This window comes from Bartonella sp. AC70YNML, assembly GCF_042196545.1.
In the GTDB taxonomy this organism is placed as follows: domain Bacteria; phylum Pseudomonadota; class Alphaproteobacteria; order Rhizobiales; family Rhizobiaceae; genus Bartonella.
This window is the reverse complement of the sequence record NZ_JBHIQK010000002.1, coordinates 1-57,671: the sequence shown is the minus strand read 5'-3', so window position 1 is coordinate 57,671 and position 57,671 is coordinate 1. Positions and strand designations below refer to the sequence as shown.

General features: G+C 38.2%; 47 protein-coding genes (1 of these 47 running past the window's edge). 28 read left to right on the top strand and 19 right to left on the bottom strand.

The genetic code is table 11. From position 1 onward, the window contains the following. From ACFIMU_RS02430 to ACFIMU_RS02415, 4 genes are all read left to right on the top strand, one after another. Positions 1 to 79: the end of an LPS translocon maturation chaperone LptM gene (locus ACFIMU_RS02430; RefSeq protein ID WP_375606046.1), read on the top strand. 101 nt of this gene lie to the left of the window's left edge; 79 of the gene's 180 nt are visible here — the last part of the coding sequence; the start codon falls outside the window, past its left edge; its stop codon occupies positions 77 to 79. A 9-nt stretch (positions 80 to 88) separates the two neighbouring features. After that, on the top strand, positions 89 to 1,369 hold the full coding sequence (lysA, locus tag ACFIMU_RS02425) for a diaminopimelate decarboxylase (protein ID WP_375696795.1): 1,281 nt from the start codon (positions 89 to 91) through the stop codon (positions 1,367 to 1,369). 126 nt (positions 1,370 to 1,495) lie between these two features. Then, entirely contained in the window at positions 1,496 to 3,925 is a 2,430-nt protein-coding gene (locus ACFIMU_RS02420; protein WP_375606044.1) for a TIGR02302 family protein, read from the top strand. Positions 3,926 to 4,148: 223 nt separating this feature from the next. Next, the gene (locus tag ACFIMU_RS02415; protein ID WP_375606043.1) at positions 4,149 to 4,919 is read left to right on the top strand and encodes a class I SAM-dependent methyltransferase; all 771 of its coding nucleotides are present in this window, start codon (positions 4,149 to 4,151) and stop codon (positions 4,917 to 4,919) included. Between the two features lie 900 nt (positions 4,920 to 5,819). Here ACFIMU_RS02415 and ACFIMU_RS02410 read toward each other — a convergent pair. From ACFIMU_RS02410 to tsaD, 3 genes are all read right to left on the bottom strand, one after another. Further along, positions 5,820 to 6,500, bottom strand: a complete 681-nt coding sequence (locus ACFIMU_RS02410; RefSeq protein WP_375606042.1) for a response regulator transcription factor — start codon at positions 6,498 to 6,500, stop codon at positions 5,820 to 5,822. Positions 6,501 to 7,689: 1,189 nt separating this feature from the next. Further along, positions 7,690 to 8,124 (bottom strand): EVE domain-containing protein, encoded by a 435-nt coding sequence (locus ACFIMU_RS02405; RefSeq protein ID WP_375606041.1) that lies wholly within the window; start codon positions 8,122 to 8,124, stop codon positions 7,690 to 7,692. 595 nt (positions 8,125 to 8,719) lie between these two features. Continuing rightward, a complete protein-coding gene (gene tsaD, locus ACFIMU_RS02400; RefSeq protein WP_375606040.1) occupies positions 8,720 to 9,814 on the bottom strand; it encodes a tRNA (adenosine(37)-N6)-threonylcarbamoyltransferase complex transferase subunit TsaD in 1,095 nt (364 codons plus the stop codon). A 362-nt stretch (positions 9,815 to 10,176) separates the two neighbouring features. Between tsaD and ACFIMU_RS02395 the strand changes: the two genes are divergently transcribed. The 4 genes from ACFIMU_RS02395 to ACFIMU_RS02380 all read left to right on the top strand — a co-directional run bounded on the left by ACFIMU_RS02395 (position 10,177) and on the right by ACFIMU_RS02380 (position 15,607). Then, entirely contained in the window at positions 10,177 to 11,361 is a 1,185-nt protein-coding gene (locus tag ACFIMU_RS02395; RefSeq protein ID WP_375606039.1) for a hypothetical protein, read from the top strand. A gap of 11 nt (positions 11,362 to 11,372) precedes the next feature. After that, positions 11,373 to 12,932, top strand: a complete 1,560-nt coding sequence (locus ACFIMU_RS02390; RefSeq protein WP_375606038.1) for a heme biosynthesis protein HemY — start codon at positions 11,373 to 11,375, stop codon at positions 12,930 to 12,932. A 149-nt stretch (positions 12,933 to 13,081) separates the two neighbouring features. Beyond that, positions 13,082 to 13,828 carry a glutamine amidotransferase gene (locus ACFIMU_RS02385; protein ID WP_375606037.1) on the top strand — a complete coding sequence of 249 codons (747 nt, stop codon included), beginning with the start codon at positions 13,082 to 13,084 and terminating at the stop codon, positions 13,826 to 13,828. Positions 13,829 to 14,620: 792 nt separating this feature from the next. After that, positions 14,621 to 15,607: a DUF2125 domain-containing protein gene (locus ACFIMU_RS02380; RefSeq protein WP_375606036.1), complete on the top strand. Its 987-nt coding sequence runs from the start codon at positions 14,621 to 14,623 to the stop codon at positions 15,605 to 15,607. Positions 15,608 to 16,913: 1,306 nt separating this feature from the next. Here the strand turns inward: ACFIMU_RS02380 and ACFIMU_RS02375 are convergent. Further along, the gene (locus tag ACFIMU_RS02375; protein ID WP_375696794.1) at positions 16,914 to 21,623 is read right to left on the bottom strand and encodes an NAD-glutamate dehydrogenase; all 4,710 of its coding nucleotides are present in this window, start codon (positions 21,621 to 21,623) and stop codon (positions 16,914 to 16,916) included. Between the two features lie 274 nt (positions 21,624 to 21,897). Between ACFIMU_RS02375 and ACFIMU_RS02370 the strand changes: the two genes are divergently transcribed. The 4 genes from ACFIMU_RS02370 (at position 21,898) to rpsP (ending at position 25,098) form a co-directional block, all read left to right on the top strand. Then, positions 21,898 to 22,554: a carbonic anhydrase gene (locus ACFIMU_RS02370; RefSeq protein WP_375606034.1), complete on the top strand. Its 657-nt coding sequence runs from the start codon at positions 21,898 to 21,900 to the stop codon at positions 22,552 to 22,554. Positions 22,555 to 22,784: 230 nt separating this feature from the next. Further along, positions 22,785 to 24,353, top strand: coding sequence for a signal recognition particle protein (gene ffh, locus ACFIMU_RS02365; RefSeq protein WP_375687321.1), 1,569 nt, complete (start codon positions 22,785 to 22,787; stop codon positions 24,351 to 24,353). A gap of 24 nt (positions 24,354 to 24,377) precedes the next feature. After that, positions 24,378 to 24,707 carry a chorismate mutase gene (locus ACFIMU_RS02360; protein WP_375696821.1) on the top strand — a complete coding sequence of 110 codons (330 nt, stop codon included), beginning with the start codon at positions 24,378 to 24,380 and terminating at the stop codon, positions 24,705 to 24,707. A 16-nt stretch (positions 24,708 to 24,723) separates the two neighbouring features. Next, positions 24,724 to 25,098 carry a 30S ribosomal protein S16 gene (gene rpsP / locus ACFIMU_RS02355; RefSeq protein ID WP_375606033.1) on the top strand — a complete coding sequence of 125 codons (375 nt, stop codon included), beginning with the start codon at positions 24,724 to 24,726 and terminating at the stop codon, positions 25,096 to 25,098. A gap of 135 nt (positions 25,099 to 25,233) precedes the next feature. On the opposite strand, the gene ACFIMU_RS02350 is transcribed toward rpsP, so the two are convergent. Continuing rightward, positions 25,234 to 25,449: a DUF1674 domain-containing protein gene (locus ACFIMU_RS02350; RefSeq protein ID WP_375606032.1), complete on the bottom strand. Its 216-nt coding sequence runs from the start codon at positions 25,447 to 25,449 to the stop codon at positions 25,234 to 25,236. A gap of 83 nt (positions 25,450 to 25,532) precedes the next feature. Between ACFIMU_RS02350 and htpX the strand changes: the two genes are divergently transcribed. The 3 genes from htpX to ACFIMU_RS02335 all read left to right on the top strand — a co-directional run bounded on the left by htpX (position 25,533) and on the right by ACFIMU_RS02335 (position 29,801). Continuing rightward, positions 25,533 to 26,579 carry a zinc metalloprotease HtpX gene (gene htpX / locus ACFIMU_RS02345; RefSeq protein WP_375696793.1) on the top strand — a complete coding sequence of 349 codons (1,047 nt, stop codon included), beginning with the start codon at positions 25,533 to 25,535 and terminating at the stop codon, positions 26,577 to 26,579. 47 nt (positions 26,580 to 26,626) lie between these two features. Beyond that, on the top strand, positions 26,627 to 27,991 hold the full coding sequence (locus tag ACFIMU_RS02340; RefSeq protein ID WP_375696792.1) for an RsmB/NOP family class I SAM-dependent RNA methyltransferase: 1,365 nt from the start codon (positions 26,627 to 26,629) through the stop codon (positions 27,989 to 27,991). Positions 27,992 to 28,055: 64 nt separating this feature from the next. Next, a complete protein-coding gene (locus ACFIMU_RS02335) occupies positions 28,056 to 29,801 on the top strand; it encodes a heparinase II/III family protein (RefSeq protein WP_375606029.1) in 1,746 nt (581 codons plus the stop codon). 926 nt (positions 29,802 to 30,727) lie between these two features. On the opposite strand, the gene ACFIMU_RS02330 is transcribed toward ACFIMU_RS02335, so the two are convergent. The 3 genes from ACFIMU_RS02330 to ACFIMU_RS02320 all read right to left on the bottom strand — a co-directional run bounded on the left by ACFIMU_RS02330 (position 30,728) and on the right by ACFIMU_RS02320 (position 34,254). Continuing rightward, complete coding sequence (locus tag ACFIMU_RS02330) at positions 30,728 to 30,880, bottom strand: DUF1127 domain-containing protein (RefSeq protein ID WP_273790070.1); 153 nt, start codon at positions 30,878 to 30,880, stop codon at positions 30,728 to 30,730. A 346-nt stretch (positions 30,881 to 31,226) separates the two neighbouring features. Beyond that, positions 31,227 to 32,846, bottom strand: coding sequence for a bifunctional phosphoribosylaminoimidazolecarboxamide formyltransferase/IMP cyclohydrolase (gene purH, locus ACFIMU_RS02325; protein ID WP_375606028.1), 1,620 nt, complete (start codon positions 32,844 to 32,846; stop codon positions 31,227 to 31,229). A 619-nt stretch (positions 32,847 to 33,465) separates the two neighbouring features. After that, positions 33,466 to 34,254 (bottom strand): SURF1 family protein, encoded by a 789-nt coding sequence (locus ACFIMU_RS02320; protein ID WP_375614365.1) that lies wholly within the window; start codon positions 34,252 to 34,254, stop codon positions 33,466 to 33,468. Between the two features lie 276 nt (positions 34,255 to 34,530). Between ACFIMU_RS02320 and rpmB the strand changes: the two genes are divergently transcribed. The 5 genes from rpmB to ACFIMU_RS02295 all read left to right on the top strand — a co-directional run bounded on the left by rpmB (position 34,531) and on the right by ACFIMU_RS02295 (position 37,939). Then, complete coding sequence (gene rpmB, locus ACFIMU_RS02315) at positions 34,531 to 34,848, top strand: 50S ribosomal protein L28 (RefSeq protein WP_375606026.1); 318 nt, start codon at positions 34,531 to 34,533, stop codon at positions 34,846 to 34,848. A 77-nt stretch (positions 34,849 to 34,925) separates the two neighbouring features. Continuing rightward, complete coding sequence (locus ACFIMU_RS02310; RefSeq protein WP_375696791.1) at positions 34,926 to 35,609, top strand: VUT family protein; 684 nt, start codon at positions 34,926 to 34,928, stop codon at positions 35,607 to 35,609. 352 nt (positions 35,610 to 35,961) lie between these two features. After that, a complete protein-coding gene (locus ACFIMU_RS02305) occupies positions 35,962 to 36,141 on the top strand; it encodes a transposase (protein ID WP_375696820.1) in 180 nt (59 codons plus the stop codon). A 41-nt stretch (positions 36,142 to 36,182) separates the two neighbouring features. Beyond that, positions 36,183 to 37,034 (top strand): DNA adenine methylase, encoded by an 852-nt coding sequence (locus ACFIMU_RS02300; RefSeq protein ID WP_375696790.1) that lies wholly within the window; start codon positions 36,183 to 36,185, stop codon positions 37,032 to 37,034. 8 nt (positions 37,035 to 37,042) lie between these two features. Beyond that, positions 37,043 to 37,939 (top strand): HaeIII family restriction endonuclease, encoded by an 897-nt coding sequence (locus ACFIMU_RS02295; RefSeq protein WP_375696789.1) that lies wholly within the window; start codon positions 37,043 to 37,045, stop codon positions 37,937 to 37,939. 48 nt (positions 37,940 to 37,987) lie between these two features. Here the strand turns inward: ACFIMU_RS02295 and cobT are convergent, their stop codons facing one another. The 3 genes from cobT to ACFIMU_RS02280 all read right to left on the bottom strand — a co-directional run bounded on the left by cobT (position 37,988) and on the right by ACFIMU_RS02280 (position 41,702). After that, positions 37,988 to 39,883 carry a cobaltochelatase subunit CobT gene (gene cobT / locus ACFIMU_RS02290; RefSeq protein WP_375696788.1) on the bottom strand — a complete coding sequence of 632 codons (1,896 nt, stop codon included), beginning with the start codon at positions 39,881 to 39,883 and terminating at the stop codon, positions 37,988 to 37,990. A 14-nt stretch (positions 39,884 to 39,897) separates the two neighbouring features. Then, entirely contained in the window at positions 39,898 to 40,878 is a 981-nt protein-coding gene (gene cobS / locus ACFIMU_RS02285) for a cobaltochelatase subunit CobS (protein ID WP_375608469.1), read from the bottom strand. A 203-nt stretch (positions 40,879 to 41,081) separates the two neighbouring features. Beyond that, positions 41,082 to 41,702 carry a J domain-containing protein gene (locus ACFIMU_RS02280; protein WP_375606021.1) on the bottom strand — a complete coding sequence of 207 codons (621 nt, stop codon included), beginning with the start codon at positions 41,700 to 41,702 and terminating at the stop codon, positions 41,082 to 41,084. Positions 41,703 to 41,826: 124 nt separating this feature from the next. On the opposite strand from ACFIMU_RS02280, the gene ACFIMU_RS02275 reads away from it, so the two are divergent. Continuing rightward, the gene (locus ACFIMU_RS02275) at positions 41,827 to 42,099 is read left to right on the top strand and encodes a BolA family protein (RefSeq protein ID WP_375606020.1); all 273 of its coding nucleotides are present in this window, start codon (positions 41,827 to 41,829) and stop codon (positions 42,097 to 42,099) included. 18 nt (positions 42,100 to 42,117) lie between these two features. On the opposite strand, the gene ACFIMU_RS02270 is transcribed toward ACFIMU_RS02275, so the two are convergent. Then, positions 42,118 to 43,086, bottom strand: a complete 969-nt coding sequence (locus ACFIMU_RS02270; protein ID WP_375609046.1) for a tyrosine recombinase XerC — start codon at positions 43,084 to 43,086, stop codon at positions 42,118 to 42,120. A 3-nt stretch (positions 43,087 to 43,089) separates the two neighbouring features. Next, a complete protein-coding gene (locus ACFIMU_RS02265; RefSeq protein WP_375606018.1) occupies positions 43,090 to 43,911 on the bottom strand; it encodes a SapC family protein in 822 nt (273 codons plus the stop codon). A gap of 131 nt (positions 43,912 to 44,042) precedes the next feature. Here ACFIMU_RS02265 and rimM point away from each other — a divergent pair, with 131 nt between their 5' ends. The 7 genes from rimM (at position 44,043) to ACFIMU_RS02230 (ending at position 50,182) form a co-directional block, all read left to right on the top strand. Next, on the top strand, positions 44,043 to 44,600 hold the full coding sequence (gene rimM, locus ACFIMU_RS02260) for a ribosome maturation factor RimM (RefSeq protein ID WP_375606017.1): 558 nt from the start codon (positions 44,043 to 44,045) through the stop codon (positions 44,598 to 44,600). Between the two features lie 286 nt (positions 44,601 to 44,886). Continuing rightward, positions 44,887 to 45,585 (top strand): tRNA (guanosine(37)-N1)-methyltransferase TrmD, encoded by a 699-nt coding sequence (gene trmD / locus ACFIMU_RS02255; RefSeq protein WP_375606016.1) that lies wholly within the window; start codon positions 44,887 to 44,889, stop codon positions 45,583 to 45,585. Between the two features lie 209 nt (positions 45,586 to 45,794). Beyond that, a complete protein-coding gene (gene rplS, locus ACFIMU_RS02250) occupies positions 45,795 to 46,235 on the top strand; it encodes a 50S ribosomal protein L19 (RefSeq protein ID WP_375606015.1) in 441 nt (146 codons plus the stop codon). 495 nt (positions 46,236 to 46,730) lie between these two features. After that, positions 46,731 to 47,132: a succinate dehydrogenase, cytochrome b556 subunit gene (sdhC, locus tag ACFIMU_RS02245; RefSeq protein ID WP_375606014.1), complete on the top strand. Its 402-nt coding sequence runs from the start codon at positions 46,731 to 46,733 to the stop codon at positions 47,130 to 47,132. 18 nt (positions 47,133 to 47,150) lie between these two features. Continuing rightward, a complete protein-coding gene (sdhD, locus tag ACFIMU_RS02240; RefSeq protein ID WP_375606013.1) occupies positions 47,151 to 47,537 on the top strand; it encodes a succinate dehydrogenase, hydrophobic membrane anchor protein in 387 nt (128 codons plus the stop codon). Between the two features lie 6 nt (positions 47,538 to 47,543). Beyond that, positions 47,544 to 49,388 carry a succinate dehydrogenase flavoprotein subunit gene (gene sdhA / locus ACFIMU_RS02235; RefSeq protein ID WP_375606012.1) on the top strand — a complete coding sequence of 615 codons (1,845 nt, stop codon included), beginning with the start codon at positions 47,544 to 47,546 and terminating at the stop codon, positions 49,386 to 49,388. Between the two features lie 14 nt (positions 49,389 to 49,402). Next, the gene (locus ACFIMU_RS02230; RefSeq protein WP_375606011.1) at positions 49,403 to 50,182 is read left to right on the top strand and encodes a succinate dehydrogenase iron-sulfur subunit; all 780 of its coding nucleotides are present in this window, start codon (positions 49,403 to 49,405) and stop codon (positions 50,180 to 50,182) included. Between the two features lie 1,863 nt (positions 50,183 to 52,045). Here ACFIMU_RS02230 and ACFIMU_RS02225 read toward each other — a convergent pair. The 6 genes from ACFIMU_RS02225 to ACFIMU_RS02200 form a co-directional block, all read right to left on the bottom strand. Continuing rightward, the gene (locus ACFIMU_RS02225) at positions 52,046 to 52,222 is read right to left on the bottom strand and encodes a hypothetical protein (protein ID WP_375606010.1); all 177 of its coding nucleotides are present in this window, start codon (positions 52,220 to 52,222) and stop codon (positions 52,046 to 52,048) included. 1,266 nt (positions 52,223 to 53,488) lie between these two features. Further along, entirely contained in the window at positions 53,489 to 54,550 is a 1,062-nt protein-coding gene (virB11, locus tag ACFIMU_RS02220; protein ID WP_375606009.1) for a P-type DNA transfer ATPase VirB11, read from the bottom strand. Next, positions 54,525 to 55,682, bottom strand: coding sequence for a type IV secretion system protein VirB10 (virB10, locus tag ACFIMU_RS02215; protein ID WP_375695902.1), 1,158 nt, complete (start codon positions 55,680 to 55,682; stop codon positions 54,525 to 54,527). Before virB10 ends, virB11 begins: the two co-directional genes overlap by 26 nt. After that, the gene (virB9, locus tag ACFIMU_RS02210; protein WP_375606008.1) at positions 55,682 to 56,488 is read right to left on the bottom strand and encodes a P-type conjugative transfer protein VirB9; all 807 of its coding nucleotides are present in this window, start codon (positions 56,486 to 56,488) and stop codon (positions 55,682 to 55,684) included. The genes virB10 and virB9 overlap by 1 nt, the downstream gene beginning before the upstream one ends. Before the next feature lie 13 nt (positions 56,489 to 56,501). Beyond that, a complete protein-coding gene (locus ACFIMU_RS02205; RefSeq protein WP_375606007.1) occupies positions 56,502 to 57,203 on the bottom strand; it encodes a virB8 family protein in 702 nt (233 codons plus the stop codon). Next, positions 57,200 to 57,343: a TrwH protein gene (locus tag ACFIMU_RS02200; RefSeq protein ID WP_273790050.1), complete on the bottom strand. Its 144-nt coding sequence runs from the start codon at positions 57,341 to 57,343 to the stop codon at positions 57,200 to 57,202. The genes ACFIMU_RS02205 and ACFIMU_RS02200 overlap by 4 nt, the downstream gene beginning before the upstream one ends. Between the last annotated feature and the right edge of the window lie 328 nt (positions 57,344 to 57,671).

Sequence of the window (57,671 nt, the reverse complement as noted above, 5' to 3'; positions counted from 1 at the left end):
GGAAAAACCTACGCAGGGAACATCTGTTGCTAAAAGTGAAGATGATAAACCTTTTATTCTTGATCGTTTGATAAAGTAGGAGGCAAGTGTGGATTTTTTCTCCTATCATCAAGGTATACTTTATGCTGAGGGTTGTTCACTTGCTATGCTTGCACAGGAGGTGGGAACTCCTTTTTACTGTTATTCAGCCAATGCATTGGTTACACATTTTAAGGACTATCAAAGAGCATTTCAAGGGATGCCCAGTCTGATTGCTTATGCGGTTAAAGCGAATTCTAATCAAGCAGTTTTGCGGCTTTTAGCTAACAATGGAGCGGGAGCTGATGTGGTCTCAGAAGGTGAATTACGGCGTGCTCTTGCTGTTGGTATTCCGGCGCATTGTATTGTTTATTCTGGGGTTGGTAAAACCGTGAGAGAGATAGATTTTGCTCTTTCTCAGAATATTTATTGTTTTAATGTTGAATCAGAGCCGGAACTTGAACAGTTATCGCAACGCGCTGTTGCACTTTCAAAAATAGCACGTGTTTCATTGCGTATTAATCCAGATGTTGATGCAAAGACCCATAAGAAAATTACAACAGGAAAATCTGAAAATAAATTTGGTATTCCCTTGTTGTTGGCAAGAGAGGCTTATAAAAGAGCGTCCTCTTTGCCTGGATTGCAGGTTTGCGGTATTGATATGCATATTGGCAGTCAAATTTGTGATTTAAAGCCGTTTGAGGAGGCGTTTATTATTATCGTAGATTTGGTGCGTCAATTGTGGAGTGATGGTTATGCAATAACGCATATAGATATTGGTGGCGGGCTTGGTATTGCCTATGGTTGTGAACAACATACCGTACCCTCCCCTTTTGATTATGCCGCGCTGGTAAAGAAGCATATTGCTCCTTTAGGGATTAATATTGTGGTGGAGCCGGGGCGGAGCATTGTAGGTCAAGCTGGTGTGTTGGTAACCTCTGTTCTCTATTTAAAAAAGGGGCAAGGGCGGAATTTTGTTATTGTGGATGCGGCGATGAATGATCTGATGCGTCCAACGCTTTATGATGCTTGGCAGAATGTCGTCCTTGTGAAACAAGCAGCAAAAGACGCTTCCCTTATTCGTGCAGATATTGTGGGTTCTGTTTGTGAGACTGGTGATTATTTAGCATTAGATCGTTGCTTGCCAATTTTGGCACCCAGTGATCTTTTGGCAATTATGCAAGCTGGGGCTTATGGTGCCGTGATGGCGAGTACTTATAATAGCAGACTTCTGGTCCCTGAAGTTCTCGTTCAAGATATGCGTTATGCAGTTATTCGTCCACGTCTTGATTATGCGCAATTAATGGGATGTGATCATATTCCTGATTGGATTGAGCCCAAATTAGATTGAGCATTATTAAATATTTTTGGTCTTATTTTTACTAAACTTTGATGAAACAATTTATTTTCTAGAAATTGTTCTGTATGGGGTTTATGATCTTAATGCACCACGGTAAAAGGGGATAAATGCTTGTTTATGAAAAATAAAAACATCAAAGGCTTTGCAATGAAGCTTTTGTGTGTGCGCATTTTGATGTGGGGGATCCTTTCATTGGAACGGATCTGGGGTCGGTTATTACCATTTTTCCTTGTTCTTAGTCTGTTTTGTTCGTTTAGCTGGTTGGGACTTTTTGGCGTTTTGGGCTATTGGTTCCATTGGCTTTTACTTGGGGCTATGCTTGTTTGTGCTGGGGTAAGTTTATTTTTTCTTATTGGTTTTCGGTTTCCCACAATGCGGGAAGTGGATCACCGTCTTGAACGTGTCAATGGCCTTAAACACCAGCCTTTGAATATTCAGACAGATCGTTTATGTTCTGAAAATGATGAAGATTTTAGTGTTGTTATTTGGCGTGAACATCAACGCCGAATGGCAAAGCAATTATACCATTTAAAAACTGGATTTATCTCTCTTAATAGTGCGGATTATGATCCTTTAGCTTTGAGGGCTTTGTGTGCTCTTCTTTTTGTGTGCGCTTTTAGTTTTTCTTTTGGTTCACAAGGGGGGCGTTTGGCTGATGCCTTTGATTTTCGTCCTGTCGTTGATGAAAAACTCATGCGGATTGATGCTTGGGTAACACCACCTGCTTATACCGGTGTGGCACCGATTTATTTGACAAAAGATGAGAAAACACAACTAGAAATCCCTGAAGGGAGTAATGTTGTTGTGCGTGTTGTCAATGGGGCTGGCATTACAGTAAAAGCAAAGTCTGTAGAAGATGGGAGGGAAATTTCGTTTTCAGAGAAAACGGAGCAAACAGCTTTGAATGATCCAATTGTTCATTTTGAAACACATTTAAAGCATTCAATAAATTTATTTGTATCATCACGTCGTAAAAAACAGCAATGGCATTTGCAGATAATTAAGGACACGCTTCCAACAATTCATTGGTTGGAAAAACCAGGGAGGATTTTAACGGGATCATTGGAGTTACGATATGTGGTGGATGATGATTATGGTGTGACAAAGGCTTTTGTTGAAATAGAGCCTTTTCTTCCTCAGAATAAAAGTGCTTCTTCTCTTTATAATGCTCCGGAAATAGAACTTCTTCTTCCGCGTGGTGGAAAGGGGAAAATGCGAATGGTGCAGGATATATCAGCGCATCCATGGGCGGGTTCGCAAGTCAAAATTACTTTGGTGGCAGAAGATGGTGCGGGGCAGAAAGGACGTAGCAAAACTTTTGTTATGATATTACCACAGCGTGTTTTTTCGAATCCTGTTGCACGCGCAGTGGTTGAACTGCGTCGTTTATTAGCTCTTAATCCTTTAGCGCGAGAGCGGGTACTTGATATGCTTTCTGCTTTGCTTGTGCGTCCAGAAAAGGGGTTGCAAAATGCATCGCATTTTATTGTTCTACAAAGTGCGTGGACAAGACTTTCTTTAGCACAAACAGACGAGGATTTGCGCAATGTGGTGGATTATTTATGGCAAATTGCTTTGGGTATTGAAGGCAATCAACTTGAATCCGTGCAAAAAAAGTTAAAACAAGCACAAGCTGCTTTACGTGATGCATTGCGTTACGGTGCTTCAGCGGCAGAAATTGAACGGCTTATGGCAGATTTACGTCAAGCTATGGATGCGTATATTCGTGCTTTGGCTGAAAAAGCACCGGATAGTCAAGTTTCTAAAAATTCTAAAAGCTCAAAAAGTCCTAATCTTTCTGAAGCTACATTACAAGAAAAGCTAAATTTAATTGAGGAAATGGCTAAAACAGGCTCTTCTTTAGCAGCTGAACAACTCTTGGCGGAAGTTGAACAGACGCTTGATCATTTGCATGTGCAAAAAGGTAATCAAAATGAGGGAGAAAAAAGCCAATCTACACAAATGAAAGAAAAGATGGACCAGCTTGGAGATTTAATGCGTCGTCAGCAAGAAATTCTCAATGAAACACATCAGTTAGAGATGGAACAAAAACGCGGAGAAAATGTACCGGAAACACAAAAAAAATCTTTAAAAAAACGTCAAGCTGAATTGCAATCTGAATTATCAACATTAGAAAAAGAATTATCAGAACAAGGATTTGAAACAGGGGGCGCCTTGAAAAGGGCAGAAGAAAAAATGAATTCTGCGGAAAATGCTCTTGATAATGGAAATCATCAGGTATCTATACAAAATCAGTCTGATGCTTTGGAATCTTTGAGGCAAGGTGCACAAAATGTTTTGAAAAAAATGCGCGAAACACTTAAAGAAACGGGAGATGATCAAAATGCTGATTCTGGTCCTAAAGATCCGTTAGGACGTCCACTTTTTTCAAAAACAGATGAAGAACAAGAAGGCGAGGCACTCCCACAAGAAAGTGATCAAATGCGTACGCGGCAGATTTTGGATGAAATTCGCAAACGTCTTGGTAAAGAGCATCTTTCAGAAGAAGAAAAAAACTATCTTGAAAGATTGCTTCATTTTAATTAATCAGTGTTGGCTTTTTTCTTAATTGATGTCAAAAACAGTGTATGAAGAACCTCTATGGAGTTCAGCTTCAAAGAAAATAATTAAAGCACTTGTAACGCGATAATCATTCTATTGTACTGCTTTTTTAATCATTTAAGTTTAAAATATGCAATATTGAAGTGTTCGCTATTGCGGAGAAAGAGCAGAAGTCCATATAAGTTGGATATATGAAAATCTGTAATGTTTGAAATTTGTTTCTACATGGTATGTTGAGTTGGATATCGTTACGCTGAAAGATTTTTATGCTTCTGCACTTGGGCTGCGTGTGCAAAAGACGCTGTGTGACCAATTAAATTTATGGTGGCCTGATCTTACGGATAAACGGATTATGGGGTTGGGTTATGCGATTCCTTATCTTTCTGTATTGCGTGAACGTGCCCAACAATGTTTTGCTTTTATGCCTGCTGCTCAGGGTGTTTCGCCTTGGCCTTGTGCTGAGAAAGTTGCTACAGCGCTTGTTTTTGAAGAAGATTTGCCGCTTCCTGATGCGTCAGTTGATTGTATTTTATTGGTCCATGCATTAGAATATACAGAAAATTCATTTGAAACGTTGAATGAAATATGGCGTGTTTTAGCACCCAATGGTCATTTGATCGTTATTGTTCCTAATCGCTCTGGCTTTTGGGCGCGCAATACGACTACGCCCTTTGGTTATGGCGAACCTTATAGTCAACAACAGCTTATTCGTTTGTTCGAAAAAACAAATTTTATTTCTGGACCAATACAAGAAATTGTACACTATATGCCTTCTACGGGGTATTTTTCGCGGTTGTTCTCATTTTTTTACGAGCCATTTGCTCGCTATCTTTTGCCTTATTTTGGTGGACTCTTAATGTGTCAGGCACAAAAACGTGTTTATCAGGGTCTGCTCGTACAGCGTCGTCAGTCGCGACGTATTTTTATTCCTGCTTTATCACCACAGACAAGAAATATTTTAAATTATAAAGATAATTAATCATTTTGTCATTGTCATAAGAACCGCAAGTATAAAAGGATTCTCTTATTTCAATTTTTTGCATTTACAATTAAAAAATATTCTTTTGTACATTAATATGTGGAATTGGTATGTGAATAAAAATCTCAAGTATCTATATATCGAACCATATTTCATGAATAGCGGAAACATTTTAAAAGAAAAAATGCTGGTATCTTCGTAAGCATAAAAATAGCAGAGTCCAAAGGATCTTGCATAATATGGTTTATGGTGGTTAAAAACTGTACAAGGAAGGATTAAAATGCTTCTTATGAACCATCTCAAGTATCAAGGGCTCCTCTGCAACATCGAGATCTAACATAAGTGTGTGATGGTGCTGGCTTGTTCTTTTATAAGCGTAAAGATGGTGGTGCTCAGTGGCTTTATCATTAGGATAAACATTTAGCGTTATATCATGAATTATATAATCTCTTAAGAGGAGATAAAGTCATAAAGAATGGAGGAAAACTATAAAGATAAAAAACATCTCTCAAGTTAGGTTAGTGAATGTGAGATAAAGCAATGTGTGGAGCGGTTTTTCTGAAAAAAATAATTATAAATAGCACTCATCTAAAGATGATAGTTATGATCAAGAATGTTGCTAAAAGATATCACGATTATTTATATGCGAAACATATTAAAAACTTTAGAAAGAACAAAAGCATGTGAAACAGAAGTTACAAAGTATATCGTGAGAGTTGAAAGCATTTTTGTTTCTGGTTCTCATGTTGGAATATTTCGTTTTTTATTCGTAATGTTATATATTTTGTCATAAGAGTAAGTTCTAAGTAATAGCATTCGAATTATATGCGAAGGTTTTTTCATCTCGTTTCTGTTTTCATTTAGGATATTAAAATTATTTTTGAAACAGTAAATCTCGAATTAAAGATTTAAACGGTAACCATTTTGATCTGTTATGAGAATTTGTGCATTGGAGGGATCGTTTTCGATTTTTTGTCGCAAACGATAGATATGGGTTTCTAAAGTATGGGTGATAATATTTTCATTATATCCCCAAACTTGTTCTAACAATGTTTCACGGCTGACAATTTTATCATTGGCATAATAGAGACATTTAAGGATCGCTGCTTCTTTTTCTGTGAGACAGATTTTATTGTTGCATTGATCAAGAAGAAGTTTTTGTCTTAGTTTAAAAGTATAGGGACCAATATGAAAGGTTGCGTCTTCATTTTGTTCATATTGGCGCAACTGTGCTCGAATTCTCGCCAATAACACTGCAAAGCGAAAGGGTTTTGTTACATAATCATTGGCGCCTGTTTCAAGATCTAAAATATTATCACAGTCTGTATCATAATTTGTTATCATGATAATGGGAGCACGAAATCCTTGGGTGCGTAATTGTTTAACGGCTTTGTAGCCATCAAGATCAGGAAGTTGAAATCCCAAAATAGTGAGATCAATATTTTCTTTTTGGATTATTCTCATTCCCGCTTCTGCTGTTTTTGCTTGGGAAATTTTAAATTCTTGATGCATTTGCAATTGTTCTACTAAAATGGGGCGTAGATCATCGCCTTCAACGATTAAAAGAGTGTATTGGTTCATGTTTTTCCTTATAGGCATGTTGATGCACTGATTGATATAGTTTCATGAAAAATGAGATTTCATGCAAGAAAAATTAAAAGAGGAAAATTAAAAAAAAGTCTTTGAAAAAATAAACTTTTATAATTTCTATGGTTGTTTGCCGAAAAGAAGGTGTTTCCGTCTGCAGAGTATTTTACGTATTGGTTGGAAGCATTTTTTATGCTTTAGAATGTGTTTTAGCCATTGAGTGTCATCATTTTTACGCTTATGGAGAAACAAGCTAGCACTATCATTCACTTTGCCAGCTCGTGGGTGTTGCGGACAGTTCTTGGCACTTGAGACGATTCATAAGAGGAATTTTTAGTGCTTTCTTTCACGTTTTTTATCTATATGGGACTTTCTCCGCTTAGAATATGCAAGCAAATAGCTTTTGATTGATTCAATATAAACAGGTTGGGAATGAGAGAATCCAGCGGCATGAGAGGCTCTCATCCAACATGCGAACAATGAACACTCAATATGATGCGTTTTTTAAGCGTGAAGAGAACTGTGCAACACCTAGCAGATATGTACCGTTTAGGAGAATTTCACGGTCATTTTTATTGTTTTTTTATCCACGTTCAGTTTTGTTTTTTCGTAGAGTTTGTGTGCGAAGAGGTCTGTGTGATGCTCGTGGGTGTTGCTTATTATAATCGTTGAGTAAGTCTTGCCTTTAGAAATGCCTAAAAAATACCTAATGAAGGGGGGAAGTTTTGGGGCATTTTATATTGAGAAGAGTGCAGAATGAAAAATGATAAGGAAGAGTATCCTATTTATGTATTTAGCGTGAAAACACATCAATAGAGAGGGATGCCTTGTGCGATATGAAGTGCTTTTTCATATGAGTCTAACGGTAAATTCATCGAACACTCCCATCTTTACGCTTATGAACAAGTAAGCCGGATCACACACTTTGCCAGCTCGTGGGTATTTCGAGACAGCCCTTAGCACTTAAGACGGTTCATAAGAGCCATTTTCACTCTTTTCTTTAACAATTTTTATTCACACACTCATCCCGCTTTTTATGTGCAAGAAAGTGGTTTTAATTGATTCAACATGGGACAAATTTGAAATGGGAGAATCTTACGATATTCGGGACTCTTATTCAACATGCAAAACAGTAATTTATCATTATAAATCAATGGATTATTAATGAATAAAATTTATTGCTTTAAGATAAAAGCATTTCCTTCTTAAGGTTGCCCATCAAACAGACTTCTGTCCATTCCTCTTCTGTCACGGGTTGTACTGATAAGCGGCTGGCCTTGACCAACACCATATTTGCTAGTTTAGGATTGGCTTTGATTTGTTTTAATGAAACAGGTGTTGGCATGTCACAAAGTGCTCGGATATCTACACATTCCCAGCGTGGATCAGAACTTGTAGAATCAGGGTGTGCTTCAGCACATATTTCTACAATTCCTACAATTTCTAAACCTTTATTTGAGTGATAAAAAAAACCTTTATCACCATATTTCATAGTGCGCATATTGTTACGTGCTTGATAATTGCGTACACCATCCCATTGTTCGCCATTAACTCCTTTTTTCTTTTGCATCTCCCATGACCATTTATGGGGTTCAGATTTAAAAAGCCAATAAGCCATGAGTTCTCCTTTTTCATAGACTGTTATGCATTTTTATAAGTATCTTTGTAATACCATCAACGATGATTTTTAAAATGGGGTAAATAACGGCTATTATCTATTTTTCTTGTTTCAAAATAATGTGTAGTAGAGAGACGCGCTCCATTGATATTTCATGTTGTATAAAAGTATTTTGCTCTTTGTTTCTCTTTTCAACTATGGTCTGAAATGCGGTCACTATAAGAGTTTGTTGGAAAAAATTAAGAAAATTGGTTCTAAAAAGCTTTAAGATTACAATGACAATGAAACGAATAAATGGTCAAAGATGATGAGGTCAACGAATGGCATTCATATCTATGCTTTGTGGGAGAGAGTAGATCTTATTATGCTGTAAAATACCGTCATTTGAAGTGTAATGATATAAGGCAGTTTTTTGAGACATGAGGTTTTTAAGAATGTGTGGTGAATATTTAGATTTACGTGTCGAGCTTTGGGTTAAGTGAATTGTGTGAGTGGGAAGCAGGTGGAATCTGCTCGATAGAGAATTCGGACTATCTATAGACTGGAGTGAGTAGAAATCTTCGTTCTTTAAGATGTGTGTGGGACGTCAATTTTATTATGCTTTTGTTCCACGGCGTCCCATCCCGATCAAGGGCGGGGCTTTTTCATCTAATGGCCAGCGTGAGCGGGGTGCAATGTCAAGAGAGCTTGTTTCTCCTCGTGCGAGTTTTTGTGCACCGGCAAAAGCAATCATTGCAGCATTATCCGTACACAAGGAAAGAGGAGGGGCTATAAATTCAAAACCATGTTGATGAGCAAGGTCTTGCAACGTAGAGCGAATGGCTTGGTTTGCGGCAACGCCGCCCGCAACAACTAAAGCAGGAGAACGCTTTTCTTGATTATCAGAGAGAGGATATTGGTGGGTAAAGTGTTGTAAAGCTAGGTGAACACGATCACGTACCGTATCAGTCACAGCGGCTTGAAAACTTGCGGCAATGTCAGCAATATCATTTTCTGTAAGGGGAGCTATGGCTGTTGCGGCTTGTCGAACAGCAGTTTTGAGTCCTGAAAAAGAAAAGTCTAATCGTTTTTCACCTTTTAAAGGTCGTGGAAGAGGGATGCGATTTTTATCACCAAATAAAGCTGCTTTTTCAAGTGCTGGTCCACCAGGATAAGGAAGACCTAAAAGTTTTGCTGTTTTATCAAAGGCTTCTCCTAACGCATCATCAATAGTGGTTCCTAAACGCCGGTAGTTGCCTACTCCATGAACAATGATTGTTTGTGTATGACCTCCTGAAACTAAAAGTAATAAATAAGGAAAGCTGACGTTGTGCGTTAACACAGCTGTTAAAGCATGTCCCTCTAAGTGATTTACCGCAATAAATGGTTTGCCAGTGGCAAGAGAGAGTGCTTTTGCGCTCATAACGCCTACCAACAATCCTCCTATCAAACCAGGACCACTGGTGGCTGCAATGCCATCAATATCTTTTAATTTTGTGTTTGCTTCTGTTAGTGCTTGCAGAATTAAATGATCAAGAACTTCAACATGGGCACGAGCAGCAATTTCAGGAACAACACCGCCGTAAGGTGCATGGTGATCAATTTGACTCCAAACAACATTGGAAAGAATTCGGCTGTTTGATTCATTGTTATATTCAATGACAGCCGCTGCCGTTTCATCACAACTTGTTTCTATTCCCAGCAGACGCATTTTAAACAAAACCTTATATTGAAGCTTCTTTCTTACGTGCGTACCATGAACAGAAAAAGATGCAAAGTATTTCTCTTAGAATTGATTTTTCTATGAAAAATATGTGTTTTGGCATTTTCTTTGAATTTTATGATATCGTTGATTAAAAAATAAAGCTGTATTTTCGAGTATAAAATGCAAATATTTTTTTAAAACTTGTCTATTAAAGTCTATAATTGTAAATATTATTGAGAAAAATGAGATTTGGAAAATTTCTGTAAATTTATACTCTTTCGAAGATATTTGAGAAAAGCTTCATTTTTAAAACTTTTTTCATTTTATTATTTTATTTTTGAAAAAAGTGTGCACAAAAAGTGATAAAGATGGTCGATTCTTCAAAACCAAAAGTTAAATCACATTATACTGGTACGCGCCGTAAGAAACCAGTTATTGAACATGAAGCTATTCCCCATGATTCAGAGGAAAAAATCCACAATTCTGTAGAATCTCCTGCACGAGAAAAACAGAATATGCAAGGTCAGGATAAAAGTATCTCTAGTACAATTTGGCTTTTCTTATCCCTTTCTGGGATTTTGGGGGGATTCATTGCTTTGGGAATTTTTATGGGGCTTCAATGGGCTGGTTTTTTTCCTTCTCCTTTTGTGGCAAATTCTGCTGGGGAGGAAAAAGCCTTGCAGATTGCTGAAGCCGCAAAAAGTCAAGGTGAAGACACAAAGGAACAATTGAGCCGGGTCTTTCAAGAAATCGATGCGTTAAAAACAGAGTTTTCTTCTTTTTCATCACAACAGTTTAAAACAACGAAAAATGATGAACTATCGAAAGAAGAAAGCAAAAAAGCTTTTGCGATTTTAGAGGAAAAAGTAAAAACTCTTGAAGAAACTGTACAAACTTTTGTTAGAGAGTCGAAAGAGATAGAGACGGCTTTGTCTGTTGGGCAGAGCAATGCAAATGATCTTGCTGCGTTAAAACAACAGTTAGAAGCACTACAGGAAGAAACTGCTGTTAAAAATAGTGAGAAAAAAGAAATAGATACCGCGCTCTTTACTGCAATTAGTTCATTAAAAAATGCTGTAGAGCGTGGTGGATCTTATAATAATGAATTAAAGCTGTTGCGGCAATTATCGCCTTCGATTAATGGACTTGATGTGTTGCAAAAAACAGCTACTGTGGGTCTTCCAAGTTCAGCACAACTTTCAGTTGATTTTGCTCATGTTGCTGATGCAATTGTTGGTACGCAAAATCTTGTTGCGTCAGATGCTGGTTTTTTTGACCGAATTTTAGCGTGGATAAAAGGGCTCATTGTTTCGCGACCGATTGGAAATGTTGAAGGGACAACGCTGGGGGCTATTGCGGCACGCATGGAAGTTGCCATTCAAGCTGGTGATTACGAAAAGGCTTTGAGTGAATGGCAATCATTGCCCCAAAGTGCAAAAGATGTTTCAATGGATTTTGTTAAGCAGCTTGAAAGACATATTGCTATTCAACAGTTGTTGCAGCAATTGTTATTGTCTGTGCAACAAGGATCTTTTAAAGCAACAAAGATGTAAATAGGCCCAAGATGATACGTGTTTTTATTTATATTTTTGTTGTTTGTATCCTCGGTTTAGCTTTCACGTGGGTTGCTAATCACAATGGTATTTTTGTTCTCACATTTTTGCATTTCAGATTTTCTGCTTCATTTCTTACAGTGTTAAGTGTGCTTATTTTGTTTTTTGTAACGCTGGTGCTTTTATGGTGGTTATTGTCTTTCTTTTTTTCCATACCGAATGCTCTTTCCAATTATTTTTATAAACGCCATCAAAAGCGTGGTTACGAAGCTCTTTCAAAGGGGATTCTTGCAACTTTTGCTGGTGATAGTATGGTTGCGCAAAAAATGGAAACACGGGTTGCTAAATATCTTGCAGGAAAACAAGAGCCATTGGTAAAACTCTTACAAGCGCAAACCTTGTCTTTACAAAATGATTCTGTTCGCGCCATAGGTCTTTATGAAGAGATGAGAAAGGAAGATCCGACAAAACTGGTTGGACTTTATGGTTTGTTTCGTGAAGCGATGAAGAGTAAAGCTTATGAGGCAGCGCAACAATATGCCGAAGAGGCACTGACTTTATCGCCAGCACTTTTATGGGCGCATCAGGCGGTGCTCGATCGGTTAAGTACTGAGGGTAAATGGGATAAGGCACTTACTATTTTTGAAAGAACGCAAAAAGCTCTCCCGCGTTCTATTCGCGCGACTCCAGAGCGGCAGCATATACAGGTTTTACTACTAAGTGGGCAGGCACTTTCTTTGTTTGATACACATCCTGTACAAGCACGTGAAGCTATTTTGAAAGCCCATAAATTGGCGCCTGATTTTGTTCCAATAATAGTTATTGCTGCTGATATTCTTTATAAATTAAACGAAACGCGTAAAGCGGATAAAATGATTATAGCGGCTTGGCAAAAGGAGCCTCATCCTGACTTGGGAGCGCTGTATCTTGAAAGAGAAGAAGGAGCCATTGGGCGATTGAAAAGGGCTAAGACACTTGCTTCTTATAATAAAGATGCATTTGAGTCGGCTTTCCTTATTGCTAAAGCAGCTTTGGATGCTGGTGAAACAGCATTAGCAAGAGAGAAGGCACAAAAAGCATTACAATGTCATCCACGGGAAAGTGTTTATTTATTGTTGGCAGATATTGAAGAGGCACAGGGAAACAGTCAAGGTGCTGTGCGTCAATGGCTTTCTTTAGCACTTCGTGCTGAACGTGATCCAGTGTGGATGTGTGATGGGGCCATTTTTTCTTCTTGGTCAGCGGTTTCTCCAATCAGTGGACGTTTGGGCTGTTTTGAATGGAAGGCGCCTCCTTGTATGCCTTCTCTCACATTAGAGGCGGACAATATTGTGTCGAAAAGGCAAGACAAAGAGTATGTTATGGGAAAAAGTGATGATGTTGGAGATAAGAAGCTTGAAAAATTAACACCTATAGATGATTCTCTTTTGCATAATGCGCAGGTGGAGAAACAAGATATAAAAGAAAAAGATGTAAAAATGTTCAGTCAAACTCACTTAAATGTTGATGATCCAGGGGTTAAAACAGAAGAAGAAACATCTTTATCGAGGAAAAAATTTCGTTTATTTTAAATTGCATCAATATGGTAGTATGAGCGTTTTTTCAGAAGAAAAAATTAATATAGAAGAAAAAAAATTATCTTTAATCTTGTCCAATAAAATTATTCTCTTATGCTTAAAAAATGAAATTTTGCTTGGTAGCAGATGTGATTGGTTAAAAAATGTTTTTAAATCAGAGATGTCTTGATAAAAAACAAAAAAATAACAAACCAAGGATTGCTGTCGTTATTCATCGGCGCTCTACCTATACTGGTCGTTTGGGAAAATTTTTACAACAAAATGGTTTTGTTCTTGATATTTATCGTCCTATTTTTGGACAAAAACTCCCTGATACATTAGAGCATTATGCCGGCGTTGTTATTTTAGGGGGACCGATGAGTGTGAATGACAGCGAAGCCTATATTGGTGAGGAAATTGATTGGATTTCGTTATCACTAAAGGAAAATAAGCCTTTTTTGGGTATTTGTCTTGGAGCACAAATGTTAGCGCGAAATCTAGGGGGGCGCGTTGGTACAAGAAGTGATGGGACTGTTGAAGTCGGCTGGTATCCACTAGAAGCAACCCCACAAGGGAAGGAATTGATGAATTGGCCAGAGATGGTCTACCATTTCCATGATGAAGGTATTTATGATTTACCGAAAGAGGCAATGCTTTTGGCAACAGGGAATACATATCCTACACAAGCTTTTCGTTATGGAAACAATGCATGGGGCTTGCAGTTTCATGCTGAATTTACACGCGCTATGATGCGGCGTTTGGTCGTGCGTTCGGCACATAAATTGACTGAAAAAGGTGCTCAACCTGCTTGTGCACATTTGAAAGGTCGTTTAATCTATGATCGAGCTTTGAGTCAATGGTTTGAAAGCGCATTACACCAGATTTTTTGTACACCGCCCGTACTTGTGTGATTATTGATAACGCATTGATTTATATAGGTAATTCACGGTTTTGTATATTGAATGAGAACCCCGAATATAGTAAGGTTTTTTCATTCCAAACCTGTGTATATTGACTCAATAAAAACCTCTTGTTTGCATGTCACAAGTAGGGCTGGCGTGTGGGCAAAAACTGTATAAGAAAAGACTAAAAATGCTTCTTATGAACTGTCTTAAGTGCCAAGAGCTGTCGCAACATTTGGGGGCTAGCCAAATATAATGATGGTGCTGGCTTTGGGGTCTCCATAAGCGTAAAGATGGGGGGCTCAATGGCTTTATCGTTAAGAAACACTATTCATTATCATTTTTGTTGTGCTGTAAAAGAGTATGGTTTAAGGCAGAGGTAGAAAATCTATGTAAAACTTTACACATGAGGTATTTTTTGTTAAAGGGTATAATCGTTCTTCTTAAGAAAGCCTTGTTGAGTTTATGAGATACAGTACTTTAGAATGATGTATGGGGGCTTCTTGAAGTGATCAGTAGATAAAGTCCGGTCGATTAAGAAGTTGGATTGTGTATAAACTGACCGGGGTTAGAAATCTTTGTCCTTTTTAGGGTGGGAGAAAGTTAAGAGATAAAGAAAGTTTTAATGTTGTCCAAATCCTCTCAATTACCATTAAGACGAAAAAGTTTTTCTTTAAGCTATTTAATTTTTGGGCTTTTTTGTTTGGCTCTGATATTTATTTATAGCGCACTCTGGTTTTTTTTTCACGTAAAATAGAAGACCATGTTTCTGATATATTTGTAAAAGTATCTTCCCATAATATGGCGGCGGTATGCGAGAATGTACGCAGGGATGGTTATCCTTTACGTGTCGGTGTTGTTTGTGACAAGTTTCAATTTTCTTGGCCTTTACATGGGGTTTCTTTATCGACGGGGCGTTTGACGGCTGGTGCACCAATTTATTCACCTTATTTGGTCGAGTTTAATGTTCGTTCTCCTGCATTAATTGTTTTTTCCGGAAAAACTCCTATAGTATCGCATTGGCGCAATTTGGTGATTGAAACAGAGCCTTATTGGAAAACGGGTAAAACATTGAAGTTTATAGCTGAAGGGCTTGAGATTGCATCTTTTTCCTCTTTCTCTGAAGATCAAAAGCTTCAAGAAGCATTAAGAGCACAAACGATAGATAAAAAAACGACACAAGAAAATATTGAAGATCCGGCATCTTTGCAAAATACGCATGACGTGATTATTCAGCCATTAGAGCCACAAGATATGCCTCAAAAAATAACGGCAGAATTTTTGCGTTTTGATCTAAAACATGAAAAGAATGATTTATCGGGACATATAACTTTTGACGGTTTTGATGCTTCTCCCTTTTTAAAATCTTCTTTTGTTGATATTCCTAAAATTGATGGTAATTTGAAATGGATTTTAAATGACATTTCTTTTCTGTCTGAAGATGAAGAAAAAAATTGGCAACAGCGACTGTATGGAAAAAGTGGACTTTTAAAGCAAGGTGAATTGACTTTTCATACAGGTGGTGCAGTGCGTATTAGTGGACCTTTTTCTTTTGATGATGAAGGATATTTGACAGCAAAATTTGAACTTGTCCTTATTCAGTCCATGAAGCTTCTTGACACTCTGCAGCGCTTATTTCCCGCGCAAGCCAATAATCTTCAAGCGTTATTTTTTATTTTAGGTGCTTTGCCTAAAAATGCGGACGGCGCTCCCGTTCTTTCATTGCTCATTAACAATGGGTGGGTAAAACTGGGATTTTTAAAACTTGGTCGTCTTGCTCCACTTTAGGTGTTGTACCAAAGCCTTTTTTCATCTTTACTATCAAATTTCGACTTTTTCTGATTTTCACACTTTTTTGCAATTTTAGGGTGTCAAAATATATTTTAACAAAATGCGTATTTAATGGTAAAAAAAATAGCTATAAAAATAAAAAATTATCACCTACTCCTAACTCGTCCAACCTCTTTTCACTTAGTACAAAATCTTATGTCAAACTACATATAACAACAGTGTTTGTATGGAAAAAGTGGTATTTTAAAGTATGCTGAATTGCCTTTTTATACAGGTGGTGGGTTGTGTGTTCGTAGATTTTTTATGTATGGAGCAAGCATATTGTATATATCTGTTTGGGGGTAATCTATTAAAACAAGTCAACAGCCTAACTGGAGGAGAATATGAAGTTGTAAAGGGGAAAATCAACATCCATCTTTACTGTCATTTTTTATTCGATTTTACGCATTTCAAAAGCAGTTACAGTTATATCTTTTAAATAATGGATTAAGCTTATCCTTTTATTTCTGATATTTTTTAATGAAGCCATATGTCTTCCACGTAAAACAGAATATATTTGTATTGCATATTTACGCATTTGTTAAAAAAATATTTCTCAGTACTTCTTATTTCCGATGTCGCTTATGAATGGTATAAGGATAAAGCCATTAAGCACCACCATCTTTTCGGTTATGGAGTAACAAGCTAAGGGGCAACACCATCATATTATATTTGCTAACTCTCAATGTTACTGCAGATTTTGGCACTTGAGGCAGTTTATGAGGGGCATTTTTAGTTCTTTCTTTACTGTTTTTATCTATTCGGCTTTCCCATTTGCAATATGCAAGGGGAAATGTGGTTAATTAATTGAATATAAACAGATTTTAAATGAGACAAATTTAGAATATCGAATTATCAGTCATCATAAAAATGATAAAATTATGATTGTAAATCAATATATTATATTTTTATGATGAAGGATATTTGACAGTAAAATTTGAATTTATTTTTTATTTTGAGTGCTCTGTCTAAAAATGCAGGATAGGGCTTCCGTTCTTCCCTTGTTGGTTAGTCATGGATGGATAGAACGGAGCAAAAGCTTAGCTGTTTTGTACTGCTTTTAAGTCTGAAAGTTTATGTTTTTAGGGTGAAAAATCAATCCTGTTGTTTTTTTGAAATTGTTGCAAACAATTCTATTGTGATAAATAGCGAGATTTTATTTTGGGTGTTATGTTTAAAATGCAAACTCCCGCTCTATATTTTCGCTGGTTTGTTGTGGTGGTGGGATAGAACGGGAGATTGAGTGGGTCGTTTTGTATTTGCTTTAGGTTTGAAAGCCAACATTTTGAAGTTGAGAAATCAATCCTGCTGCAAAAGTAAAACGAGAAATATTGAGATCATTTTCAATAAGGGCACTAATGCGGTTTGTAATATTATGAATATTATTTTCTTCTGTTTTTTTCCAAGTGTCAAAAGGATCTTTTTTCTTGCCATAATTTTTGAGGATTTTCATAACGATTTGCCGTAAGCTTTCGGAAACATTTTCTTTGGCTTGGCTTAGAGCCATACTATCATAATAATCTAAGATGGGAATTGTTCGACGAGCTTCATTAATGCGGTTTATACGAATGATTTGTGCAAGCGAGAAATAAATCTCTGCAGTTTTAATAAGATCACTGTTGCTTTGTTTTGCAATCAAAGAAATATCACAGATTATTGGTGCTGCTTCCAAGAGAGCCAATTGTTTTGCTAATGCTTTTGGTGCTCCTTCTTCACTGTAGTGTAGTGCTTTTTCTTCAATCTTTTGATTAATATCGTTGTTGGGAGAATGCATAAGCTCTTTTTCAATAATACTACGGGCTTGCTTTATTGTTTTTACAATTTCTTCTAGTGGACGTGAGAGATCCATGTTGTGCAAACCCCAATTGGTCGTTTCAAAGAGCATTGGGGTCATTGCTGCATAGAATTTGTTTTGGACAAGACCAGGTATTTTATTATCAAGCTTATCAATTTGATCAGATAATTGAGGAATTTCAAAACCATCACGGATGGCAATAAAAACGCGAATAATATTTTCAACCTTTTGTTGTGTTTCATCGTGTAGCCGATTAACAAAAGTGGGGCCTCCACGATTTACAATGTCATTGGCAATCAGTGTTGCGATAATATTACGACGCAATTGATGGTTAATCACTTCCTTCTTAAAATTTTCTTGAATTTGGGTTGGAAAATAGTTCAGCAAGGCTGTATTGAAATAGTGATCATCAACAATGGGGCTATTAGCAATTTCTTCTTTTAAGGTCAATTTAGCATAGGCAAAAATAACGGCGAGTTCTGGACGGAGAAGACCTTTGCCTTGGGTTGTTCTTTGTCGTAAAATTTGCTCATCAGGGAGTATTTCAACTCTGCGATCTAGAAGTTTTTTTTGTTCCAAATCGTGCATAAAGCGTATTTGATAGGGCAAATCAGTAGTGCTTTGGTTTTCCGCCAAAGAAAGAGCAAGGGGTTGTAGATAATTGTTACGCAAGACGAGTTGCTCGACTTGAGGCGTCATTTTTTTCAAGAGCTTATTGCGATCTTCGCGGGTTAACGTTTTGGCACGTAGTGCTGATGCAAGAACAATTTTGAGATTGACCTCAATATCAGAACAATTCACACCAGCAGAATTGTCAATGGCATCCGTATTGCATCGACCACCATTTGAGACATATTCAATCCGTCCACGTTGTGTAACACCAAGATTAGCTCCTTCACCAATAATTTTTGCACGCACTTGTTCTCCGGTAATGCGTATTGCATCATTTGCGCGATCACCTACTTGAGCATCGTTTTCTGTTGCAGCACGGATATAAGTACCAATACCGCCGAACCATAAAAGATCAACCGGGGCTTTGAGAAGAGCAGAGATAATTTCAAAGGGTGTTCCTGTTTGTTTTTCAAAACCAATGGCTTGTGCTGCTTCAGGTGAGAGAGTAATGGTTTTTTCTTTTCGTGAGAAGATACCACCGCCCTTTGATAATTTGCTTTTATCGTAATCTTGCCAACTTGAGCGAGGAAGTTTAAAAAGGCGCGTACGCTCTGCGTAGCTTTCGTCTATGTTTGGATCTGGATCAATAAAGATATCGCGGTGATCAAAAGCGGCAATCAATTTTGTTTGTTTGGAAAGCAGCATTCCATTACCAAAGACATCACCAGACATATCGCCAACACCGACACAGGTGAAGGGCGTTGTTTGAATATCATGATTAAATGATTCTCTAAAATGTCTTTTGACGGCTTCCCATGCGCCTTTAGCTGTAATACCAATGTCTTTGTGGTCGTAACCTGCTGAGCCTCCAGAGGCAAAAGCATCATCAAGCCAAAAGTGGTTTGCTTGGCTGATGGCGTTGGCTGTATCAGAAAAAGTTGCTGTTCCTTTGTCTGCTGCTACAACAAAATAGGGGTCAGGGTCATCATGACAGATGATATTGTGGGGCGCACTTATTTTGCCATTAACCAGATTGTCTGTGATGGAGAGCAAAGCAGTGATAAAGTCTGTATAAGCTTGACGTGCTGCTTCTATGATAACAGCACGGTCATTTGTTTGGGGAAGCCGATGGGGATAGAATCCACCTTTTGCACCTGCAGGAACGATAACTGCATTTTTAACTTGTTGGGCTTTGACTAAGCTCAGCACTTCGGTACGATAATCTAATGCACGATCAGACCAACGAATTCCGCCACGGGCAATAGGTCCAAAACGCAAATGGACTCCTTCAACTTCCGGTCCATAAACAAAAATTTCTCGGTAAGGGCGCGGTTCAGGCAAACCTTCAATCTGGCGCGGATTTAATTTGGTGGCTAAAATACGCCGTGGACTTCCATCAGGAAGAGGCGTAAAGGCATTTGTTCGTAAACTCGCCTCTATAAGGTTACAATAACGGCGTAAAATGAGATCATCATCTAAACCAGAGACTTTTCGTAATTTTTCTTCAATGCGCTTTTGAATGACTTGTTGGTTTTTTTCCCGTTCTTTTTCTGTATGGCTTTGATGAAATTTTAAATGAAATAAAGCATAAAGATCTTGGGTGATGTCAGGATAAGCATTTAAAGTTTGGGCAACGCGATCTTGCGAATAAGGAATTCCAGCTTGTTGGAGATAGCGCCCATAATGGCGCAAAATAACAATTTCATGCCAATCAAGCTCAGCTGTTTGGGTGAGAGCATTAAAGCCGTCATTATCAGCATTTTGTGCCCAAATGGCTTCAAAGGTTTCGGCGTGTTTTTGACCGTCTTTTTCAAAATCGATACAGCGTTGGAAAGTACTTTCTAGCTGCATATCATGAAGATACACAGAGCGCCCATTGCCATCTGGTAATTCAAGAGTTTGTTCAGCAATAACGCGAAACCCCATATTTTCAAGGAGTGGTACACGTTTGGAAAGGGCAAGTGCTTCATGGCGGTGAAAAAGCCGAAGAGAAATGCACTGTTTTTCTTTGTTTTGTGCATGATAAAAGATCACGAAAAGGGGCTTTTCATCATGAAGACTTAGAATATGTCCGGCATCGTTAATAGCGTCTTCAGCTGAAAATAAATCACGATAGCTGTTGGGGAATTCACTAGCTAGACGTGTTTGTTGCTCTGTTATTTTCTTGTTAAGAGCGATGGCTTGAACCCTATCTTCCCAACTTCGTGCAATCGAACGTACATGTTGTTCAAGTGTGGAGCGCTCAATAAGGGGAACAGTTTCGTTTCCTTTACGATGGATGATATAATAGACACGTATAAGAGTGCTTTCCAAAAATAGCGGATAAGATTCAAAAAAGTCACCTTTATAGAGCTCAACAAAATGTTCGCCAACTTTTTCACGCAGGCTGCTGCTATATTGATCACGCGGTACGTAGACAAGGATAGAAACAAAGCGCCCAAAAGAATCAGTATGGGCAAGAACCCGTAAACGTGGGCGCTCATCTAATTGTAGAATAAGTTTAGTGTTTTCTGTCAATGTATCAACATCAGAGCGAAACATTTCATCTCTTGGATAGGTTTCTAAAGCACTGATGAGTGCTTTTCCTGAATAATCGGCGTGATTGTGTCCAAGACGTTGAATAATAGTTCGGGCTTTTTCTTTTAAGAAAGGAATTTGCAAAATAGAACGTGTATAAGCTGAGGAGGTAAAAAGCCCTACAATGCGTAATTCTCCACAGAGTTGGTTTTCTTTATCAAATATTTTAAGACCAATATAATCCAGCCAAACAGAACGGTGAATTTTGGAGCGGCTGTTCGCTTTTGTCACGATAAATAGATTATCGCTTTCCATGAAGGATAAAACTTCTTGAGGAGGCTCTTTCATGCTTTTATCGTCAACAATATGAATAGAAGCATCCGTGAGTATACCAAGTTCAATATTACTCGCTGTAAAGGATTTTAGGGGGTTTTGGTCTTTGATGAAGTTGTAAGTGCGCATACCAAGGAAAATGAAATTATCGTCCATTAGCCAGTGAAGAAATTCAATGGCTTTTTCGCCTTCTTGTTTGTAGTGCGGGGGAAGACTTATTTGGTAGGCATGAATATGTTTTTCAACTTCTTCAAGCATAGGTTTCCAGTCTTGTACAGCAGCATTAACCTGTTCAAGAACTAAGGTGAGTTCATTTTCAAGTTTCTGCGTCTGCTGTTTATTGAGTGACTCGATGTGAATTTGCATCAGACTGATGCGTTTTCCAGAAGCACTATCAAGAATGGGGTGTGCAATCAAATAAATATGGTTTTTGTGTTGATTGAAGACATTTAAAATAGAATCGAGAAGGAAGGGTTTGTTATCATTGACAAGCGTGATAACGGTTATAGGCTTGTTATTACGGGTCAAGTTTTGTTCAAAGAAGATGGTATTTTTTCCCGTCTGATGGAGATTAAAAGCTTTTACCGCGATAGCAGTGGCCTTTTGAAGTTCTTCACTTTCGTAATAAGCAATATCTTCTTCATCGGTTTGAGCAAAAAGGATTTGTTCTATTTTATCTTGGGTGTTTTTTATTTCTGTTTTTTTTTGTTGCAACACATTCACTCTCCCTTTTTGCTCTTAGGGGCCTTTTCTTCTCTTTGTTAAAAGCAGACCATTATATTTTTACATACTGTAACACCTTCTTCCTAAAGAAAATAGCTCTTTATTTGGAAAGAATGAGTTTGTTTTTGCTATTTTTTAGTAATATTTTGTACTTTAAAGAAATATTTTTCTTCAAGGAAAAGGCATTTTTAGTATTTTTGTATGTTAATAGTTTGTTTTTTAAAATATACAAAATGAAAGTAAAAAAAGAAGCAAAAGTAAAAAAAGAATGGCGCATTTACCAGAAAGACTTTTAAGTGGTTACCAAAACTTTATAAACAATCATTTTTTATATAAAATAGCAGATTATCAGCAATTGGTGATTGAGGGGCAAAAACCTGAAGTTTTGGTCATTGCTTGTTGTGATTCGCGTGCAGTACCAGAAATGATTTTTGATGCTAAGCCAGGGGAAATTTTCACCCTGCGCAACGTGGCGAATGTGGTTCCTCCTTTTTCTCCTGATGACCAATATCACGCAACATCAGCAGCTCTTGAATATGCTGTGCAATTGCTTGAGGTGAGACATATTGTCGTTTTTGGTCATGCCCATTGTGGAGGTATTCGTACTGCTCTTAATGAGACATATAAATCTTTATTATCAAATGATTTTATCGGTCAATGGATCAGTCTTTTAGCACCAGCCGCAGAAATTGTTTTGAATAATAAGTCGCTGTCGTGGCCAGAAAAACAGACGGCATTAGAGCAGCTTTCTATTCGTCATTCGTTGAGAAATTTAGAGACGTTTCCATGGATAAAGCTTCGCAAAGATCAAGGTTTTTTGACATTGCATGGGGTTTGGTTTGATATCTCTAGCGGAAAATTATGGAGCATGGAACAGGAAACAGGTTGTTTTATGCGTGTTGAAGTTGAAAGTTTTGAAGTATAGTATTTGTTGTTTTTATTTCTTCGTATAAAAAGACATTTTATGATAAAACTTGACAAAGCTGGGGTTTTATTGTTTGAAGGAGCAAGCTTTCAGTGACAAAATTAACTTGGAGCCACCGACTGAGACCCCGGTTTAAGGGTATAAAGAGATCTCAGAGGTCAACATCCGACGGCGCGATGCGTTCTCGGATGCTATTTTGGTTTGTTTGTTATGCAACAATGAGGTAAATGATGTTTGAATCCTTGCAAGAGCGACTTGGTTCTATCCTGTCTCATTTGACGGGACGTGGCGCTTTATCGGATCAGGATGTTGTAGAGGCGCTGCGTGAAATTCGTCGCGCTTTATTGGAAGCTGATGTTGCTCTTGATGTTGTGCGCTCTTTTACCGATAGAGTTCGGGAAAAAGCTGTTGGGGCCCAAATCGTTAAATCAATTAAACCAGGCCAAATGGTGGTTAAAATTGTTCATGATGAATTGGTTCATATTCTTGGAAATGAAAGTGTTCTGAGTGATTTAAATGCACCAGCTCCTGTTGTTATCATGATGACTGGTTTGCAAGGTTCGGGAAAAACAACCACAACAGCAAAGCTTGCAAAACGTTTTACTGATAAGCACAATAAAAAAGTTCTCATGGCGTCATTAGATACACGCCGTCCCGCTGCACAGGAGCAATTGCGCCAATTGGGAGAACAGGCAAAACTTGCAAGCTTGCCTATTATTGCGGGTCAGCTGCCAGTTGATATTGCATTACGTGCTGTGCAAGCTGCTAAATTGGGTGGTTATGACGTGCTTATTCTTGACACAGCAGGACGTAATCATATTGATGAAGCTTTGATGCTCGAATTGGCTGAAATTAAAGCATGTTCCCTTCCTCATGAGATTATGTTGGTGGCTGATAGTTTGACGGGGCAAGATGCTGTTCATCTTGCTCGTTCTTTTGATGAGCGTGTAGGGATTACGGGGATTATTTTAACACGGATGGATAGTGATGGGCGTGGTGGCGCTGCTCTTTCTATGCGTGCTGTTACAGGTAAACCAATTAAAGCAATTGGAACTGGTGAAAAAATAGATGCTTTAGAAGAATTTCATCCCAGTCGTATTGCTGATCGTATTCTCGGAATGGGGGATATTGTTTCTTTGGTTGAAAAAGCGGCAGAAACAATGGATCACGAGAAAGCTGCTGCTTTTGCAAAAAAAATGCAAGCCGGAAAATTTGATCTGAATGATCTTGCAGAACAGTTGCAGAAAATGAAAAAACTGGGTGGAATGGGCGGTATTATGGGCATGTTGCCGGGAATGGGGAAGGTCAAAGAGCAGATTGCGGCTGCGGGGTTTGATGATCGTTTGTTTGATCGTCAATTGGCCATTATTTCATCTATGACACCGAAAGAGCGGGCGAATCCAGAGCTTTTAAAACATAGCCGCAAACAACGAATTGCTAAGGGGTCTGGTACGACAGCGGCTGATATTAATAAACTTTTGAAGATGTATCGCCAAATGGCTGATATGATGAAAGCCATGGGTGGTAAAGGAAAAAGTGGTTTGATGGGAAAAATGTTGGGAGGCCTTGGTTCCAAAATGGGTTTTGGAGGCAAGGGGAATTTGAGTGGAGATTCTCCAGTTATACCTGATTTATCGGGAATGGATTTGAAGCAATTCTCAACGCTTCAAAAGCAGATTGAAAATAATGATGGAGGGAAGATTTTGCCTGGACTTCCCAAGCGTGGGCCTATATTTCCTGGTCTTTCCAATAGCATTGCCGATAGGGGAAAATTTCCTCAGCATCCTAAGAAAAAATAAGATGTAAAGAGGGAAAGGAATATGATGCAGGAAACAGTATTAAACGAATTGGCACATTTACGAGCATCTATTGATAATTTTGATGCAACTTTGATTCATATCTTAGCAGAGCGTTTTCGTTGTACGAAAGCTGTTGGGCGCTTAAAAGCGCGTTATGATTTGCCTAAAGTAGATCCTTTACGGGAGAAACATCAAGTAGCGCGTTTGCGGCAATTGGCTATAGATAGTCATCTTGATCCTGATTTTGCTGAAAGATTTTTAAAATTTATTCTTAAAGAAGTTGTGAGTCATCATGAAGTGATTGCTGAAGAGCAAAAAACAAAAAAAGTCAATTTAAACGAAAGCCAGAGCTGACAATAGGAGATAAAATATGGCATTGAAAATTCGTTTGTCCCGTGGAGGTTCAAAAAAACGTCCTTATTATCATATCGTCGTTGCAGATGTTCGTAGTCCGCGCGATGGGCGGTTTCTTGAACGTGTTGGTGCATGGGATCCAATGTTGCCTAAAGATGGACCGAGGGTGAAACTTAATGAAGAACGTATCCAATATTGGCTTGGGCAAGGGGCTCAACCAACAGATCGCGTTTTACGGTTTTTAGATGCAGCTGGCTTGAAAAAGCGTCCAACTCGTAATAATCCACATAAAGGTGAACCGGGTAAAAAAGCACAAGAACGTATAGCAGCAGCAAAGCAAGCGGCAGAAGAAGCAGAGGCAGCGGCTGAAGCAGAATCTGCTACAGCATAAGAAGCATGATTGTTTAATCAACGTGTTTTTAAAAGCTTTAGAAAAATAAATATTATCCGTTTTTGTCTATCAAAAACGGATTTTCTTTAAAAAGCTGCTTGTTTAAATCCGCACTGGTTTTTTTAATCAATGGTTTTAAAAATCAATGGCGCGGCCTTTAATTTCCCAGTCTCCATAGCGGGAAGGGTCCTTGCCACCGCGTCCGCCGTTTTCTAGAGGTTGTTCTTTTTTTGTTGCGCGTTTTCGTCTTTCTTCAGCTTCTTTAAGGGCGCGTTGTGCTGCGGGAGAAAGAGATTGCTGTTTAATGACAGTTGCATTTTTTTTGCTTGTTTTCTCATCTTTTTTATTCATTTTACACCTATTCCATTGAAGAAGCAGAAAGAAAACACCATCATATAGTATTGATTGACTTTTATCATGGAGTTTTTTGAGTAATGAATATAATGCGTACAGCTATGCTTTTGGCTTTTTTAACTGCTCTCTTTATGGGAGTTGGTTATCTTGTTGGAGGGGGTGGTGGCATGGTCATTGCTCTTTTGATGGCAAGTGGTTTAAACTTTTTTTCTTATTGGAATTCAGATAAAATCGTTTTACGCATGTACGGGGCGCGTGAAGTTGATCAGCATTCTGCGCCGGTTTACTATAAAATTGTAAGTGATTTAGCGCAAAGAGCTTCTCTTCCTCAACCAAAAGTTTATGTTATTGAGAATCCACAGCCAAACGCTTTTGCAACGGGACGTAATCCGCAAAATGCAGCTGTTGCTGCAAGTACTGGATTGTTAAAGCGGTTGAATTCGGAGGAAATTGCCGGCGTTATGGCGCATGAGCTCGCACATATTGAGCATCGTGATACATTAACAATGACTCTAACCGCAACGATTGCAGGAGCCATTTCAATGCTTGGTAATTTTGCTTTCTTTATGGGAGGACCGCGCAACTCTTCAGAAGATTCTCATGGCGCTGGGGCAATTGGAGGATTTATTGCCTTGCTCGTGGCTCCTTTTGCAGCGATGCTGGTGCAAATGGCGATTAGCCGTACACGGGAATATGCTGCGGATCGGAGAGGGGCTGAAATATGTGGTAATCCTTTATGGTTGGCTTCCGCATTGCGTAAGATTGCTGATGGGGGACGTGGGGTATATAATGAAGAAGCAGAGCATAATCCAGCAACCGCGCATCTGTTTATTATTAATCCTTTGAGCGGTGAGGGAGCCGATAGTCTTTTTTCGACACATCCAGCAACTGCAAATCGTATTGCTGCTCTTTATCGGCAAGCAGAAGAGATGAAAGGGGCTCTTGCCAAAAGTGTGGGCTGGAATAAAGAAGACGCTATACATGAAAAAAGCAGCGGGATGAACTATGGAGATTTTCATAGTGGTCAGGCTCATGCATTAGATGAGCAAGAAAACATTTCTTTTCAGCGTGTTACAAAACGTCCTTCTTGGCTTCGTTATGAAAATTCAAAAAGATCTCGTTCATAGAGTTATTGAGGGAGTTTTTAAGGAAGCAGTAATATAAAGGTGGTGTTTTGAAACACAAAAAAGCGGGGCATGTGTCTGAAAAAAATGTTCCAGGATTAGCTGTTCGGCAGGTGTGTGTGCGCCTTTTAGGGGCGGTGGTTGATAAGTGTACGCCTCTTTCTGGTTTGACGGATAATGAACACGGACATCCACACTATTTAAAACTTTCACAACGAGATCGTTTGTTGTGTCGGGCTATTTTGATAGCTTCATTACGTCATCGAGGGCAGATTATAGCGGCTTTCTCACGCTTTTTGGTACGTCCTTTGCCTTCACAAGCACTTTCACTTCAGCATCTTTTGCATATCAGTGTCGCACAAATTCTTTATCTTGATATTCCTGATCATGCGGCTATTGATTTAGCTGTACGTGTGGCAAAACTTGATCCTCGTATGCATCGTTTTTCAGGAGTTGTGAATGCTCTTTTGCGCAATGTTGCGCGTGAGGCAGAGCTTTTACGCCAACAAGTTCCTACCATTGAAGGTGTTCCAGCGTGGTTTGGACAGCTTTTAGTGTCAGCTTATGGAACAGAAAAGGCACATCAGATTATAGCAATTCAAAGTATGGAACCCCCTCTCGATTTGACAGTGAAATCTGATAGCGTTGGATGGGCTGAAAGACTTGGCGGTGTTGCGTTGCCCAATGGTTCTGTTCGATTGAATCGTTTGGAGTGTTCTGTTTCTGATTTACCTGGCTATCGTGAAGGGTCTTGGTGGGTTCAAGATTTTGCTGCAGCCTTGCCTGCTTGTTTATTTGGGAGTATTCGGGGTAAACGCGTTGCTGATCTTTGTGCGAGCCCTGGGGGAAAAACAGCACAATTGGCTTTGCAGGAGGCAGAGGTGACTGCAATTGAGCTTTCTGCTAACCGCGTCAAGCGTTTAAAAGAAAATATGGAACGGCTTCATTTTTCAGCTCACATTTGGCAGGGCGATGTGAAAAACTTCCATCCCACACAGCTTTTTGATGCAGTTCTTCTTGATGCCCCTTGTTCTTCTACAGGAACAATCCGTCGTCATCCAGATATTTTATGGACGAAATCGAGAGATGATATCGTCAAGTTAGCGGCGTTGCAATATGATTTGCTTGTCGCAGCAATTTCTTTGGTAAAGGAAGGGGGACGTATTGTTTTTTCCAATTGTTCATTGGCAAGAGAAGAAGGTGAAGATCTTATTGAGAAAATTTTATCGATACGCAATGACATTGTTTTAGACCCTATTTATCCAGAGGAAATGGGAGCATTGGAACATTTGCTTTGTGGGGGGATGTTACGGACAACGCCTGCGGATTTTTGTCATAAAAATTTTGATGCTGAGAAAACCGTATTTTTAGGAATGGATGGTTTTTTTGCTGCGCGCTTACGAAAAATTGCTTAATTAACGCTTCATTTACAAAAATGGTCGAAATTGTATTTGATTCAGCATAAATGGAGATGAAATTTTGGCGGTTGCGGTAAAAGCTACTCAGGTAAAAGTGGCAGACTGTATCGATACGATACAGAATGTTATGCGGCGTTTATGGGTTGGACCATTGTTTCGTTGGCGGTTTTCAGGGTTTCGTCCTCATAAAATTTTAGCGCATCCCATGGATTTGCATGTAGCTGATCCAATGATGGCGCATGAATTTTATCATGGTCGTTTTGCTTTTGCTGGTCACATTGTTCATTCTGGTGCTGTTTCGCCGTTTTCATTGGTTCCACCAACGCTAGAATGGGAAGCGGCTCTACATGATTTTCATTGGTTGCGCCATATGGAGGTAGCAGAAAGTAATTTAGCTTCTGCACATGCACGCTCTCTTTTAGAAGATTGGTTTGATCATACTGGCAAGAAGGTAAAAGGGCTTGCTTGGAGTGGTCCTGTTGTGGCGCGGCGCTTGATTTCATGGATTTGTCATTCGAAAATGTTGTTAGAAGGCGCAAGTGAGCGGTTTGAAAAACGCTTTTTACGTGCACTTGGTTTGCAATTTCGTTATTTGCGCGTGACAATTTGTAGTATGGAGCACAATGATCAACGTTTACAAGCAGCAGTGGCTTTGACATTCGCCTCTCTTGCTTTGCCTGTTTCTGTGGCAGTGAAAAAAAAGGTACAAACGACGCTTATAGAGGAGCTTTCCCGTCAAATCCTAGTTGATGGTGGGCATATTTCCCGTAGTCCTGTTATTTTGCTGAATTTGTTATCGGATTTATTGTCGTTACGGCATCTTTTTATGCGTAGCAATGAAACGGCACCTCGTATTTTGATTGATTCTGTTGAGCGTATGTTGCCAGCTTTACGATTCTTTATCCATGAGGATCAAACGTTGGCCCATTTTAATGGGGTTGGTCCCCTTGTGTCGGAACGTTTATCATCACTTTTGGAGCTTGATGAAACAGGAGGGAATCCTTTTAGTTATGCCCGTTATTCAGGATTTCAGCGCTTAAAAGCCAATCAAACAACAGTGCTTGCAGATACAGGAAAGTTTCCACCCCGCTCTGTAGCACAGCAGGCTTGTTCGGGATGTTTGTCTTTTGAAATGTCTTCACAAGGGCACCGTTTTATTATCAATACCGGTATTAATCCTGATGGGAGGGAAGATTATCGACATTTAGGGCGTGTTACTGCAGCACATTCAACAGCTACGCTTAATGATTGTTCAGTGGGTGCTTTTTATTATAAAAATAAAAATGGCGCGCCATTTTTGTTTGATGGACCAACAGATGTTCAAGTATGCCGTATAGAGGATTCAGAGAAGACGGGTTTTATTGCGAGTCATAATGGTTATGTGAGACCCTTTAATCTTATTCATGAGCGTGGTCTTATTTTGGCGACAAATGGAGATACGATCGAAGGTTTTGATCGATTTTTTATGCCAAATAAAGGGGGAAAGAGACACAAGAGTGTGCAAAATGAACAAAATCATGTTGCTGTTCGGTTTCATCTTCATCCACAAGTTGAAGTTAACTACGATGGCAAACGTGTGTGTTTAGCCGTAAAGAACGAGAACGTGAAGAGCGAACAAGTATGGTATTTTATATCGCCTGACGCAGATATTTGTCTTGAAGATTCGATTGATTTTGCAGAATTAACAGGTCCACAACGGACACAACAGATTGTTTTATATTTTCGTCCTGCATTTCAGGAAAAAGTTCGTTGGCGTTTTATCCGTAAAGCGTTTGATAAAAAATTAGAACATTGTTCCAACCCATAGTATATTGCGTTTTATCTTGTGTGTCGCAAAACATTATTGTTTATTGTAGTAATATTCTCAAAATTTGAAGATCATATCAATTTTATACACGAAGCATTTTTTTGGAGTATGGGTTGGATGTTTTTAGGCAAGGTTTGCTCATAGAGTTTCATGAGGTGATGCTAAAAGGGATTGGCTTCAGAAAAAAAGATTTTTGAAAGACCATTGTTGACAGATGAGTACTAGTTAAGGATTTTGATCCTTTAAAGATATGGAGAGAAAATTAAGCCGTTGCTTATCTTCAATAAGTTCTTAAGTGTGCTGTTGGGATCAATATTTCTCTCTGAGAGAGTTGCATTAATAGGATTACGCTCTTCACGAAAAACAGAGCGCTATTGTATTGTATGTTCACGGACTTATTTTAAAGAAAAATCCCTTAACGCTTCCAAGCCTATTTTGCGACGATGCCCGTGATAGGTATAACGGTAAATCCATTAAGCACCCCCATCTTTACGCTTATGAAGGAGCAGCTCAGCACTATCACACTATTGATCAGTGTCCAATGTTTGTAACAAGCTCTTGGCACTAGAGATGGTTCATAAGAGGCATTTTTAGCCTTCTCTTAAGAGCTTTTATCCATACAGCTCCCCCCGCTTGTAACGTGCAGGCGAATGGTTTTGGTTGATTCAACATACATAAATTTGAAATGGAAGAATCTTACGGTGTTCGGGGTTCTCATTTAATATGAATAACGCTAAATTATTATTATAAATCAAAAGTTGTATATCACAGAAGCACCGAAAATTCGAGAAATGATACACAGCAATGGCCAAGAAAAACAACTCTTCTGCTCTTTGTTACTATACTAAAAATGAAGTCATAATAACAAACCACAAAATGCATGCTTTTTCATAGCAAAGCATTCTCTCAAATATCTCAAACAACTTTCATAAAGATTTACGCGAATAACGTCGTGCAATTGAATCAATATCACCTCGACAAATTCCAAGATCGCTGAGTTCATATGTTGAAAGACGACTTAACGCATTAACGGTTCGACGATAACGGCGCCAATTACTATAAAAACGTAGAATATTCATATCCTCTACTCAAACTTTTCATTACACTCTTTAGTTTAAGAATAGAGTATATTACTAAAAAGAGTTGTGTTATAATATCATAGCAGGTATGCATCTACATACAAGATAATATCCCTTTAACATTTTCCTCATGCGAAAGGGTAACCATTAAAAATATCAACAAGAACATCTTATCCCTAACCAATGGCTAAATTATGTGCATTTTCTGCGGTGATAAACTTCTTCACGTGTAGATTCTTTGGATTGAATAACTGCTTCCATTTCAACAGTTATCAATAGTCATACGATAATTATGAAAAAGTCCTTGAAACCTTTGTTTCATACGAAAAGAAAAGCAGCAAAATTATTAATGGCGGAAGTGACGTGTTCCTGTAAAAACCATCGCTAACCCCTGTGCATCAGCAGCGGCGATAACTTCTTCATCACGCATGGAGCCTCCTGGTTGAATAACTGCTGTTGCCCCTGCTTCAGCTGCTGCTAATAAACCATCTGCAAAAGGAAAAAATGCATCTGATGCAACAACAGATCCTTTTGTGAGAGTTTCTGTTAAGCCTGCTCTTTGCGCACTTTCTGCTGCTTTACTTGCAGCAATTTTGGCTGAATCGATGCGGCTCATTTGTCCAGCTCCAATTCCAACTGTTGCACTATTTTTCGCGTACACAATAGCATTCGATTTAACGTGCTTTGCTACACGAAAAGCAAATTGAAGATCACGCATTTCATCTTGAGTTGGGGTCCGCTTTGTCACTACTTGCAATTTAAGATCATCGACTACCACGTTATCACGTGATTGCACTAAAATGCCTCCCGCTAATGTTTTAGCAAGAAGTCCTCCACAACGTGGATCAGGAACTCCACCTGTAATAAGCAAACGAAGATTTTTTTTCTTGGCAATAATTTCACGTGCCGCCATTGTGGCATCAGGAGCAATAATCACTTCTGTAAAAATTTTAACAATCTCTTCAGCACATTCTTCATCAAGGGGCTGATTTAAAGCAACAATTCCACCAAATGCCGATACATTATCACACATAAGAGCTTTCAAATAAGCTTCTTTCAAATTTTCTCCTTCCGCAACACCACAAGGATTGGCATGTTTAATAAGAGCGACAGCAGCGGTTTTTTGCGGATCAAACTCTGCCACAAGTTCAAAGGCTGCATCTGTATCATTCAGGTTGTTATAAGAGAGCGCTTTGCCTTGTAAAAGTTTTGCTGTTGCAATACCAAAACGTTTTTCATTATTGCGATAAAATGCTGCCTGTTGATGTGGATTTTCTCCATAGCGCATAACACTTTCAAGATGACCAGAAAAACTCTGCCACGATGGAGTTTCAATTTCTAAATCCCGTGCAAACCACGATGCTATTGCCGTATCATAAGCAGCGGTGTGTGCATAAGCGCGCATTGCTAGCTGATGACGCATAGATAAGCTTAAACATCCATTATGCTGCTTTAATTCAGCTAGAATCGAATCATAGTCGTTTATCGCTGTTACAACACCGGTATAAGCATAATTTTTTGCCGCTGCGCGAATCATTGCCGGTCCGCCGATATCAATATTTTCAAGAATTGTTTGATTGTCGGCGCCGGATTGGGCTGTCTCTTCAAAAGGATAAAGATTCACAACTAAAAGATCAATTCCATGAATGTTGTTCTTTTCCATAGCATCTTTATGGCTAGGGTCTTCTCTTACCCCTAACAAAGCACCATGAATCAAAGGGTGGAGTGTTTTAACACGCCCATCCATTATTTCAGGAAATCCGGTAACTTCAGCAACATCTTTTACGGGTAAACCAGCCGCTATGAGGGTTTTGGCTGTTCCTCCTGTTGAAATCAATTCAACATTGTAAGTAGCGTTAAGAGCTTGTGCAAAAGCAACCACACCCGTTTTATCAGACACAGAAAAGAGAACACGACGAACCTGATGAAGATCAGGTATGGGAAAATTTTTGGCAACAACACCCATAACAGCAGCCTTAAAAATGAAAGAGTTAAAATTCTAGTAAAACAAGCTTATACGTTTATAGCATAAGCCTTTAGCAAAATACATTGAAAGGATAAACTGTCTTTTTAGAATATAGGATGACTCACCTTTTTCTATTATTCTGTAAAAACCTCTCATTTGAGGTGTGATGATAGGTATAAAAGTCTCATTGAGACATTAAATGTTTTTTTGTTGCTTATAACTCAACATCTCACCTTCATAGCAGTTTTGAAACAAAAATGCATCCGTATGTTCTCTGCTATATTAGCCTTTATACTAGATGAAGGCGAAAGTATTGCATATATCAATTGGAGTAATCTCTGAAATGGGAAATAATCTAATGAAGCAAGAATATAAAATTATAAAGGCAAAAATGGGTGACTATCTTTCCTATTATTTTTAAATTTGACTTTATGTTTTTCAAAAGCGTTATGACAATTCTTTTTAAGAGTGTGGCGTAAATCTTTTGTGGATGGTATAAAGTTCATTGTATGCCTATGATCTTTAATTTAACAAAGGCGCAAGTTGGTAGCTTTTATTCTCTTTATCAGTTTTCAAGATTCTAAAAATTTTTGTTACTTGAGATGGAAGAGGTATTTTTTTAGTTTTTTTGCCGTAGCAGAAAAAGAAAACCTCCTAACACACCAGCAGCTAAAATAAACCACGTGATTGCATAAACGAGATGATTATTTCGAAAATGGATAATCGTAAGACCAGCAATGGGAAGGTTTGCTTGTGGGGTTGTTTTTTTTCCGGCATCAATGAAATAAGGGGCAACAGTGGACAAACCAAGTTTTTGTGCCATAGCGGGGAGATCGCGCGTATACCATAAATTTTTGTCAGGATTATTTTTGCGTGGAAAAAATCCATTTTTTTCACTCATGCGTAATAAACCTATGATCGTTGTTTGTTCTGTGTCCGTGGTAGAATGTTGCTGAGATGAGGCATTTGTATCCAATTGCTCTGAGTTTTGAAAATTGTTACGTTCATCCATGGGGATAAAACCACGGTTGATAAAGGTCAATGCATTGTCATTAGTGGTTTGTAAAGGAGTCAAAACCCAATATCCCGTAGTATTTTGAGCGGTAGCCGTGACCAAAATATTTTTATCTGTTAAAAATTTTCCCGTGATAACAACAGGTTGATATTCATATTTTTCAAAAGTAACATCTGCCCATTGATTTTTGGGGGGGGCTTTTATGGGGGGCAAATGAATGCGCTGATTGGTACTGGTGATAAGATTTGTTTTCCAGTTTAACCGTTGTACTTGCCATATACCTAATGCACTGAAGAGAAGAAAAAAACAAATACATAAAGTTCCAAACAAAAAAGAAGAAAAACGGTTAGGATTTTCTTGAAGCTTTGTCATGGGGGACTCTTGTTTACTCATGATTTATATTTCCTTTCAGGACAATAAGCTTTCATTCTAACATGGTGTGACTTTAAAAAAACATTTTGTACGCCTTATTGCAGAAAAAGATGAAAAATGCTCCCATAAGAGATGAAAAAGGTTTTATAAAAGACTTGACCTTTTGTTGTCGACCCCCTATTAGAAAGAAACTTCCCAATGGTGCCCGTTCGAGGTAGTGTTGTGCGTGCTTTACGTTCATTCTATCCTTTGGGTATAGGGATTTGAAAGTTTCTTAGAGTTTTAAGGGTGAAGTTTATGTCTCGTGCATGTGAATTGACAGGGAAGACGGTTCTGTATGGTAATAATGTTAGCCATGCAAATAATAAGACTCGGCGTCGTTTTTTACCAAATCTTTGCAATGTGACATTGATTTCAGAAGTGTTACAGCAAAGTTATCGCTTGCGCATTTCTGCAAGTGCGTTGCGTTCTGTTGAGCACCGCGGTGGTCTTGATGTTTTTTTAATGAAAGCAGACGATAAAGAGTTGTCACAACGTGCGCGTTTGTTAAAACGCCAAATCATTAAGAAGAAATCTGAGCAAGAAGGTGAAAAAAAAGCTGAGCAAGCAGCGTAATTTTCAGCGTTATTGTTTTTGGCTTTTTTCTTTTTGATCGCTCTGTTTTATTGGTTCCATACCCCAGGTTAAAAAAAATGTCTTCAAGCGGTCTTTTATTAGAACAGCAAAGAAAAAGGTATGTTGTTTTTTCTATTTTTGCAATGTGCCTTGCTGTCACGGCTTCTAATATTTTAGTTCAATATCCTGTCTATTGGTTTGATTTGAATGAGCTGTTGACTTATGGGGCTTTTACCTATCCATTTGCTTTTCTGATTAATGATTTGACCAATCGTTTTTATGGTCCATCTGCTGCGCGGCGTGTGGTTTATGCTGGTTTTTTTGCGGGTGTCTTTGTTTCTTGGGTATTGGCGACCCCACGGCTTGCAATTGCCTCTAGTCTAGCATTTTTATTTGGGCAACTCCTTGATATTATTGTTTTTACTCCGTTGCGACGTAAAACATGGTGGAAAGCGCCTTTAGCAGCAGCATTGGTTGGTTCGGCTTTGGATACAGTGCTGTTTTTTTCTCTTGCTTTTTCTAGCTTTTTTGCCGTTCTTGATAGGATAACAGGCTATGCTGATAGTTCTCTAGTGGAGAGTACTGTTTTGGGAGGGATAGGCATGCCAGTTTGGCTCTCACTTGCTTTTGGTGATTTTTCGGTAAAAATTGTTATGAGCCTGTTGATGTTGATTCCTTATGGGACAATTCTTAACATTATAAAGCTTCCTCTTTATCGAGGGTATTCAAAGGATGCTTCCTCTTTTGTTTGTAACAAATAATAGTCTTTGTCTTTTTGTTTTGGCTAAAGGAAAGACAATAGTGCTCTATGTTTTATAAGGGCAGCATTGGAGAGGATTCAATTCATAAGAGGTATTTTGATCATTTCTCAAATGGTGTTTATTTATACATCATCTATGCTTATGAAGTGTAAGGAAATGGTTTTGGCTGATTCAATATGAGATGATTTGAGATAAAAACATCTTATCAGTATTAAAAACAGATAGTAAAGCTCCTATAAAGGCAAAAAAATGTCTTGTTAGAAGTTGTGGTTTCTTACAGATAATTGTTTGAGCTATAAGCAGCTTGGTTATTATAAAGATAAAAACAGTTCGATACATATTTGAGTAGTCTATAAATAGAAAGGTAAATACCAATGGTGTTAAATCCTTTTTGGCAGTTTTGAAGTGTGATTATACTGGTATTTATCATTATTTTAGTGGCAAATATTTATGCGTATATGTTAATGAATTTACAATTTTTTATAATACGATTTCTGTAAAATTTGGCAAACGCTTCGAGTGTTTATTTTAGATAATTGTAAGTTAGAAAATGCGATACTTGGAGCTGATAGTATGAACAAAATGATAAATCAAAGAGATCATAGAGAGGCTTTATTTGATAATTTGGTATTAACTTCCTTGAAAAAACAGAAAAAGATTAGGGAGCTTACTATTGTAAAATCACCTCTTCGTTATCCGGGAGGAAAAAGTCGTGCTGTTCCTATGATTATTAATAACTACATAAGGAAACAAAAAACTTTATGTTCTCCTTTTGTAGGAGGAGGTTCAATTGAATTAACCTTAGCAAAAAGAGGAACAAAGGTTTATGCTTATGATGCTTTTAAGCCGCTTGTTATTTTTTGGCAGATGCTCTTGAGAGATGCTTCAGCTCTTGCAGAAAAAGTAAGAGAATATGAAGATATGACTCCTGCAATGTTTTATAATCTCCAAAAAACTTTTGGGAATATTAAAAATCCATTAGAAATTGCTGCTATTTTTTTTGCTCTTAATCGCTCTTCTTTTTCCGGAACAACACTTTCTGGCGGTATGTCTCCAGGACATCCCCGATTCAATTATCGTTCTATTGAACGGCTTAAAGATTTTAAGATTGAAAATTTCACAGTGGAACACAGAGATTTTACAGAAAGTATTCCTAAACACTTTGACGATTTTCTTTATTGTGATCCTCCGTATCTTATTAATCAAAAACTTTACGGTCAAAAAGGCGATAAACATCATTCTTTTGATCATCAAGCTCTTGCTGAACTTTTAAGAAAGCGTCAAGGATGGGTTTTATCTTATAATGATTGTGTGGAAGTTAGAGAACTTTATAAAGGACATACAATACTTAATCCTGAATGGACTTACGGTATGGGGAACAATAAAAAATCAAATGAACTCGTAATTTTGAGTAAGGATATTTAGGAAACTGCATGAATCAGGTAGAGAATGGAAAAGCCTTTGAATATGCTTTGGCTATGGGTTTTAAAAAAGCAACAAAGGCTCCTATAGAGTTTAACTCGTCCTTTCAAATAGCAGAGTCTTTTTATAATTTATTTAATGATACTGAAAAAAGGCTTTTAAATCTTGCTTCTATTGAAGCAGCTGTTTTCTTACAGTTACATGATAAAAATATTAGAAACACGAAAACTATTGTTCTTCAGGAAGATTCTGTTGGAATAAAAGGAGATGTCCGTGATATTATTTTAAAAATTCCTGAAAATCCTATTGGTATTTCTGCAAAACATAATCATAGCGCTATCAAACATCCTCGCCTTTCCAGTAAAATAGATTTTGGTAAAGAATGGACAGGTTATCCTTGTAGCAACTTTTATTTTAATGAAATTGGATCTATTTTTGATTATTTAGCAGAGCTCAAAGATAAGAAAATGTTCTTTAGAGATATAGAAGATAAAGAAAGTAGAATTTATCTTCCAATTTTAGAATCTTTTTCTAAAGAACTTCAAAGGCTGTGTTTAGATCATCAAGATAAATTTGTGAAGCTATTGTTTCAGTATGTTATAGGTTCTTATGATTTTTATAAGATTATGATAGATACAAGATCTAAACAAAAACGGGTGATTATTCAGTCTTTTAATTTAAATGGCACTTTGGGATATGGTCGTAAATGGAGAATTCCAAGCAAAATTTTATCCGTTGCAATAAAACCGGAAAGTAAAAACAAACTCATTATAATTTTTGAAGATGGTTGGAGCATTTCTTTTAGAATTCATAATGCATCTAGTAAAGTAGAAGCTTCCTTAAAGTTCGATATTCAATTTGTGGGATTATCTTCTCAGGTTTTTAGCCATCAAATTCCGATGGTTTAATGATAGAAATAATTTTTAAAATGTAATCGTTGTTGATTCAAGGAAGGCTTATTTCTTATAACTATGAGGACTTTTATCACTAAAAAGTACTTCTAATTGTTTTGTTATAGCGTCGGCAAGTTCTTCAGCATTCATAATTGTTACAGCACGTTGATAATAACGTGTGACGTCATGACCAATTCCAATGGCAATGAGTTCGATGGGGGAATGGGTTTGGATTTCTTGAATCACTGCACGTAAATGTTTTTCTAGATAATTGCTGGAGTTGACCGATAGTGTTGAATCGTCAACAGGAGCACCATCAGAAATGACCATAAGAATGCGACGTTGTTCACGCCGTAATAAAAGGCGTTGATGTGCCCAAATCAAAGCTTCTCCATCAATATTTTCTTTTAATAATCCTTCTTGCATCATCAAACCTAAATTGCGTCGTGCGCGACGCCATGGGGTATCAGCACTTTTATAGATGATATGGCATAAATCATTAAGACGTCCAGGATTATGGGGGTTGTTTTGGGCAAGCCATTGTTCGCGTGATTTTCCTCCTTTCCAAGTTTTAGTGGTAAAACCTAAAATTTCAACTTTGACACCACAACGTTCAAGAGTTTGTGCCAAAATATCGGCACAACTTGCAGCAACGCTAATGGGGCGTCCGCGCATTGAACCAGAATTATCAATGAGGAGTGAAACAACCGTGTCTCGAAATTGGGTATTACTTTCTATTTTAAAAGAAAGGGGTTGTGTTGGGTCGATAATAAGGCGTGGAAGTCGTGCTGTATCAAGATATCCTTCTTCAAGGTCAAATTTCCAATTGCGATTTTGTTGCGCCATCAAGCGGCGCTGGAGACGGTTTGCTAAACGTCCAACGATGTTTTGGAGATGATTGATTTGCTTATCAAGATAACGGCGTAAGTTATCTAACTCGTTTTCAGAACAAAAATCTGTTGCTTCCAAAATTTCATCAAATTGACGGGTGAAGATTTTATAATTGCCAAGTTTTTGCATTTGTTCCGAATCGGAAAAAAGGTGTTTGAGTTTGTGCGGCTTTTCTTGCCAAGGTCCATTTTTTTGCTCGCCGTCAGCTTGATCATTGTTGTTTGATTGTGTCGCTTGTGTTTTTCCGTCGTCTTGCACATCACTTTCTTGTTCAGTGCTGGTTTGTTCTTCACTTTGAGCGTGTTTTTTGTTTTTACTCTCTTCTTCTGCTTGGTCTTGAGGTTCATATTCGTTTTTTAATTTTTTATTGTTTTCACTGTTAGAAGCTTCACCCTGTTGTACTGTCATTTTGAGTGTAACAAGCATTTGGCGAACGATTTGTGCAAAAGCCTGTTGGTTGTAAATATGATGTGTAAGTTCATTAAGCTCTGCTGCGGCTTTTTGTTCGAGTTCTTGACGCCACAATTCTAAAACAGGGCCCGCTTCTTTTGGGGCAGGGCGCTTTGTTACTTTTTCACGCAATAAAAGTGCAATCGCTTCTTGGATGGGAGCCTCACTTTGGTTGCTAATCTTATGATAATGGGCTCTCTTGTATTTATCGGCGAGCATGACATCAAGGTTCTTTGCAAGCCCCTCCATGGTTAACGTGCCAATTGCTTCCACACGTGTTTGTTCGAGAGCATCAAAGACAGCACGTGCTTCTGATTCTAGTGGAGCAAATTGCATGTGAATGCGGTTGTCATGCCATGCTTTGCGAAGAGCCATGGAATCACCTAATCCGCGGGTAATGGTGATGTCTTTATTCGTTGCGTATTGAGGTAATTCTGGTAAACGTGCACAACTTTCGCTCAAAGATGGTCGGTTATGACTAAAGGAAACTTCAAGGTTGTTTGTGCCTGCAATCGCACGCATACAGGTGGAAAGTGCTTTTTTAAAAGCTTCAGTATTAAGAGTGTTGTTGGAAGAATCTTTTGCTGGATTTTTGTTGTCACCAATATCGGTAGCCATGAGTGACAGATTCCTTAAGGCGAAACACCATGAATGAGTGATTCGGGAAGCTCTTGTCCAAAGGCGCGTTGATAAAATTCTGCAACAGTGGCACGTTCGAGTTCATCACATTTATTGAGAAAGGTTAATCGGAAGGCAAAGCCGACATCTTGAAAAATTGTTGTATTTTCTGCCCAAGTAATAACGGTACGTGGACTCATGACAGTTGAAAGATCTCCATTGATAAAAGATTGGCGTACCATATCAGCAACATGAACCATTTGTGAAATTATCTTTTTTCCTTCAGTCGTTTGAAAGGATTTGACCTTTGAACAAATGATATTAACCTCTTTATCATGGGGTAAATAATTGAGTATCGTAACAATAGACCAGCGGTCCATTTGAGCTTGATTAATTTGTTGGGTACCATGATAAAGACCGGTTGTATCGCCAAGACCAATGGTATTTGCTGTTGCAAAAAGACGAAACGCTGGATGTGGAGAGATGACACGGCTTTGATCAAGTAAGCTTAGTTTTCCAGAAGTTTCAAGAACGCGTTGAATGACAAACATAACATCGGGACGCCCCGCATCATATTCGTCGAAAACAAGAGCAATATTATTTTGATAAGCCCATGGCAAAATGCCCTCTTTAAATTCAGTGATTTGTAAGCCATCTTTTAAAACGATAGCATCTTTTCCTACAAGATCGATACGACTTACATGACTATCGAGATTAATGCGAAGACAAGGCCAGTTAAGACGTGCAGCAACTTGTTCAATATGCGTTGATTTCCCTGTACCGTGATAGCCAGAAACCATTACACGGCGGTTAAAGGTAAAACCTGCGAGAATCGCTAAAGTTGTTTGCTGATCAAAAAGATAATCAGGATCAATATCAGGAACATGGGGACTTTTTGTGCTAAAAGCAGGGACTTTCAGATCTGTTTCAATATGAAATAGATCGCGAGCACAAAGTGTAATATCGGGCAAATTTTCAACGGTAAGATTTGTCATTATGTTTCTGGAAGGGAGAGGACGCTATTTATTCATTAGAAACGATACAAGAGTTAAAGTATTTATGCAATGCTCTATAATGAGAGCCTTAGATATTAAAGAAAGATTTTTTTACGTATTCTATAATGTTTTGCAAAAAAAAGTAACATTTTGCGCAAATAATGATGGTCTAAATGAAAATAGACTCATATAAGCGCATATTTTCAGCACAAACCAGACTTTTTTAGCAAATTGTAAGCATGTAAAACATCACGAAAGCGCTCTTCTGAAGCACGATTACCACCATTGGAATCAGGATGGTGCTTTTTTACCAACTCTTTATATTTCATTTTGATGTCTTCTGCTGAAGCGTTTGCCTGTAGTCCCAGTGTATCAAAAGCTTTTGCTTCTAAGGGCTTTAATTTTCGTGAAAACTTATTGCTTGAATGCTGCCCAGTAAAAAGCGTGAAGGGATCGCGCATGCGATTTTGATAGGCCGCTGTTCCAGAGCGAATCTTTGCATAATTCGCGGCTGTTTTTTTCGATGTACCATTGCTCAGATCTGTAGGCCATGTCGGACGATGTCCTGTGAGAGCATCCTTTTGAAATTTTGCGATATCTTTATTGCTAAGACCAGAGAAGTAATTAAAATTTTTATTATAGGCGCGTACGTGTTCAATACAAAAATATAAATATTGTCCTTCGTGATTTCGACCTGCTGGTGCTTTATGGGACCCTGTTTTTTCACAACCTTCCCACTGACACTGTTGTGCTTCTGGCTCAGCTTTTTGTTTTTTATTTGAGCTTATGCGAATTGAATCGAATAATTTAGATGTTATTGTCATATTATTGGTTTATGCAAAATTGATTAATTTTACAAGAATTGACTTTTGAAAAATTTGTTTTCACACTTATTCTATTATGAAAAAGGTGTATTTTTGCACGTTCATTTTGTTTGAGGAATGAAAAATGTCTATAGAAACAATCATCAACAGAAAGCTTCAGGATGCTTTTCATCCGCAGAAACTGGAAGTGATTAACGAAAGTCATCTTCATGAGGGACATCCTCATGATGAACATGCTTTTGATGGTAAAGGAGAAACACATTTTCGGGTGAAAATTTTATCTTCTTCTTTTTCCAATATGACGCGTGTAGAAATACATCGAGCGATTTATCAAGTTTTAAAAGAAGAGCTTGCTACTTGTGTTCACGCTTTGGCACTTGAGGTTGAAACACTCTAATTTTTTGATGAGACGTTTTTAGGAACGGGGATGGGCCTTTTGATAGATTTTTAACAAATGGTCTGTATCGACGTGGGTATAGATTTGTGTGGTGGAAAGACTAGCGTGCCCAAGAAGTTCTTGAATGGTGCGCAAATCTCCCCCCCGTGATAAAAGATGGGTGGCAAAAGAATGGCGTAGTGTATGAGGCGTTGCAGTTTCTGGTAAACCAAGGCTTGCACGTAAATTACGGACAGCTTTTTGAATAATGGCAGGCTGTAGGGGACCACCCCGCGCACCACGAAACATGGGTTGGTTGTCTATTAAAGGATATGGGCAGCATTGAAGATAATTTTGTACGGCTTCGTAAACAATTTTTATGAGGGGAACAAGGCGTGTTTTGCCTCCTTTTCCAGTTATAAATAAACTTGTTTTTTCAGGATCAGAAAATTGTTCTGGTGTGAGGCTTAAGGCTTCTGATATTCGCATTCCACAGCCATAAAGAAGCATGAGGACAGCAGCATTACGCGCGGTAATCCAAGGTTCATTTTCCAGTTGATTTTCTTGTTTGACTATGTGAAGTGCTGATTTTATCGCTAAAGGTTTTGGGAGCGATTTGGGGTGTTTGGGGCTTCGGATAAGTTGAGCTGCGGGAACATTGACGATTCCTTCACGTGATAAGTATTTGAAAAAAGAACGGATGCCTGCTACTCCGCGGCTTAAAGAACGAGCACTTACATTATTTGTTCGCCGATAAGCAAGATAAGCACGCAAGTCACTAATGCGTAAATGAGCAAGATCTGTAAGGGTTGGTGTATGGCTTAAGTGTTGACAGAGAAAAGACAAAAATTGCCGCGTATCACGTTCATAGGCTTGCACTGTTTGTGCTGACATACGACGTGTTTGGGTAAGACACTCTAACCAATTTTTCCTTGCGTTTAAAATTGCATGGTCTGCTGGAATGAGAGGAATGTTTTCATCTTTTCTCTTGTCGTTTTTGATAGGCATTATCTAGTTGAGAGTTTCTTTCTTTTTAGATTTTTCATCGTTAGAATGACCATTCTTGTTTTGGGGTTTCTCTTCACGATTGATAAGCTGCTTTTCACCTTTGAGAGAGAGTATTTTCAAAAGATTGTGCGTTGACATCAAATGCGCAAAAATTAATCCTAAAAAGCCATTTTTATGAAGTTTGGCAAGTTGGCTTGCTGATAATTTATTCAATTTTTCTTCATCAACAACCCAAAAATGTTCCAATTGCGCTGAGAGACCTTTATCGTTTTTCACATTGATGGATTTTTGGCTTAGAAGATCCATTTCTACAAGAGCATCAATAAACTCAGAGGTTTTCTCCATAGCGATTTTAAAACTTTCAAGAAAGCGAATACGTTCTTCCATAAAAGGAGAAATAGAGCCATCGGAATTAAAAAGTTCTGTTCCTGCAACTTCATTAAACATACCGGACTGTTGATCAAAGCACACAGAAAGTTCTTTTTCATTGCTAATTTGTGCCAAAACAAAAGGGTAGCGGCGGACAAAAGCAGGAACATAAGTATTGTTTTTCCAACTTTTATCAGAAGCGATATAGTCATTTTCGTCATTAGAAAGACCGACAAGAGCTGCGGATGTGTAGTGCCGTTTTTTTTGTTCATCTTCAGCGCACATAAATAAAATAGGATAGTCTAGTGCTGCTTGAAAATATTCAGTACTTGCTAAAGGAACCCAATGAGTATCCTTGGCAAAAGACATATCACTTGGAGGAGCAAATTTTAGATTTTTATGGGAAATTTTGTTGATTGGTGTGATATCTTTGTAAAATAGCATAATATTTGCCATAAGACTTTCTCCTTTATTAATTTGTTTTTGTTACCAAGAAAGGTCTTTTAGAAGATTGTCTCATATGGCAACAAGATTGAATAGAAAACTATAAGATTGAAGGGTTCATTTTTGAGAGATAATATTTTTGCATGAAGTATAATAAAGAAAAGCTTAAAAATAAAGTCTATCTTGCCATTATTGGTACGCCTCATGGTGTAAAAGGGGATGTTTTTGTTAGAATTTTAAGTGCTGATCCCCAGCGTTTCAAGTCTTATGGTACTCTTTATGATGATATGGGGCGTTCTTATGACATTGTAACTCTTCGCATGCAAAAAAATAAGGCGATTGTACGTTTTAAAGGGATAGAAAATCGTAATACTGCTGAGTCTTTAAATGGTATTCGCCTTTATGTGATGCGTGATCAATTAATTGATGATTTGATGGAGGATGAGTTTTATCAAGTCGATTTAATAGGTTTGTGTGTCCAAGATTGTGGGGGAAAAATCTTAGGTGAGGTATGTGGTTTTTTTAATTTCGGGGCTGGTGATTTGCTTGAAATACGTTTGAATACGGGTAAAAGAGTTCTTATTCCCTTTAGTAAGGCGGCAGTACCAGAAATTTGTATGGACTCTGGTTTTCTTGTTGTTGATCCCATGGCAGCTGGTTTTAGCGATAGAGGAGAAAATGATAAAAAGGAAATAGCTTGAATCTAAAAATAAAGATGAAGGTAAAAAACAACAGATGAATTTCGTCAATAAAAAGTGGAATGTGTGAAAATATTAAAAATGCTCTTTTGAGCAGATATTGTAAGCACTTTATTTCGAAATAGTCCTGAATTTTTAGAGTCTTTTTTTAGTGCAAGTATTTAGAAGGATCGTATTGAATATGGCGCAGATCAAGGAGACTCAGATTAACGCTATGGCGTTAAAAGTCTTGTTTGTGCTATTTTTGCTATTATAGAATCTGTTTAAGAAAATAAGGATAAGAAATAAAATGAAATTTCAGGCGCGCGTTTTAACCCTTTATCCTGAAATGTTTCCTGGTTTTTTAGGGTATTCTTTAGCAGGGCAAGCTTTAGAGCGTGGAATTTGGTCACTGGAGACGGTACAGATTAGGGATTTTGCTTTAGACAAACACCATAGCGTTGATGATAAACCTGCTGGTGGGGGAGCTGGTATGGTAATGCGGGCGGATGTATTGGCGGCTGCTCTTGATTGCTGTCCACAGGATTCGCCAAGATTGTTGATGAGTCCACGTGGACGCCCTTTTGACCAAGCTTACGCGCATAGCTTGGCTCGTGATACGGGTGTGACGTTAGTTTGTGGACGTTTTGAAGGGGTTGATGAGCGAGTCATAGAAGCACGAGAATTAGAAGAGATTTCTATTGGTGATTATATTCTTTCAGGGGGTGAAACAGCCGCATTGGTTATCTTAGATGCTATTATACGTCTTCTGCCCGGAGTGATGGGGAATGCAGCTTCTGCAAGGTGTGAAAGTTTTGAAAATGGCTTGCTGGAACATCCGCAATATACACGCCCTTCTCTTTTCGAAGGGCGGGGTATTCCGCCTGTATTGCTCTCAGGTCATCACAAAGCGATCGCAGATTGGCGTCAAAGCCAAGCCGAATTGTTAACACGTCAACGTCGCCCTGATCTTTATGCGCGTTATGATAAAAATCATCAGAAAACTTGATTCATATGATAAGGTGGTGTATTGCATGGCTCTCTTTTTAGAGAGTTTTTTATAAAAGGTTTTCTGTAGTTCCAAAATTAAAATGAAGGAATGGTGTATTCGCTCCTGTGTAAGACATAGCCTAAAGAGCTCCTTATTCTTAATAAAGGCTTTTTTGGTAAGAGTTGAGCGCTCTGACTGTTCGATAAAGAACGTGAAGGATAAAAGAAATGAATATTATCGCACAGCTTGAAGCTGAACAATGTGCAAAAATTGAAGAAAAGCGCCAATTTCCAGCATTTCAGCCAGGAGATACAGTCCGTGTTATGGTGCGTGTGACAGAAGGTACACGGACGCGTGTTCAGGCTTATGAAGGTGTTTGTATTGCACGTTCAGGTGGTGGGTTGAATGAGACCTTTACAGTACGCAAGATTTCTTACGGTGAAGGGGTGGAGAGGGTATTTCCTGTTTTTTCTCCTTTGATTGAAGGTGTTGAGCTGGTGCGCCGTGGTAAAGTGCGCCGTGCAAAACTCTATTATCTGCGTGGCTTGAGAGGTAAAGCTGCGCGTATCGCTGAAAAGAGAGATTATCGGAAAAAAGCTGAAAAGGTTGTTGAGAAAGTAGAAGCAGCAGCCGTAAGTACAGATGTTGAAAAGCAAGTTTCTGAGTAAAGATTATATCGGCTAAACTTTATGCAAAAGCGGCTTTTATACCGCTTATTTGTGTCTTTCTTGATTCGTTTTGCCTTTTAAAAGGCTTGGAGGAGACATAAAAATGTTTAATCTATCAATTTTCCCTCTTTTTATTCTTAATCATGGGTGCAGTTTAAGAGACTATTGCATATATCGTGGATACTCAAAAGGATAAGTTTAATCTGAAAAAATGTCTGTTTATATTTGGAAAATATTTTAGACCTTTGACGTGAAGATAAAAGTGTATTAGGTTAAGGCGAGTTTTGCGGATCATATCCGGGGAGTAATCGGTTTTTTTATGCGTGACCTTTAATCCGTTATTTGAGACAACCGACCTGTAATATCGGTATCTTGAGATGCCAAACAAGTAAAAACGAGAGAGTATGTTTAGTCGTTTTGCGCGAACTTTCTCGTTCGTTGCGGTTGCAAAAACTAGGTCAGGATATTTTATGATAAACTAGGTCAGGATATTTTATGATAGAGACAACTAGGATAAAAGAGCGCCCTCGTTCCCCTCATATAAGCATTTATCGTTGGACAATTACTATGGCCATGTCTATTGCACACCGCATTACGGGTATGGCACTTTATGTTGGAACGGTTTTTCTTGCTGTTTGGTTAATTGCTATTGCATGTGGCGAGGAGACATTTAGAACAGTTTACGAAATTTATAGTTCTTGGTTTGGATTGTGTATTTTGTTTCTTTATACTTTGGCAGGGGTTCATCACATGGTTGGTGGTGTTCGCCACATTGTTTGGGATCTGAAGCCTTGCCTTTTGGCAAAAGAAAAGGCAACAGTCACTGCGTGGGCGACAGTGTTTATTTCTCTTATTGTTACTTTTGCGATTTGGATTATTGGATATACCGTTGTTTAGCTGGGGGTGAAAAGAGATATGAAAAAAGATTTTCGAACGGAACTTGGAAAAGTACGGGGGCGTGGCAGTGCTCATGAAGGAACAGAGCATTTTTGGCTAGAACGTTTGACAGGGTTTATCAATCTACCACTTTTGATATTTTTTATTGTTCTTATTCTTTCGCTTGTGGGCAAGGATTATAGTATTGTGCGTGCACGGCTTGCACATCCTATTGTTGCTATTTTGATGGGATTGATGACTTTTTCGGTCCTTTATCATATGAAACTTGGTATGCAGGTGGTGATTGAAGATTATATTCCACGTGAAGGTTTTCGGATATTCTTTTTGACGTTAAATATTTTATTTTGTTTTCTCGTAGGTGGTATCATTATTTTTTCTCTTTTGAAAATTGCATTAGGGGGTTAAACAAGTATGGCGGGTACAGGATCATCTCTGGGCGCTAAAGCAGGTAACGCCCCTTATCGCACTGTAGATCATAAATTTGATGTTGTTGTTGTTGGGGCAGGTGGTGCAGGATTACGTGCAACATTAGGTATGGCGGAACAAGGATTAAAGACAGCTTGTATTACGAAGGTTTTTCCAACGCGCTCACATACGGTTGCAGCACAAGGGGGGATTGCTGCATCGCTTTCAAATATGGGGCCTGATAATTGGCAGTGGCATTTATATGATACCGTGAAAGGTTCTGATTGGTTGGGCGATACCGATGCAATGGAATATTTGGTGCGTAATGCTCCTGCTGCTGTGTATGAATTAGAACATTATGGCGTTCCTTTTTCGCGAACGCAAGAAGGCAAAATTTATCAGCGTCCTTTTGGTGGACATACGACACAATTTGGTGAAGGTCCACCTGTTCAGCGTACTTGCGCAGCAGCTGACCGTACAGGCCATGCCATTTTGCATACGCTTTATGGACAAAGCTTAAAGCATAATGCGCAATTTTTTATTGAATATTTTGCCCTCGATCTCATCATGACGGATGGGGTTTGTACGGGGGTTGTGGCATGGAATCTCGATGATGGTACAATACATCGTTTTTCTGCCAAAATGGTTGTTCTTGCAACCGGTGGTTATGGACGCGCTTATTTTTCTGCGACATCGGCGCATACCTGTACGGGTGATGGTGGTGGAATGATCGCACGTGCTGGATTGCCACTTCAGGATATGGAGTTTGTGCAATTCCATCCGACAGGGATTTATGGTTCTGGTTGCTTAATTACAGAAGGAGCTCGGGGTGAGGGGGGCTATTTAATCAATTCTGAGGGTGAACGCTTTATGGAGCGCTATGCACCTTCCTTTAAGGATTTGGCTTCACGTGATTTGGTTTCGCGTTGTATCACTCTTGAAATTCGTGAAGGGCGTGGCGTGGGACCTAAGAAGGACCATATTCATTTGGTTCTCAACCATATTGATCCTGCAATCTTGCACGAGCGTTTACCAGGAATTTCGGAATCAGCTCGGATTTTTGCAGGGGTGGATGTAACAAAAGAACCTATCCCCATCTTGCCAACGGTCCATTATAACATGGGGGGAATTCCTACCAACTACTACGGGGAAGTTCTCAATCCAACGGCTGATTCGCCTGATCGTATTCAACCAGGGTTGATGGCGGTAGGAGAAGCGGGATGTGCTTCTGTTCATGGGGCTAATCGCTTGGGGTCAAATTCATTGATTGATCTTGTGGTGTTTGGTCGTGCTGCTGCTATTCGCGCAGGTGAAGTTATTGATCGGAATGCAGAAATTCCACCCCTGAATGAAGCTGCTGTTGATGAAATTATAGCACGTTTTGATCGTTTGCGTTTTGCAAAAGGGGCGGTACCAACAGCGGTATTGCGTGAAAAAATGCAACGCACGATGCAAGAAGATGCGGCTGTCTTCCGTACAGAGGATTCTTTGCAACAAGGATGTCAGCGGATGAATAAAATCTGGGAGGAATTGTCTGATATCAAAGTTACAGATCGTTCTCTGATATGGAATTCTGATTTGGTTGAAACATTAGAGCTTGAAAATCTCATGGCGAATGCAATCATGACTGTTTATTCGGCGGAAGCACGTTTAGAAAGCCGCGGTGCCCATGCGCGTGAAGATTATCCAGAGCGTGATGATAAAAATTGGCGTAAACATACGCTTTCACATTTGTCAAAAGAAGGTAAGGTGACGTTATCATATCGACCTGTCCATGTGGACCCGTTAACATCTGAAGCTGATGGTGGGATCGATTTAAAGCGCATTGCACCTAAAAAACGGGTTTATTAAGGGGAGACTGAAATATGGTACAAATTAAGCTTCCTAAAAACTCTCAGGTAAAACCGGGAAAGGTTTGGCCTAAACCTAAAGGTGCTAAAAAACTAACAGAATTTCACGTTTATCGTTGGTCGCCTGATGATGAGGAAAATCCTCGTTTAGATACCTATTACGTAGATCGTTCCGCTTGTGGCCCGATGATTCTTGATGGGCTTTTGTTTATTAAAAACCATATTGATCCAACTTTGACACTTCGTCGATCTTGCCGTGAAGGCATCTGTGGTTCATGTGCGATGAATATTGATGGAACCAATACATTAGCTTGTACCAAAGGGATGGATGATGTAAAACATCCCATTAAGGTTTATCCGTTGCCTTCCATGCCGGTTGTTAAAGATTTGGTTCCTGACTTGAATCGCTTTTATGCGCAACACCGAGTTATTGAGCCTTGGTTACAAACAGTTTCTCCTGAACCTGCAAAAGAATGGTTACAAAGTCACTCCGATCGCCAAAAAATCGATGGCCTTTATGAGTGCATTTTGTGTGCGTGTTGTCAGACTTCATGTCCAAGTTATTGGTGGAACGGTGATCGTTATTTGGGGCCCGCTGTTTTGCTTCAAGCTTATCGCTGGATTGCGGATTCACGTGATGAGATGTGTGGTGAACGTCTTGATAATTTAGAAGATCCTTTCCGCCTTTATCGTTGTCATACGATTATGAATTGTGCCCAAACTTGTCCAAAGGGATTAAATCCAGCGAAAGCGATTGCTGAAATTAAAAAACTCATGGTTGAACGCCGCCTTTGAAAATTGACTGATTGATCAAAAGAAAGCGCAAGGTGGAAAATTCTATCTCCTTTTAGCAATTAAATCTCTAAAAAAAGATCGGCTGCTTATGGGAGCGCAGTAGCTATAATCATTCTAAAAGTGAAGTAATCCCTAAAAAATTAAGCAATCCTTGCAATGGCTGAGCAGAAAACTCATAGTTGAAAATTGATCAATTAACGAACAGTAAAGTAAAAAACAGAAAATTGTGCGTTTTTTTTGTGCCTTTTTGAGGCTTAATCTCTAAAAATTTATTGGCTTCTATGAGGCGGTTAGTATAGTTATTATTGCCTTTAAAAAGGCTTTAGTTTTTTGAGTAGACTATACTTTAAATAGGCATTCTATGTAAAAATAATAAAATCAATATGCCATGTGTTTTTATTTTTATTAAATTCGTATCAGAATTTTTATTTTGATGCAGATTCAATTAATCATTTTTTATAAAAAACGATAACTCTGTATAAATATAGCACAAAAAATAAATGCTGATACAAATATTATAACGCATGTAAATTATCTAAATGAAATACAAAGGAGTGATCATTATGACAATTCGTCATTTTACGACACATTTATTATAATATCGAAAACATTGCTAATATTCAGGGATTAGGAATTTTTGATAATATCATTATATATAAAGGTCATATTTTTATTTTAAAGATTGGATTGTTAATCGCATTAAACAACAAAATTTATAGTTCTCAAAAAATGGAGAACGTAAAATCCCTCTCTATTGTAGAGATAGATCATATAGTTAAGGGGGGTAGTAATTTAAAACTATTGTAACGTCATAGATTTAAATTCACTAAAGAGCAAATAAGACGTTTGAAAAATATCAAATTTATAGTTTTTCCCGAAAATTTAGAAAACACTAGTGAGAATTCTAAGAACACGTGTTGCGAATGTGGAATAAGGGCTGTTTATAGGTTCATTTGAGTTGAATGAATTCAATCATCAAGAAAACATGTTATATTTTTTGCGTTTCGTAGGTTTTGATTTTATATGTTTTTATCTATAAAAAATAGAGATTTCTAGGTTTAGGTCTTATTTATTATGTTAGAGGGTTTCATTTTTTCTTGTATATATGCTGAAGAAGATTATTTAAGCAGTAAAAGTGTTTCTTATTTTATTTTTTAGCATAAAAGATATTTCTTAACATGAAAGAGAGGTGCCTAAGTATTAACGATATAATCAGCCATTGTTTTGGTATTTATTCTGTTCTACCGTAAAAACACTATCGTATTTAGGATTTGGTAATTAGAGTGGTTAGAAGGTGAAATCTGCTAGGTGAGGGGGCGGATTGTTTGCAGATCAGTGAGTGTTAAGAAGCTTCGTCCTTTGAGGTGTGGTAGGTGGAGTCTGTTAGCCAATTACGTAAACTAGAGCGAAATATATGTGGACAGGTTTTTAACCTAACCTCTCTTATATATTGTGATAGGAAATTCACATTGATAAGGACTACGACCGGTTACAGAAAACAGAAATCATTGCGAAAAAACAAGCGTGCTTGTTTTAAAATTTTTAAGGGCATGCAAAATTTCCTGTAGTATCACGCAGACCGTTCGTATTCTCGAGCCAAGAATTGTTCATATATCCTCTTCAATCTGATTTTCACGAATTGATGCAAGATATGGGTACGAACACCTGTAAAAATACGAACACCTGTAAGAATAAGCAGATGCAAAGCCAGTTGTATCATTATTGTTGCTTTGCAGAGTGTTTGATAAAAATCTGGAACATTTTTCCAATTCATTGCCGGTTTATTAATGACTTTATGGCGTTGTTTTTCTAAAAGAGCTTTTGCTGTTGCAGCTTTTACTTATCAGATGGGAGTTAAGAGTATTATGTATCTCTGTTGGCGTAATCTTTGAAAGTCGCTATACAGCCTCCTAATTTGAGGAGAATATGAAGCTGTAAAGGTGAAAACCAGTTTCCATTTTTAGCATCATTTTTTAATTCTGCTTTACGACTTCTAAAAGCATTTAGAGTAATGTCTTTTAAATAATAGAGATTACGCATTGCTTCACGCTTTTGTTTCTCTCGTTCTTTAATAAGATCGAAACCCTTATGTAAAACAGAACGCCCCGAACCAAATACACTTTGCTTGTCAATTTACACGCTTGTTTTTAAGAAACCTTTCTTTAAGGTGCCTAAGCTTATTTCATTACAGAGCTCGTGGATGGTATAATGGTAAAGCCCCGATGAATAATATAAAATTTATAGAGCATCTCCATTTTTATACTTCATAAAAGAGCAAGTTGGGCGTCATTAGACACTTTGCCAACTCCCAATGTTGTTACAATTTTGGGCATTTTGGATGGTTTATAAAAGGCATTTTTAGTGCTTTTTTGTACAGTTTCATTCTATACGGTTTTATTTACTTATAATGTGCAAGAGACATGGTTTTGGTTAATAAACAGCTTTGAAATGAGAGAATCCTACGGTACTAAGATCTTTTATCCAAAACGCAAAATAATGAACACTCTTTATAAGTCAATGTGATGCATCTTAAGAAGAGGGATTTTAGATCTGTTCTTTTAGGAATTTTCGCTTTTTGAGGTGCAGAGAAGAGAGCCGGAATATTCAGAGTAGAGCTTACCTTATGGAATCTATGGATATCGTCTTTAGGAGAGGGACATAAGCCACGTAATATGGTTAGCAAAGCTTGTTTAAGAGAAATTTGGTTGTTTACGAACAACTGGAGGTTAAGAATCTTTCTTCGTCCGAAGAAGACGTCGATATGCCACTATATTTTTTATTACCAAATAGAATGTGGTTTATGGATGCTAAATCGAAATGATAATTTATTTCGTATGAGGTTTTCCATATTTGGAGATTGTTTGGTTAAAAAACATATTTATTAATCACTTGAAAATAGCGCTTAGAATTTTTAAACGATAAGTTTTGGTCTTGATGACGATAATTATTTGTGATGATCGAAAGTACCTATTTTACGAAGCTTTCATTGATAGGCGAATCAAAATTTATTCTTTTCTTTTGTTTAAATATTTATTTTGCAGCTATTTTTTCTTTTTTGCATCAAAGATACTTTTTCAAAAGGTAAATGGAAAGAATGATCAAAGGCAAGAGAATAAAGAAAGCCTTATGTATAATTTGGTTTTCTCGTAGAGTTGTTGTCTATTAACTTTTTTCTTTTTTTCTTCATGAAGAGTGTAGAAAATCCATTGGAGAAGTAAAGAGAATAGGAAAAGTTAAAAAAATAGCCGTAACAATTAGTTACGGCTATTTTTGTTTGCTTCATATTACCGAAAGAGGAAGCTCCCCTTAAGCGATTTTTGATTTAGCAAAAATCGGGTCGTAAAAGACTTCAGTGAGTTTTCTATCTTTAAAGAACAACACTACGTCAACTGTTGTATAGAGAACGATTTTTATCATTTCTAACTCGAGTTGCCGGCCAATTTCTGATCTTTTAATCAAGGTGGCACATCTCTCAAATGTCTGCAAAGCGCTGTTGGCATGCGTTGTTGTAATCGACCCGGGATGACCAGTGTTGAGCGAATTGAGATATTCCCATGCTTCATTGCCTCGCAATTCAGCGAGAAAAATTCTGTCAGGCGACTGACGCATACATGCATCTAGGCATTCTTCAGCTGAAACACGGCCTACATTGTTACCATAAATCATATGTACATGATTGGGATGATTGGGTAGAAAAAGCTCATGAACATCTTCAATTGTGATAATACGCTCCTCTACAGGAACCTTTTCAACTAAAGAGCGAGCAAATGTTGTTTTACCAGATCCTGTTTTGCCTGCAATAATAATGTTGCGTTTGTGAAGGACGCATTCTTCCAAAAATTCAAGAATTTTTCCCTCACGTTTACTTTGTAAGAGTTGAACTTCAAATGGTTCCAACCGTGTGAAGTCCTGCTTCGATAACAAATTATTGGCTTCTTTTGCTGAAGGCTTATTAAAACTTACATCAGAAAAATCGTCAAATGCCCCTTCTTCTTTGAGTTCTTCTAACGTCTTAACTATGAGAGAATGTTTACGAATTACAAAGGAAAGAGCACCATCAACAACAGCTGGTGTTTGTATAATTGTACCACGTTGTCCACCAGGCAAGAGCACATAATTAATACTTCTGGGAGCCATACCGTTATAAACGATAATAGCTGTAATAAGCGTTTGCAAAAAAGTGGTTGTTAACTCTGGTACGCTATGTACTTGCCAACCCTTAAAGCTTTTCGTCCATACTTCACAGGGGCGGCAAATAGATAATTCAGTGATCGTGGGATCTTCTAAAAAACAATCAAGCGGTTGCAGAAGCTGAAAAACTGCTTGATCTTTTTGTATCGAGTTAACGTGTGACGAGACTGTAGACATCGCTGAAATCCAGATCACGAGCAACAAAAATATTTACTCGTTCGCCTTGGTTTTTGTAAAGTGTTGGTGTGATATTGATGGAATTTTGAAGAACATCGATTGCTATAGATTCAGCATTCTGAGCTCCTTTATTTTGTGAGTTATCTTTATTTTCTTTGCTGCTTTTACCAACTTTTCCTCTTACCCATTCTCCTAAATCACCGATAATGCTTACCATAATTGCACTACCAAATCTTTCCCAAAAATGTCTGTCAACCCAGCCACCAATACCTGCTTCACCCAGAGGACCTGTGCCTGGTGAGTCAAGATTGACAACAACACCAGAAGGCGTTTCAATGCGTAACCATTGCACAAATACGCGCGTTTGTCCTTGTTGTATGCCACTTTGGTAAAAACCAACGACTTTAGAACCACGGTCAAGCAAAACAACACGTCCACTTGTGGAATAAATATCGCGTGTTAAATGACACGTTGTCATTCCGGGTTGTGATGTAATGATTTTTGTTTCTAACGTACAATCTATTTGCGTTCCTTGTGTAATCAAAAAGTCACGGTTACGAAGTTGCATCGCATATGATTGACCTAAACGCACGGGCTGAAGGTTATCAAATAATACGCCATTACCTCTATCATTATTCGATGCTTTATTATTTGTATCTGTAGATCCTTCGCTACCACCGTTGTTAAGGCTAGAACTGAGCATACGTTTGCGTGCTAATTCTTCAGAATCTTGGAGCATATGTGGAGGAATGGCTGTTTGAAGAAGTTTACTCAATGCCGGTGGAATATCCAAGTTTGAATCTTCTGTTTGTGTTGATTTTTCTGCTTCTTCTACAATCTTTGGCTCTTCTATAATCCGAGGGACATAGTTTGGTATAATTTGCTGTACTATTTGTTGTGGTTTTTCTTCCTCAACCTCCACGGTATTACGCATTTTAAAAGCTTTCCAAGTCAAGGCAATCGGTATCGCTACTATGACAATAAGTCCTACCATTAACAATGCACGGGTACCTGGAATTGTTGGACGACGTTCAGAACCTAGTTCGGACCCTCCATAGGTACCTTCAATATGTTTTTGTTCGACGTTGTCCAGTTTTGTACCTTTTCCCTCTCCTTCCTTATTGTCAAACATCATTTTCCTCCTTTATTGATACGATAAACCACCGAAGATACTGTCCCTGTTGTGTTTGGTACGCCATTGGGGTCATAGGCTTCATTAAAAACAGCTAGAGCGCGTTTACCAAGCCGTATAAGCCATTTAGGATTGACCTTATGAACGGCGATAATATCATTAGAACTGCCGATAACGGTGCGTGGTATTAAGCTTTCATTACCTTCAGCATCTACGACATAAATCGATGGCATATCCATGTTAGCGGGAAATTTAAAGTAAGTAATACGCCCATTGTCCCAAGCATTTATCGGAGCAATATCTTGGTGACCACTCATGGTATAACTGAGATTATAGCCGTTGACGCTTTGGTGAAAACCACGTTCAATCGCAAGGCGTCGATTGTTTTCTTCTGACTTTTCATCGTTTGAATCGGGATAATGGAAAGCCAATTCATATGTTGATCCCGCACGGTCATTCCGAAATTGTAGTCGGAATTTATAACTCCGTTTGTCGGTTACAACGATGAGATTGGTATTGGCAAGTTCTGCTTTTGGTTTAATAAAAATATGCCGCCCTTTATGAGCAAAGGCATAGGCTTCAGAATCACCAAAGGCATGAGTTATGTACTGTTCACCTTCTTCAAGAATAATATGTGTTGCCACACCAAGAACTGTTTCAATTTGAACCACATCCGCTTCGTTATATGTTATATAGCGAATGCGGTGATCATATTGTGAATTTGATGGACTTTTGAGCGCCTGCACAGGTACCGTATAAAGAGAAGAAAACGAAGACAATAGAACAACGAACGCAAGTTTTTTCATAACAATCAATTCCTTAATCATTCAGCAGTATTTCTGGGTCAGAACGGTAACTTGTTACTTGAAAACCAAGGGGGTTAAGCAATCGATCAGATGATTTCATGGGTGCACCAACATAGGTGTAACCAATTGTTGCAATTTGGTGCTGTTTTGGTCCAGTAGCAGCACCGTTGCTGTCAAGTTGCTGAGTCGTAAAACGTACAGTTGCTTGACCGAGTCCATTAGGCTGGATTGATCGTACTTTAACTGTGATACGTGCTTTGTTGGAAAGCACTTTGTCCCGTGCATTTTCTCCATCATAGATTTTATAATATTCTTGTTGAACAGATGCCGCACTTAAAAGTGCTGTTGTGTCATAGTTCAGTTGAATGGTATCGTAGTCGTAAGTTTCGCGGTTAAGCACATATTGATTTAGCCAATATCTATCTACAACTTCACCATAGCTTTCTTCGTGTTCACGCATGATTGAGATAACATCAACTGCACCCGTCGTATTATCAACGCGCAATACTAAGGGAGTTGGAGCTGGTTGAGAAAATCCAACAACTCCACATATCATACCGAATAAGCCAAAAAGACCCACAGTACTCGCAACACGCCATGCCGTTCTGCGCGACCTTATAAATTCATTGATAAGATCACGTTCTAAGCCACGGCTTTCTTCATAATAACTTCTAAGTTGTTCGGCTTTCACTGGTTTTGCTTGTTTTGTTTTCATCTGTCTCCTCGCTTGATTTCGGCAGGGATTGTTTTATTAATAGGCACACGGTTCCTATCATTGGGCTGTTTTAGCTTTGGTGCTAATGCACAAGCCGATAAAAGGTTTGCAATCAAAATTATAAGAATGATCGACTTCATTTTAATATGACTCTTTTTTACTGTTATACACATTCTGATATTTGTTGTCATTATTATAATTTTGACACTAAAGTAAAGTGTATAGTTTACGATAATTTATCTTTTCTTAATTTCATTTTTTAATTTATGAAAATAGCTCAATTTCAGTGCGAATATTTTTTACTTTAGGATTGGATATCTTGGTTATTTTGTCATATGGATATTAAGGGCGTCTGTTACGGGAACTATTGCTTTCTATCTCATCTAGTTTTTATGTCTCCATAGATGTCCAAATGTAATGCCTTTTGCGAGAGAATTGGCCATGCTTGATAGTTTGAGTAACAGCATG

Excerpts from the sequence above, each read along its gene's own strand:
- ACFIMU_RS02420 (WP_375606044.1), top strand. The coding sequence starts at position 1,496 with ATGAAAAATAAAAACATCAAAGGCTTTGCAATGAAGCTTTTGTGTGTG.
- ACFIMU_RS02410 (WP_375606042.1), bottom strand. The coding sequence starts at position 6,500 with ATGAACCAATACACTCTTTTAATCGTTGAAGGCGATGATCTACGCCCC.
- ACFIMU_RS02405 (WP_375606041.1), bottom strand. The coding sequence starts at position 8,124 with ATGGCTTATTGGCTTTTTAAATCTGAACCCCATAAATGGTCATGGGAG.
- tsaD (WP_375606040.1), bottom strand. The coding sequence starts at position 9,814 with ATGCGTCTGCTGGGAATAGAAACAAGTTGTGATGAAACGGCAGCGGCT.
- ACFIMU_RS02395 (WP_375606039.1), top strand. The coding sequence starts at position 10,177 with ATGGTCGATTCTTCAAAACCAAAAGTTAAATCACATTATACTGGTACG.
- ACFIMU_RS02390 (WP_375606038.1), top strand. The coding sequence starts at position 11,373 with ATGATACGTGTTTTTATTTATATTTTTGTTGTTTGTATCCTCGGTTTA.
- ACFIMU_RS02385 (WP_375606037.1), top strand. The coding sequence starts at position 13,082 with ATGTTTTTAAATCAGAGATGTCTTGATAAAAAACAAAAAAATAACAAA.
- ACFIMU_RS02380 (WP_375606036.1), top strand. The coding sequence starts at position 14,621 with ATGGCGGCGGTATGCGAGAATGTACGCAGGGATGGTTATCCTTTACGT.
- ACFIMU_RS02370 (WP_375606034.1), top strand. The coding sequence starts at position 21,898 with ATGGCGCATTTACCAGAAAGACTTTTAAGTGGTTACCAAAACTTTATA.
- ffh (WP_375687321.1), top strand. The coding sequence starts at position 22,785 with ATGTTTGAATCCTTGCAAGAGCGACTTGGTTCTATCCTGTCTCATTTG.
- ACFIMU_RS02360 (WP_375696821.1), top strand. The coding sequence starts at position 24,378 with ATGCAGGAAACAGTATTAAACGAATTGGCACATTTACGAGCATCTATT.
- rpsP (WP_375606033.1), top strand. The coding sequence starts at position 24,724 with ATGGCATTGAAAATTCGTTTGTCCCGTGGAGGTTCAAAAAAACGTCCT.
- ACFIMU_RS02350 (WP_375606032.1), bottom strand. The coding sequence starts at position 25,449 with ATGAATAAAAAAGATGAGAAAACAAGCAAAAAAAATGCAACTGTCATT.
- htpX (WP_375696793.1), top strand. The coding sequence starts at position 25,533 with ATGAATATAATGCGTACAGCTATGCTTTTGGCTTTTTTAACTGCTCTC.
- ACFIMU_RS02330 (WP_273790070.1), bottom strand. The coding sequence starts at position 30,880 with ATGAATATTCTACGTTTTTATAGTAATTGGCGCCGTTATCGTCGAACC.
- purH (WP_375606028.1), bottom strand. The coding sequence starts at position 32,846 with ATGGGTGTTGTTGCCAAAAATTTTCCCATACCTGATCTTCATCAGGTT.
- ACFIMU_RS02320 (WP_375614365.1), bottom strand. The coding sequence starts at position 34,254 with ATGAGTAAACAAGAGTCCCCCATGACAAAGCTTCAAGAAAATCCTAAC.
- rpmB (WP_375606026.1), top strand. The coding sequence starts at position 34,531 with ATGTCTCGTGCATGTGAATTGACAGGGAAGACGGTTCTGTATGGTAAT.
- ACFIMU_RS02310 (WP_375696791.1), top strand. The coding sequence starts at position 34,926 with ATGTCTTCAAGCGGTCTTTTATTAGAACAGCAAAGAAAAAGGTATGTT.
- ACFIMU_RS02300 (WP_375696790.1), top strand. The coding sequence starts at position 36,183 with ATGAACAAAATGATAAATCAAAGAGATCATAGAGAGGCTTTATTTGAT.
- ACFIMU_RS02295 (WP_375696789.1), top strand. The coding sequence starts at position 37,043 with ATGAATCAGGTAGAGAATGGAAAAGCCTTTGAATATGCTTTGGCTATG.
- cobT (WP_375696788.1), bottom strand. The coding sequence starts at position 39,883 with ATGGCTACCGATATTGGTGACAACAAAAATCCAGCAAAAGATTCTTCC.
- cobS (WP_375608469.1), bottom strand. The coding sequence starts at position 40,878 with ATGACAAATCTTACCGTTGAAAATTTGCCCGATATTACACTTTGTGCT.
- ACFIMU_RS02280 (WP_375606021.1), bottom strand. The coding sequence starts at position 41,702 with ATGACAATAACATCTAAATTATTCGATTCAATTCGCATAAGCTCAAAT.
- ACFIMU_RS02275 (WP_375606020.1), top strand. The coding sequence starts at position 41,827 with ATGTCTATAGAAACAATCATCAACAGAAAGCTTCAGGATGCTTTTCAT.
- ACFIMU_RS02270 (WP_375609046.1), bottom strand. The coding sequence starts at position 43,086 with ATGCCTATCAAAAACGACAAGAGAAAAGATGAAAACATTCCTCTCATT.
- ACFIMU_RS02265 (WP_375606018.1), bottom strand. The coding sequence starts at position 43,911 with ATGGCAAATATTATGCTATTTTACAAAGATATCACACCAATCAACAAA.
- rimM (WP_375606017.1), top strand. The coding sequence starts at position 44,043 with ATGAAGTATAATAAAGAAAAGCTTAAAAATAAAGTCTATCTTGCCATT.
- trmD (WP_375606016.1), top strand. The coding sequence starts at position 44,887 with ATGAAATTTCAGGCGCGCGTTTTAACCCTTTATCCTGAAATGTTTCCT.
- rplS (WP_375606015.1), top strand. The coding sequence starts at position 45,795 with ATGAATATTATCGCACAGCTTGAAGCTGAACAATGTGCAAAAATTGAA.
- sdhC (WP_375606014.1), top strand. The coding sequence starts at position 46,731 with ATGATAGAGACAACTAGGATAAAAGAGCGCCCTCGTTCCCCTCATATA.
- sdhD (WP_375606013.1), top strand. The coding sequence starts at position 47,151 with ATGAAAAAAGATTTTCGAACGGAACTTGGAAAAGTACGGGGGCGTGGC.
- sdhA (WP_375606012.1), top strand. The coding sequence starts at position 47,544 with ATGGCGGGTACAGGATCATCTCTGGGCGCTAAAGCAGGTAACGCCCCT.
- ACFIMU_RS02230 (WP_375606011.1), top strand. The coding sequence starts at position 49,403 with ATGGTACAAATTAAGCTTCCTAAAAACTCTCAGGTAAAACCGGGAAAG.
- ACFIMU_RS02225 (WP_375606010.1), bottom strand. The coding sequence starts at position 52,222 with ATGCGTAATCTCTATTATTTAAAAGACATTACTCTAAATGCTTTTAGA.
- virB11 (WP_375606009.1), bottom strand. The coding sequence starts at position 54,550 with ATGTCTACAGTCTCGTCACACGTTAACTCGATACAAAAAGATCAAGCA.
- virB10 (WP_375695902.1), bottom strand. The coding sequence starts at position 55,682 with ATGTTTGACAATAAGGAAGGAGAGGGAAAAGGTACAAAACTGGACAAC.
- virB9 (WP_375606008.1), bottom strand. The coding sequence starts at position 56,488 with ATGAAAAAACTTGCGTTCGTTGTTCTATTGTCTTCGTTTTCTTCTCTT.
- ACFIMU_RS02205 (WP_375606007.1), bottom strand. The coding sequence starts at position 57,203 with ATGAAAACAAAACAAGCAAAACCAGTGAAAGCCGAACAACTTAGAAGT.
- ACFIMU_RS02200 (WP_273790050.1), bottom strand. The coding sequence starts at position 57,343 with ATGAAGTCGATCATTCTTATAATTTTGATTGCAAACCTTTTATCGGCT.